This is a genomic window from Candidimonas sp. SYP-B2681, from assembly GCF_003971065.1.
In the GTDB taxonomy this organism is placed as follows: domain Bacteria; phylum Pseudomonadota; class Gammaproteobacteria; order Burkholderiales; family Burkholderiaceae_B; genus Pollutimonas.
This window is the reverse complement of the sequence record NZ_RYDV01000007.1, coordinates 230074-281203: the sequence shown is the minus strand read 5'-3', so window position 1 is coordinate 281203 and position 51130 is coordinate 230074. Positions and strand designations below refer to the sequence as shown.

Annotated in this window: 49 protein-coding genes (1 of these 49 cut by a window edge); 10 read left to right on the top strand and 39 right to left on the bottom strand. The window is 54.9% G+C overall.

All coding sequences use genetic code 11. The annotated features are described in order from the left end of the window. The 9 genes from EKL30_RS15850 to EKL30_RS15810 all read right to left on the bottom strand — a co-directional run. Nucleotides 1-1512: FimV family protein (locus tag EKL30_RS15850; protein ID WP_126708209.1), on the bottom strand; the 1512-nt coding region annotated here is incomplete at its 3' end. A 2-nt stretch (nucleotides 1513-1514) separates the two neighbouring features. Beyond that, nucleotides 1515-2645, bottom strand: a complete 1131-nt coding sequence (asd, locus tag EKL30_RS15845) for an aspartate-semialdehyde dehydrogenase (RefSeq protein ID WP_126708208.1) — start codon at nucleotides 2643-2645, stop codon at nucleotides 1515-1517. 45 nt (nucleotides 2646-2690) lie between these two features. Further along, nucleotides 2691-3767, bottom strand: coding sequence for a 3-isopropylmalate dehydrogenase (gene leuB, locus EKL30_RS15840; RefSeq protein ID WP_126708207.1), 1077 nt, complete (start codon nucleotides 3765-3767; stop codon nucleotides 2691-2693). Between the two features lie 115 nt (nucleotides 3768-3882). Then, complete coding sequence (gene leuD / locus EKL30_RS15835; RefSeq protein WP_126708206.1) at nucleotides 3883-4533, bottom strand: 3-isopropylmalate dehydratase small subunit; 651 nt, start codon at nucleotides 4531-4533, stop codon at nucleotides 3883-3885. A 9-nt stretch (nucleotides 4534-4542) separates the two neighbouring features. Continuing rightward, the gene (gene leuC, locus EKL30_RS15830; RefSeq protein ID WP_126708205.1) at nucleotides 4543-5946 is read right to left on the bottom strand and encodes a 3-isopropylmalate dehydratase large subunit; all 1404 of its coding nucleotides are present in this window, start codon (nucleotides 5944-5946) and stop codon (nucleotides 4543-4545) included. Between the two features lie 111 nt (nucleotides 5947-6057). Next, complete coding sequence (locus tag EKL30_RS15825) at nucleotides 6058-6900, bottom strand: M48 family metallopeptidase (protein WP_126708204.1); 843 nt, start codon at nucleotides 6898-6900, stop codon at nucleotides 6058-6060. A gap of 28 nt (nucleotides 6901-6928) precedes the next feature. Then, nucleotides 6929-7987: a chorismate synthase gene (gene aroC, locus EKL30_RS15820; protein WP_126708203.1), complete on the bottom strand. Its 1059-nt coding sequence runs from the start codon at nucleotides 7985-7987 to the stop codon at nucleotides 6929-6931. A 135-nt stretch (nucleotides 7988-8122) separates the two neighbouring features. Beyond that, nucleotides 8123-9598, bottom strand: a complete 1476-nt coding sequence (locus tag EKL30_RS15815) for a YdiU family protein (RefSeq protein ID WP_126708202.1) — start codon at nucleotides 9596-9598, stop codon at nucleotides 8123-8125. Nucleotides 9599-9607: 9 nt separating this feature from the next. Further along, the gene (locus EKL30_RS15810) at nucleotides 9608-9988 is read right to left on the bottom strand and encodes a DUF2069 domain-containing protein (RefSeq protein WP_126708201.1); all 381 of its coding nucleotides are present in this window, start codon (nucleotides 9986-9988) and stop codon (nucleotides 9608-9610) included. Nucleotides 9989-10134: 146 nt separating this feature from the next. On the opposite strand from EKL30_RS15810, the gene EKL30_RS15805 reads away from it, so the two are divergent. Beyond that, nucleotides 10135-11481, top strand: a complete 1347-nt coding sequence (locus tag EKL30_RS15805; protein WP_126708226.1) for a YihY family inner membrane protein — start codon at nucleotides 10135-10137, stop codon at nucleotides 11479-11481. Beyond that, nucleotides 11465-11923, top strand: coding sequence for a CBS domain-containing protein (locus tag EKL30_RS15800; protein ID WP_126708200.1), 459 nt, complete (start codon nucleotides 11465-11467; stop codon nucleotides 11921-11923). Before EKL30_RS15805 ends, EKL30_RS15800 begins: the two co-directional genes overlap by 17 nt. Here the strand turns inward: EKL30_RS15800 and dusA are convergent. Then, nucleotides 11920-12921: a tRNA dihydrouridine(20/20a) synthase DusA gene (gene dusA, locus EKL30_RS15795; protein ID WP_255414702.1), complete on the bottom strand. Its 1002-nt coding sequence runs from the start codon at nucleotides 12919-12921 to the stop codon at nucleotides 11920-11922. The genes EKL30_RS15800 and dusA overlap by 4 nt on opposite strands. Before the next feature lie 293 nt (nucleotides 12922-13214). Between dusA and EKL30_RS15790 the strand changes: the two genes are divergently transcribed. Together EKL30_RS15790 and EKL30_RS15785 are read left to right on the top strand one after the other, a co-directional pair. Then, the gene (locus EKL30_RS15790) at nucleotides 13215-14183 is read left to right on the top strand and encodes a homoserine kinase (protein WP_126708199.1); all 969 of its coding nucleotides are present in this window, start codon (nucleotides 13215-13217) and stop codon (nucleotides 14181-14183) included. Between the two features lie 89 nt (nucleotides 14184-14272). Further along, nucleotides 14273-15076 (top strand): BPSS1780 family membrane protein, encoded by an 804-nt coding sequence (locus tag EKL30_RS15785; protein ID WP_126708198.1) that lies wholly within the window; start codon nucleotides 14273-14275, stop codon nucleotides 15074-15076. A gap of 46 nt (nucleotides 15077-15122) precedes the next feature. Here EKL30_RS15785 and EKL30_RS15780 read toward each other — a convergent pair whose 3' ends face one another. The 10 genes from EKL30_RS15780 to EKL30_RS15735 are packed head-to-tail and all read right to left on the bottom strand — an operon-like array spanning nucleotide 15123 to nucleotide 24587. Beyond that, nucleotides 15123-15539, bottom strand: coding sequence for a DUF192 domain-containing protein (locus EKL30_RS15780; protein WP_126708197.1), 417 nt, complete (start codon nucleotides 15537-15539; stop codon nucleotides 15123-15125). Continuing rightward, nucleotides 15539-16414, bottom strand: coding sequence for a type II secretion system F family protein (locus EKL30_RS15775; protein ID WP_126708196.1), 876 nt, complete (start codon nucleotides 16412-16414; stop codon nucleotides 15539-15541). The genes EKL30_RS15780 and EKL30_RS15775 overlap by 1 nt, the downstream gene beginning before the upstream one ends. Before the next feature lie 15 nt (nucleotides 16415-16429). Next, nucleotides 16430-17275, bottom strand: coding sequence for a type II secretion system F family protein (locus EKL30_RS15770; RefSeq protein ID WP_126708195.1), 846 nt, complete (start codon nucleotides 17273-17275; stop codon nucleotides 16430-16432). An 18-nt stretch (nucleotides 17276-17293) separates the two neighbouring features. Then, nucleotides 17294-19042, bottom strand: coding sequence for an ATPase, T2SS/T4P/T4SS family (locus EKL30_RS15765; protein WP_126708194.1), 1749 nt, complete (start codon nucleotides 19040-19042; stop codon nucleotides 17294-17296). Nucleotides 19043-19045: 3 nt separating this feature from the next. Continuing rightward, nucleotides 19046-20497, bottom strand: coding sequence for a type II and III secretion system protein family protein (locus EKL30_RS15760; protein WP_233583173.1), 1452 nt, complete (start codon nucleotides 20495-20497; stop codon nucleotides 19046-19048). A 4-nt stretch (nucleotides 20498-20501) separates the two neighbouring features. After that, the gene (cpaB, locus tag EKL30_RS15755) at nucleotides 20502-21479 is read right to left on the bottom strand and encodes a Flp pilus assembly protein CpaB (protein WP_126708193.1); all 978 of its coding nucleotides are present in this window, start codon (nucleotides 21477-21479) and stop codon (nucleotides 20502-20504) included. 21 nt (nucleotides 21480-21500) lie between these two features. Further along, nucleotides 21501-22235 carry a hypothetical protein gene (locus EKL30_RS15750; protein ID WP_126708192.1) on the bottom strand — a complete coding sequence of 245 codons (735 nt, stop codon included), beginning with the start codon at nucleotides 22233-22235 and terminating at the stop codon, nucleotides 21501-21503. Between the two features lie 14 nt (nucleotides 22236-22249). Next, nucleotides 22250-23038 (bottom strand): hypothetical protein, encoded by a 789-nt coding sequence (locus tag EKL30_RS15745; RefSeq protein ID WP_126708191.1) that lies wholly within the window; start codon nucleotides 23036-23038, stop codon nucleotides 22250-22252. After that, a complete protein-coding gene (locus EKL30_RS15740; RefSeq protein ID WP_126708190.1) occupies nucleotides 23035-24363 on the bottom strand; it encodes a Tad domain-containing protein in 1329 nt (442 codons plus the stop codon). The genes EKL30_RS15745 and EKL30_RS15740 overlap by 4 nt, the downstream gene beginning before the upstream one ends. Then, nucleotides 24360-24587: a hypothetical protein gene (locus EKL30_RS15735; protein ID WP_126708223.1), complete on the bottom strand. Its 228-nt coding sequence runs from the start codon at nucleotides 24585-24587 to the stop codon at nucleotides 24360-24362. The genes EKL30_RS15740 and EKL30_RS15735 overlap by 4 nt, the downstream gene beginning before the upstream one ends. Before the next feature lie 612 nt (nucleotides 24588-25199). On the opposite strand from EKL30_RS15735, the gene EKL30_RS15730 reads away from it, so the two are divergent. After that, nucleotides 25200-26192, top strand: a complete 993-nt coding sequence (locus EKL30_RS15730) for a tripartite tricarboxylate transporter substrate binding protein (protein ID WP_126708189.1) — start codon at nucleotides 25200-25202, stop codon at nucleotides 26190-26192. Between the two features lie 121 nt (nucleotides 26193-26313). Here the strand turns inward: EKL30_RS15730 and EKL30_RS15725 are convergent, their stop codons facing one another. From EKL30_RS15725 to metE, 13 genes are all read right to left on the bottom strand, one after another. Further along, complete coding sequence (locus tag EKL30_RS15725) at nucleotides 26314-26442, bottom strand: entericidin A/B family lipoprotein (RefSeq protein WP_126708188.1); 129 nt, start codon at nucleotides 26440-26442, stop codon at nucleotides 26314-26316. A gap of 54 nt (nucleotides 26443-26496) precedes the next feature. Next, nucleotides 26497-27192, bottom strand: a complete 696-nt coding sequence (locus tag EKL30_RS15720) for a fumarylacetoacetate hydrolase family protein (protein ID WP_126708187.1) — start codon at nucleotides 27190-27192, stop codon at nucleotides 26497-26499. Continuing rightward, entirely contained in the window at nucleotides 27193-27729 is a 537-nt protein-coding gene (gene ppa / locus EKL30_RS15715) for an inorganic diphosphatase (RefSeq protein WP_126708186.1), read from the bottom strand. 36 nt (nucleotides 27730-27765) lie between these two features. After that, complete coding sequence (locus EKL30_RS15710) at nucleotides 27766-29283, bottom strand: heme biosynthesis HemY N-terminal domain-containing protein (protein ID WP_126708185.1); 1518 nt, start codon at nucleotides 29281-29283, stop codon at nucleotides 27766-27768. Nucleotides 29284-29286: 3 nt separating this feature from the next. Then, nucleotides 29287-30654 carry a uroporphyrinogen-III C-methyltransferase gene (locus tag EKL30_RS15705; protein ID WP_126708184.1) on the bottom strand — a complete coding sequence of 456 codons (1368 nt, stop codon included), beginning with the start codon at nucleotides 30652-30654 and terminating at the stop codon, nucleotides 29287-29289. 15 nt (nucleotides 30655-30669) lie between these two features. Next, nucleotides 30670-31485, bottom strand: coding sequence for a uroporphyrinogen-III synthase (locus EKL30_RS15700; RefSeq protein ID WP_126708183.1), 816 nt, complete (start codon nucleotides 31483-31485; stop codon nucleotides 30670-30672). A 34-nt stretch (nucleotides 31486-31519) separates the two neighbouring features. Then, entirely contained in the window at nucleotides 31520-32467 is a 948-nt protein-coding gene (gene hemC / locus EKL30_RS15695) for a hydroxymethylbilane synthase (protein WP_126708182.1), read from the bottom strand. Between the two features lie 3 nt (nucleotides 32468-32470). Next, entirely contained in the window at nucleotides 32471-32599 is a 129-nt protein-coding gene (locus tag EKL30_RS19340) for a hypothetical protein (protein ID WP_255414701.1), read from the bottom strand. Then, the gene (locus tag EKL30_RS15690; protein ID WP_126708222.1) at nucleotides 32586-33305 is read right to left on the bottom strand and encodes a TerC family protein; all 720 of its coding nucleotides are present in this window, start codon (nucleotides 33303-33305) and stop codon (nucleotides 32586-32588) included. Before EKL30_RS15690 ends, EKL30_RS19340 begins: the two co-directional genes overlap by 14 nt. Before the next feature lie 240 nt (nucleotides 33306-33545). Continuing rightward, a complete protein-coding gene (gene sucD, locus EKL30_RS15685) occupies nucleotides 33546-34427 on the bottom strand; it encodes a succinate--CoA ligase subunit alpha (RefSeq protein WP_126708181.1) in 882 nt (293 codons plus the stop codon). 23 nt (nucleotides 34428-34450) lie between these two features. Beyond that, complete coding sequence (gene sucC, locus EKL30_RS15680) at nucleotides 34451-35611, bottom strand: ADP-forming succinate--CoA ligase subunit beta (protein ID WP_126708180.1); 1161 nt, start codon at nucleotides 35609-35611, stop codon at nucleotides 34451-34453. An 84-nt stretch (nucleotides 35612-35695) separates the two neighbouring features. Further along, entirely contained in the window at nucleotides 35696-36277 is a 582-nt protein-coding gene (locus tag EKL30_RS15675; protein ID WP_126708179.1) for a DUF2889 domain-containing protein, read from the bottom strand. A 28-nt stretch (nucleotides 36278-36305) separates the two neighbouring features. Next, nucleotides 36306-38600 carry a 5-methyltetrahydropteroyltriglutamate--homocysteine S-methyltransferase gene (metE, locus tag EKL30_RS15670; protein WP_126708178.1) on the bottom strand — a complete coding sequence of 765 codons (2295 nt, stop codon included), beginning with the start codon at nucleotides 38598-38600 and terminating at the stop codon, nucleotides 36306-36308. A gap of 125 nt (nucleotides 38601-38725) precedes the next feature. Here metE and EKL30_RS15665 point away from each other — a divergent pair, with 125 nt between their 5' ends. Continuing rightward, nucleotides 38726-39646, top strand: a complete 921-nt coding sequence (locus tag EKL30_RS15665) for a LysR family transcriptional regulator (RefSeq protein WP_126708177.1) — start codon at nucleotides 38726-38728, stop codon at nucleotides 39644-39646. A 56-nt stretch (nucleotides 39647-39702) separates the two neighbouring features. Here the strand turns inward: EKL30_RS15665 and recX are convergent, their stop codons facing one another. Then, nucleotides 39703-40218: a recombination regulator RecX gene (recX, locus tag EKL30_RS15660; protein ID WP_126708176.1), complete on the bottom strand. Its 516-nt coding sequence runs from the start codon at nucleotides 40216-40218 to the stop codon at nucleotides 39703-39705. Between the two features lie 18 nt (nucleotides 40219-40236). Then, nucleotides 40237-41313 (bottom strand): recombinase RecA, encoded by a 1077-nt coding sequence (recA, locus tag EKL30_RS15655; RefSeq protein WP_126708175.1) that lies wholly within the window; start codon nucleotides 41311-41313, stop codon nucleotides 40237-40239. A 194-nt stretch (nucleotides 41314-41507) separates the two neighbouring features. Between recA and EKL30_RS15650 the strand changes: the two genes are divergently transcribed. The 4 genes from EKL30_RS15650 (at nucleotide 41508) to EKL30_RS15635 (ending at nucleotide 46970) form a co-directional block, all read left to right on the top strand. Continuing rightward, entirely contained in the window at nucleotides 41508-42197 is a 690-nt protein-coding gene (locus tag EKL30_RS15650) for a response regulator transcription factor (RefSeq protein ID WP_126708174.1), read from the top strand. A gap of 23 nt (nucleotides 42198-42220) precedes the next feature. Then, nucleotides 42221-43717 (top strand): sensor histidine kinase, encoded by a 1497-nt coding sequence (locus tag EKL30_RS15645; RefSeq protein WP_233583172.1) that lies wholly within the window; start codon nucleotides 42221-42223, stop codon nucleotides 43715-43717. A 274-nt stretch (nucleotides 43718-43991) separates the two neighbouring features. Further along, nucleotides 43992-45617, top strand: coding sequence for an MFS transporter (locus EKL30_RS15640; RefSeq protein WP_199748588.1), 1626 nt, complete (start codon nucleotides 43992-43994; stop codon nucleotides 45615-45617). A 456-nt stretch (nucleotides 45618-46073) separates the two neighbouring features. Next, the gene (locus EKL30_RS15635) at nucleotides 46074-46970 is read left to right on the top strand and encodes a recombination-associated protein RdgC (protein WP_126708173.1); all 897 of its coding nucleotides are present in this window, start codon (nucleotides 46074-46076) and stop codon (nucleotides 46968-46970) included. Nucleotides 46971-47052: 82 nt separating this feature from the next. Here the strand turns inward: EKL30_RS15635 and EKL30_RS15630 are convergent, their stop codons facing one another. The 4 genes from EKL30_RS15630 to pbpC form a co-directional block, all read right to left on the bottom strand. Further along, nucleotides 47053-48345: an aspartate carbamoyltransferase gene (locus EKL30_RS15630; RefSeq protein ID WP_126708172.1), complete on the bottom strand. Its 1293-nt coding sequence runs from the start codon at nucleotides 48343-48345 to the stop codon at nucleotides 47053-47055. A gap of 113 nt (nucleotides 48346-48458) precedes the next feature. Then, entirely contained in the window at nucleotides 48459-48965 is a 507-nt protein-coding gene (locus EKL30_RS15625) for a hypothetical protein (protein ID WP_126708171.1), read from the bottom strand. Between the two features lie 129 nt (nucleotides 48966-49094). After that, entirely contained in the window at nucleotides 49095-49703 is a 609-nt protein-coding gene (locus EKL30_RS15620; protein ID WP_233583170.1) for a hypothetical protein, read from the bottom strand. A 102-nt stretch (nucleotides 49704-49805) separates the two neighbouring features. After that, nucleotides 49806-51130 carry the 3' portion of a penicillin-binding protein 1C gene (pbpC, locus tag EKL30_RS15615; RefSeq protein ID WP_233583168.1) on the bottom strand. It continues 865 nt past the right edge of the window, so only the last 1325 of its 2190 coding nucleotides appear in the window; the start codon falls outside the window, past its right edge — the gene reads right to left on this strand; it ends in the stop codon at nucleotides 49806-49808.

Sequence of the window (51130 nt, the reverse complement as noted above, 5' to 3'; positions counted from 1 at the left end):
GCCTGGTCCTGCTGCGCCTGGTCCTGCTGCGCCTGGTCCTGCTGCGCCTGGTCCTGCTGCGCCTGGTCCTGCTGCGCCTGGTCCTGCTGCGCCTGGTCCTGCTGCGCCTGGTCCTGCTGTGCCCGCGCCAGCTGTGCCTGCACCTGCACCTGCTGCACCTGCACCTGCTGCACCCGCACCTGCTGTGCCCGCGCCAGCTGCACCTGCGCCAGCTGTACCTGTACCTGCACCTATACCTGTTCCCGCTGCACTCCCGTTGCCGGACCCGGCCGTACCCCCTCCAACCGCCCCAGCGGCTGCGGCCTGAGCCGGATCGGTAGCACCGCCGTTTGCGGAAGGGGCTCCGTCGGATGATGCCAGCCCTATCCCTTTTGCGCCTTCAAGAAGTAAGTTTGATGCAGCCTCGCCTTGAGATTGCAAAGCCTGATTCAAGTTCTTGACGTTTTCCTCGAGCTGCGAAACTCTGGCTTCGGATTCTTGAATACTTTTCTTGGTAGCGGTTCGATCATCGTCCTGGGAGTCTGCCGGCAATTGACCACTTTGCGCCGCCGTGGCAGCGCCTGCGCCCGCCGCAGCACCATTGGCTGGACTTGCGGACAAGCGCAACTGATCCCGCGGGCCGACCGGCGGCGGCTCGCCCTTCTGCATACTGCCCGATGAAATCTGGCCCTTGGCAGCGTCGCCTTCTTGTGCAATTACGCCCGTCTGCCGAGCCGCACGTTGACGATACAAGGCGAACGCCTGCGCATGCTTTTGGAATATTCGTCTGGCCTCGCGATCAGAAATTGCGGTAAGTGCCGACTTGTCCGGCATGGATAACACGGAGCCGGCCTTGACCAGGTTGACGTTATCTTGAATGAACGCTTGCGGATTCGCACGCTGCAGCGCGATCATCATTTGAAAAATCGTGACTCCCGGCACCGAATGGCGCCTGGCAATAGCGAACATCGTATCGCCCTGCTCTACGCGTATGGCCGCTCGCTGCCGGGCACGGCTGTCTGTAGTGGCGCCAGCAGTCGGTTCATATGGCGACGGAGGGCCCCGATAGACCGTTGCTGCAGACTGTATAGCCTCCGGGCTAGCATGAGTCAAAAGACTGACCTGAAACCGCTGCTGGCCAGAAGCCGTACGCACGTCGAGCAAGAGGTCAGCCACCGGTTTATCGAAGGCTTGAGATGAACGAACTTCAATGACCTTGCTACCAGGAGCAAAACCATCGGCGAGCCGTGCTTGCAAGCTGCCGAGATCGACCGGCGGGGTCAAGCCGGCCTCGTTCCAGGCAGCGGCAGGCGCTGCGCTTACGGACAGTGAACGGAGATCGTCGGCGCTTAATTGTGTAACCGGCACGTCGATGCGTAGTGGCTGCCCCGGAGCCGACACAACGCGGGAGTGCCCAAAGCTTGCCGCTTGCGCGGTAGAACATATAAAAAGCGCTGCCGTCAGCGCCCCGATCAAAGGCTTAGTTTTATAGACTAACTTAGCAGACGGAGACGCACGACGGGACGTATGCATTTTTATAGTTCACCCAAAGTAATTCGCAACATTCGGCGCAGCGGTTCGGCCGCTCCCCATAGTAGCTGATCGCCTACGGTAAATGCGCTTAAATATTCGGGCCCCATTGACATTTTCCGCATGCGACCTACCGGAATATCGAGCGTACCCGTGACAGCGACTGGGGTGAGTTCCTGCATGGTAATGTCGCGTTCATTCGGAATGACTTTCGCCCACGACGAACCTTCGCGCACCATGTCAGTAATTTCGTCCAATGGGACATCGCGCTTCAGCTTGATGGTAAGCGCTTGACTGTGGCAGCGCATCGCGCCAATACGAACACAAAGACCGTCGATTGGTGTGGACGCCGTGCCGAAGGCTTCGCCCCGTCCGAGGATTTTGTTGGTTTCAGCCTCGGCCTTCCATTCCTCACGCGACATTCCATTGCCCAGGTCTTTATCGATCCAGGGGATCAAATTGCCACCTAGCGGCACGCCGAAATGGTCCCGCGGCAGATCCGTATGTTTTTGAGCCAGTAAAACCCCGCGATCGATTTCCAGAATGGCCGATGCAGGATCGTCAAGATGCTGGCGAACGGAGGCGTTGAGCATACCAAATTGCGTCAGGAGTTCGCGCATGTGTTGGGCGCCCCCTCCGGATGCTGCTTGATACGTCATGCTGGTCATCCATTCGATCAGATCGTTATTGAACAAGCCGGCCAGCCCCATCAGCATGCAACTGACCGTGCAGTTGCCGCCCACGAAGTTTTTAACGCCCCGGTGCAAGGCCGCATCAATCACTGGCCGGTTAACAGGATCAAGCACAATGATGGCGTCATCTGCCATGCGCAGCGTACTGGCTGCATCAATCCAGACGCCATCCCAGCCTTGCGCGCGCAGCTTGGGATAGACCGCGGAGGTGTAGTCGCCGCCCTGAGCGGTAAGAATGATCGGCAGTTTCTTCAATGCTTCGATGTCGTAAGCGTCTTGCAAGGGACCGGCGCCATCAGCCCACGCCGGCGCTGCACCACCTGCATTGCTAGTGGAGAAAAATACCGGCTCAAACAATGAAAAATCATTCTCGTCGCGCATACGCTGCATGAGGACGGAACCCACCATGCCACGCCAACCGACTAAACCTACTACTTGGCTCATGTTGCTGTCACTTTAAAAAAAATATAAAAAATCAAACCTGAAACGTTATTTTAATGCTTTCAGCACGGCATCACCCATCTGGCTCGTAGAGACCTTGCTTGTACCGCTTTCGTAGATGTCTGCCGTTCGCAAACCTTGTTCCAGCACGGCTTGGACCGCGCTCTCGATACGGTCGGCCTGTGCGGCTTCGTTCAACGAATAGCGCAACATCATGGCGGCGGACAGAATCGTAGCCAATGGGTTGGCGATATTCTGGCCCGCGATGTCAGGGGCGGAACCATGACTCGGTTCGTAAAGGCCCTGGTTTGACGAATTAAGCGATGCCGAAGGCAACATGCCGATGGAACCCGTCAGCATGGCGGCCTCATCGGACAAGATATCGCCAAAAAGATTTCCCGTGACGATGACGTCAAATGCCTTGGGCGCACGCACAAGCTGCATGGCGGCATTGTCCACATACATGTGCGACAAAGTGACATCAGGATATTCGTTAGCCACCTTTATCATAATGTCACGCCAGAACTGTGAAGTTTCCAAGACGTTCGCCTTGTCTACACTGCACAGCTTTTTGCCGCGTTTCTGCGCTGCCTGAAATGCCACATGAGCAATACGCCGGACTTCTGTTTCTGCGTAGTGCATCGTGTCGAAGCCCTGCTGCTCGCCCTTGAATGGGCCTTCTTCAACTTGGCGTACACCGCGCGGCTGACCGAAGTAAATGTCGCCAGTGAGCTCGCGTACGATCAGAATATCCAGACCGGAAACCACTTCAGGCTTCAGCGAAGAAGCATTGGCCAGCTGAGGATACAAGATGGCAGGCCGCAGATTGGCAAATAGACCCAGCGCTTTGCGTAACCCCAGAATTGCCTGTTCGGGCCGGGACTCGCGAGGCAGTGCGTCGTATTTCCAGTCGCCCACCGCACCAAACAAAATGGCCGCCGAGTTCTGCGCCAGCTCTAAGGTGGCCGAGGGCAAAGGGCTTCCGTGCAAGTCGAAGGCCGCGCCGCCTACGGCGGCCGTGTGGAGATCCAGGTCCAGCCCCAAAGCCGTTATTACTCGTACCGCTTGCTCGGTAATTTCGGTGCCGATTCCATCACCCGGCAAAACTGCAATCTTGTGAGTCATTACTATTCCAAAAATATGTTGGCTGTAGGCCACAGAAAAAGGGCTGCGTCGCCGCTGCCCTTAGTTTATGAAGCTTCAGTTGACGATATGAACTGCGAATCGATTCGGCGATCGCTCAGCCGATAGGATGCGCTTCAAGCCATGGATGGCGCGCTAGCCGCTCGGCTTCGAAAGTGCGGATAACGTCAGCTTTTTGCAAGGTCAACGCTATTTCGTCGAGGCCGTTAATAAGACAATGCTTGCGAAAAGGTTCAATGTCAAAGGCCAATTCCCGATCATCCTGCGTTATGACGACCTGACGCTCAAGGTCGATACGCAATTTATAGCCGACAAACGCCTTTACCTCGTCAAACAGGCGGGCGATTTGCAGTTCCGGCAGAATAATGGGCAACAAGCCATTCTTGAAGCTGTTGTTAAAGAAAATATCGGCGTAAGACGGCGCGATAATGGCCCGAAACCCATACTGAGACAAGGCCCACGGAGCATGTTCGCGACTTGATCCGCATCCAAAATTCTTGCGGGCCAGCAGGATGGAAGCCCCCTGATACCGAGGTTGATTCAGAATGAAGTCAGGATTCAGTGGCCGTTTGCTGTTATCCATCCCAGGCTCGCCGTGATCCAGATAACGCAACTCGTCGAATAAGTTATCGCCAAAACCGGTACGCTTAATGGATTTAAGAAACTGCTTGGGAATGATCAGGTCGGTATCGACGTTTTCACGATCGAGCGGCGCTACCAGGCCATGATGTGTCGTAAATGCTTGCATGATAGCTTCCTATCGAAAAGTTCGTACATCAACAAAATGGCCGGCAATCGCTGCCGCTGCTGCCATCGCCGGACTGACAAGATGAGTACGCCCACCCTGCCCCTGCCGGCCTTCGAAATTTCGGTTAGACGTCGAGGCACAGCGTTCGCCCGGTTCCAGCCGATCTGCATTCATGGCCAGACACATCGAACAACCTGGCTCGCGCCATTCAAAGCCCGCATCAAGGAATATCTTGTGCAGCCCTTCTTGCTCGGCTTGCAATTTTACGAGCCCGGAGCCAGGCACTACCATCGCCTGCTTGACCGTCGATGCGACGCGCTTACCGCGGGCGACGCTGGCAGCGGCCCGCAAATCTTCGATACGGGCATTGGTACAGGAACCAATAAATATACGGTCGACGGCAATATCGACGAGCGGTGTATTAGGCTTTAGCCCCATATATTTAAGTGCACGTTCCATGCCGCTGCGACGTACATCGTCTTTCTCCTTGTCGGGATCGGGCACGCGGGAATCGACTGAGAGTACCATTTCCGGCGAAGTACCCCAGGTAACCTGAGGCATGATTTCCTTGGCATTGATTTCAATTACCCGGTCGAATTTCGCCCCGTCATCGGAGTGCAACGTACGCCAATATTGAACAGCCTGGTCCCATAAAGCGCCAACTGGCGAATATGGGCGGCCACGGAAATAATCGATGGTTTTCTGGTCGACCGCTACCATGCCAGAACGAGCACCGGCTTCAATCGCCATATTGCAGACCGTCATGCGTCCCTCGACGGACAAAGCACGTATTGTGCTTCCGCCAAATTCGATGGCGTAGCCGGTACCGCCCGCAGTGCCGATTTTGCCAATAACGAACAGGACCAGATCTTTAGCAGTGCAACCGAAGGGCAATTCGCCCTCCACCTTGATCAGCATGTTCTTGTTCTTTTTCATGAGCAGCGTCTGCGTAGCAAGAACGTGCTCGACTTCCGATGTACCAATTCCGAAAGCCAGGGTGCCAAGCGCCCCATGGGTGCTGGTATGGGAGTCACCACAGACAACAGTCATGCCAGGCAAGGTGGCGCCTTGCTCTGGCCCAATAATATGCACAATGCCTTGACGCCTGTCGTTCATGCGAAATTCGGTGATACCGTATTTTTCGCAGTTTTCATCGAGCGTGTCGACTTGTAGGCGCGAAATAGGATCGGTTATGCCTTGGGCGCGATCCGTTGTGGGCACGTTGTGGTCAGCGACCGCCAGATTGGCGCTGATGCGCCAAGGCTTTCGGTCGGCCAGCTTCAGGCCTTCGAAGGCCTGGGGGCTGGTAACTTCATGCACCAGATGGCGATCGATATACAGTAAACAGGTGCCGTCGGACTCTTGATGCACCACGTGTGCATCCCAGAGTTTGTCGTACAAGGTTTGTGCCATGACATTGCTCTTTGAAATAGGAAAAAAAGAAGCTCTGCCTAATTATGCCACTGTATAAACCTGGTACAAGGCTAGTGCCTATACTAGTACAGGCACTGCTACCCACTTAGTTCATTTCTTGCCAGATGCCTGCTGATACAAAGGCATGACCTTATTAGCCGCAGCGGTCAAATCGGTCGACCGGCTTGTTGGGGACGGGTGTGTCGACAAAAATTCGGGCTGCCCGCCACCTGAGCTGAGCGAACCCATCTTTTGCCACAATGTTACCGCTGCCCGAGGATCGTAACCGGCGCGTGCTGCCAGCTCGACCCCAATGCGGTCGGCCTCGGCCTCGTGCGTGCGGCTATTCGGCAAAGTAAACATTACCTCGCTTAATGCACTGCCCAAATCCGCAGTGGCCCCTGCACCCGTCACGGCAGAGAGCACTGTCAAACCGATGTTGGTCGCCATTTTCTGAGATACTTGTTCGCGGGAATGTTCGCGCAGGGCGTGAGCCATTTCGTGACCTATCACTGCCGCCAGCTCATCATCCGTTGGCTTGATCTGATTAATCAGCCCGGTGTAGACCGCGATTTTCCCACCGGGCATGCACCATGCGTTCACGTCATCGGAACGAAGCACGTGCGCTTCCCATTTCCAACTGCTGGCGTCGGGACGGAAAGCGGCTACCTGCTGTATGAGTTTCCGGGTAATAGCGTTAACTCGCTGCGTTTGCGCCGGGTCAGTATCTAACGCCCCTTGGGCTTTGGCTTGCGCCATCAAGGTAGCATATTGTTGCGAAGCTTCTTGCTCCAGAGCCGCTGCAGGGACCATACCGGACATGTATTGCTTGCGCTCAACGCCTACGGATCCCGACCCTGTTGTCTCAACCGTAGAGCATCCAGCAATTACCGTAACGGCGCAGGCGACTCCGAAGCGGGCGAGGGAGCGGGAAAGACGAGTTTTCTTGAACATAAATATTCCTTCTATGACTGCAACATTACTATCCACATTGCGCACGCTGACGCAATGCATGATCCATAAGAACGATAGCCAACAGGCTTTCGACAATAGGGGTGGCCCGTATACCAACACATGGATCGTGGCGCCCCAGCGTCTGAACGTGTACCGGTTCGCCAGCCCGATTAATCGATTGCCGTTCTATTCGTATGCTTGATGTTGGCTTGATGGCGACCGAAACGGTAATGGCCTGCCCCGAGGAAATTCCGCCCAATACGCCACCGGCATGGTTGGTTAAGAAACCGGTCGGGGAGATCTCGTCGCCATGTTCGGACCCGCGCTGCGTAACGGAGTCGAAACCGGCGCCAATCGCCACGCCTTTAACGGCATTCAATCCCATCATGGCATGCGCAATGTCGGCGTCCAGCCTATCGTATAAAGGTTCGCCCCACCCTGCTGGCGTATTCTCGGCCACGACTTCGATCCGAGCCCCTATGGAGTCACCATCGCGCCGGAGCTGATCCATATAAGCCTCAAGTTCGGGAACAACGTCGGCGTTTGGCGCAAAAAACGGGTTTCGGCTAACTTCGTCCCACGAGATAAATGGGATAGACACCGGGCCAAGCTGGCTCATGTAGCCCCGAATTATGATCCCATGGTTTTGCTCGAGCCATTTTTTTGCTATGGCCCCGGCCGCCACGGTGGGAGCGGTAAGGCGCGCAGAGGATCGTCCTCCGCCACGGGGATCTCGTTCACCGAACTTGCGCCAATACGTATAGTCGGCATGCCCTGGACGAAAAGTATCGGCGATATTGCTGTAATCCTTGCTTCTTGCATCGGTATTACGGATCAAGAGCCCAATTGGTGTACCAGTGGTGACGCCCTCGTAGACCCCAGACAGAATTTCAACTTCATCGGCTTCCTGACGCTGGGTAACGTGGCGCGACGTACCGGGCTTGCGTCGATCCAGTTCCGACTGGATATCGGCAACCGTGAGAGCAAGACCGGGGGGGCAACCGTCGATCACGGCACCGATCGCGGGACCATGCGATTCGCCAAAGTTAGTGACGCAGAACAATTTACCTAGAGTGTTACCGGACATAATGTTTTATTGGATTGAAGGTCAGAAGGATAAGCGATAAGCAGTGCAACTGCGCCGAGTAGTTGCAAGCCGCCACAAAGATTTATTAAAAATTGTAAGGCGCCTGCTCCGGGAGCGGGAAACAGGAGGCGTTGGTCATGAAGAGCAGCTGACTTCCAGCTGACATGCCCAATCAGGTGCCTTTGCAGCATACCGCTCGTATCCCGGCCGCTCGGTATAGGGATCACGCAATAACATCAGCAGTGTTTCGATTTCACTTGCATCGTCCTTCTTGGCTGCTTGAATCGCGGCCTCAGCCAAATGGTTACGCAATACATACAGTGGATTGGAACGATTCATCTGGACGATACGCTCTGCATCCGGACGCCCATCCAGCGCGAGACGGCCACGATAACGCTCTATCCAGGCTCTCGCCTCGGCCTGATCCTGAAAATCATTTACAAACGCGTCCACGTTTTGAGGCGCAACGGACAGTCCTCGAAAGCTCAATGTAAAGTCAGCCGCTTGGTGATGCAGCAAAGCCCACCAGTCATCCACAAGGGCGTCATCCTCCGGCTGCCAGTTCAAAAGCCCCAGCTTGTTGCACAAATTTCTGTGATAGGTCTGCAAAAATGCCGGTTCGAAATGAGCGAGCTGGGCTTTGAGCGCCTCGGCATCCAGGCCCAGCGGCAACAAACTGCTAGCAAGACGATATAAATTCCAGTGTGCGACCGAGGGCTGTGTATTCCACGCATAGCGCCCTTGCGTATCGCTGTGATTGCATACATGATTCGCCTGAAAGGCATCCATAAATCCGTAGGGACCGTAGTCTATGGTCAAACCAAGAATCGACATATTGTCCGTGTTCATGACGCCATGGCAAAAGCCGGCAGTCTGCCAATGTGCAACCAGCGCTGCCGTTTTCACGACGACCGATCGCAAGAAGCGCAGAATGGCGTCGTCGGGCGCGGCCGCTTCACCACTGGCGGCATCACGGCATTCAGGATAAAAATTATCGATTACATAATCTACCAGGGTGCGCAAGTTTTCGGGGGACGATGACCAGTGCTCAAACGAACCAAAGCGCACAAAGCTTGGCGACACCCGCGTAACGACGGCAGCGGTCTCGACCGTTTCGCGATAGACAGGATCATCAGCGACTACCAGAGCCAGCGCGCGCGTCGTGGGTATGCCGAGACCTGCCATGGCTTCGCCGGCCAGATACTCGCGCACCGACGAACGCAAGACCGCTCGTCCGTCACCCATTCGGGAATACGGAGTACGGCCCGAACCTTTTAGCTGCAGTTCCCAATGTCCGGAGGGACTGACAACCTCACCCAGCAGGTGCGCCCGGCCGTCGCCCAACTGACCAGCCCAGATGCCAAACTGATGACCGCTATATACCGCCGCCAGTGTCTTTCCGCCCGGCAATGGACTTGCGCCTGAAACGACATCAAGAAAGTCGGGTTCCGTCAACGCGGCTCGCGTAAGCCCTAACATGAGGGCGACATCCACGTTCGCGTGCAGCACGCGGGCGTTGGATAGCTTCTGAGGTGGCAGCAAGGTGTAAAAAGCCGGAGGAAGCTCGGCGAACGAATTACGCACCTGCAGCTGTTTGATGGAATCAATCATGAGAAGCTCTCAGGTAATGCGCGCGGCATTCTTTTTGGCTGCTTGCTTGGCCGGACGCAGATAGAAAATAGCGCACAGGTAGAACACCAGTGAAAAGACGATTTCCAGGCCCGCCATGAGGGCTGACATGGCGGACGGATCAGACCATGCCCGAACCACTCCCTCCATAAAATACAGCAAGATCAGCATGGCCGCCCACTGCATGGTATATAAACGGCCCTTCAATACGCCACGTAAGGGCAGTAAGAGAGGCAGAACTTTCAATGCCAGCAAGGAGCCGCCTGGCCTCAACGGTGCGATCTTGAATTCCCAAAGAAGACACAAAACGATGAGTGCAATTAGCGATATCGAGGCACCATAGCGTAAAACAGGATTCAGTTGCGTAGTCATACTGGTATTATCACTCGAAAGAGACTGCGAATGGTCTGGACCATGTCCCGGAATGTAAAGGCTCGAGCACCTTCAGCATGAAAACGCGCAACAGTAAGCCCACCGAAGAGTTGCCTGACCCAACGGCCGACTCGACCCGGTTTTTAATGCCGGCCGCCGAGCCAGCAGAAGAGTTGCGTCTTGAACCTTCTACTGGGCCTTTGGGCAGCTGGACCAACGCACGCAAGATCATTCGGTTTGCGCTGCAGCGGGCGGCCGAGAAAAAGTTGGTGCAGGTTGCCTCTAGTCTTACGTTCACAACGGTATTGAGCATTGTGCCTTTGTTGGCAGTGGTGCTGTCGCTTTTCACTGCGTTTCCTCTATTCGCCGATTTCAGGACGGCGCTCGAGAGCTTCCTGGCCACCAGCCTTATGCCCCCGGCGGTTTCCGAAAACGTAATGCTTTACCTGAATCAGTTTGCAGCCAAAGCGTCCAGCTTGACAGCAGTAGGTAGTCTGTTTTTGATCGTGACGTCGGTAATGCTCATCATGACGATCGATGAGGCGTTCAACGATATCTGGCAGGTCGAACGGCAACGGCCCTTGCGCCAACGCATGTTGGTTTATTGGGCAATTATTTCGTTGGGCCCCATATTACTCGGTGGCAGTCTGTGGGCCACCTCGGTTCTGGCACGTGAGTCCTTGGGTCATGTCGAAGAGCTTCCGGCCGTGGTCAGCTTTACCCTCTCCTTTGTGCCCCTGATCGTAACCGGCCTTGGCTTTACCGCCCTGTTCGTTGGCGTACCGAATCGTAGGGTGCTGTGGCGCGACGCCTTAGTGGGAGGCCTGGGCACCGCCGTAGTACTGGAAATCATGCGGGCAGGGTTCGCCTATTATCTGACCCGGTTTCCATCGTATACGGTCATATATGGTGCCTTCGCCACGTTGCCGATTTTTTTGTTGTGGATGTACCTGTCATGGCTGGCAATTTTATTGGGCGCGACCGTCGCCGCCACCCTGCCGGCCTTAAAACAGCGGCGCTGGGAATTGCAGCACTACCCAGGCGCTATTTTTGTAGACGCGGTGCGGGTGTTGCGTGTTTTGTGGCAGCCCCAAGATGCGCAGCAGCCGGGACGCAGCATGCGTTTCCTTTGCGGTCACCTGCAACTGCATCAGGATGAATTATCGGCGGTGCTAAAGGCGCTTAGACGTCTTGGCTACGTCGTTGACACCGCCGGAGAGGACAGTGATCAGTGGGTATTGGCCTGCGATCAACGCGAAGCCACCATCGGACCTTTAATTGATGCCCTGTTGATCGACCGCTACCAGCCAGGCCTTATAGCAGAAAAACTGCTGCTTGAAGCAACATCGCTCTCGCTGACACACCCTGCACAAAGGCTGGAGGATTTGTTTGAAGACCGTGTAGTACTACCCGAAAGCACCCATATGGTGCAAAATACTTATACCGTGCCGCGCGGGAATACTCAGGAGAACAACTATGTTGAAAGTCAGTGAAATTTTACGCATAAAGGGGGACACGCTATACACTGCAACGCCCGACATGCCCATACTGCGCGCTCTTGAAACCATGAGCGAACAAGACATCGGCTCGCTAGTTATCATGGAACACGGTCAGCTGACGGGTATGCTTACATTCCGAGAAATTATCCGTCATCTGCACGATAATCACGGCGTCACGGGTACTCATACCGTGCGCAGCATCATGGACGATGCCCCCGTCAGCGTATCACCGAATACCAGCGCCGACGAAGTTCAGCGCCTGATGCTGGACAAGCACGCCCGCTACCTCCCCGTCATGGACGGCCCGACCTTAATGGGCGTCATCTCGTTTTACGACATGGCTCAAGCGATCGTCGCGGCTCAGGCATTCGAAAATAATATGCTCAAAGCGTATATTCGCGACTGGCCCTCGGACTCCGAAGCTACCAGCTCTTAAGCTGTCTCGAGCGCGCACAGTTTTAGGTCCGACCAGGCCTGTTCGATCAGCAAGGGATCGTTGCGGTTCAGTAAAGAATGGTCGGAAAGGGTGCGCCGCCAAAGTCGAGCACCTTGTCTCCCGCTCATCCAGCCCAGCATGGAACGCACGATCAGGCGCAACGGCACACCTTTTTCTATTTCACGTCCGGCATATTCCACCATCGCCTGCACCACCTGCGCAGGTTCCTGAAGCCGGGCGTCCGGACAATAGAGCCGCGTAAGGTCAGACAGCACACCCGGATTGTGCCAAGCGGCTCTTCCCAGCATGACCCCGTCGAACTGTTCCATCAAGCCCGCCGCCTGGCCAGCTTCGTTGATACCGCCATTCAGGACAATTGTGCAGTCGGGGAAATCAAATTTCAATCGAGCAGCAGCGTCGTAGCGCAACGGCGGTTTTTCGCGATTGTCTTTGGGTGACAGACCTTTGAGCACCGCATTGCGGGCGTGGACAACGAATACGCGGCAACCGGTGTCGTATATTTTTCCCACAAAGTCCCGCACAAAATCATAGGACTCGTTGTAATCCAGTCCAAGCCTATGCTTGACGGTTACCGGGATAGATACTGCATCTTGCATGGCCTTCATGCCGTCCGCCACCAGTTCTGGCTCAGCCATCAAACAGGCACCAAAAGAACCTCGCTGCACACGCTCGGAGGGGCATCCACAGTTAAGATTAATTTCGTTATAGCCCCACTGCTCGCCCAAACGGGCCGACTCTGCCAGCGCTTGTGGTTCACTGCCGCCCAGCTGCAAGGCAACAGGCTCTTCAGCCGGATCGAAGTCCAGGTGCCTTGCTACTTTGCCATGCAGCAGCGCGCCTGTCGTGATCATTTCCGTGTAGAGTCGTGCCCGCGGCGCCAGCAATCGGTGGAAAAATCGGCAATGCCGATCAGTGACGTCTATCATGGGCGCAACGCAAAGACGCCAATCGGCGTTGGCAGTCGTGGTAGAAGAAATAAGTGAGTCGTTCAATTCGAATGTCACGTTAAGCAAGAGGCGCCAGGCCCCGGATAATCAGCATAAAGTACTATTTTCGGACATTTTTCGGGTTTTAGCAGAAAAGGCCTCCGCATCTTCAAGATGCCATAAGGGCACGTTCGAATTACAGCGCTCGTGGGCGGCTCCGACGGCCACCGTAGGGGCGCCTTGGCGCGTGCTCCGCACGAACCGCGAACCTCGACTAAAATCAATGGCCCGACTTTTCGGGCTTTTTATTTATCCACGGTTTTCCCACGCAGAGTTTGTAGCCCATGGCCGTTTTTACCCCTGTCAGCGACACTGAAGTGCGCGAGCTTTTGACCCGTTATACATTGGGCGAACTTGTTTCCCTGCGCGGCATCACAGCCGGCATCGAAAACACCAATTATTTTCTGACTACGACGCAAGGCGAGTATGTACTGACGCTATTCGAAGTACTGACCTTCGACCAGCTGCCGTTTTATATAGAGCTTATGCACCATCTGGCCGAGCGGCATATTCCCGTGCCTCAGCCTCAGACCTTGCGCGACGGCACACGCCTGACCTTGCTGCATGATAAACCTTGTGCAATAGTGACCCGCTTGTCGGGCGGGTACGAGCCTGCTCCCAGTGCCGCCCATTGCGCGCTTGCCGGCGAAACCCTGGCCCGGGCGCATTTGGCGGCCCAGGACTTTGACATCAGGCAGCCGAATCTTCGCGGCCTGCCGTGGTGGCAAGAGACCATTCCGAAGGTATTACCGTTTTTAAGCCGCGAACAGGCTGCGCTCATACAGGGCACGGTTGACGAACAAACGGAGTTCGCAGATACCGCCACGTATCGCTCACTGCCATTTGGCCCCGCACACTGCGATCTTTTTCGCGATAATGTGCTGTTTGACGGCACCTTTGACATGCCGCGAATGGGCGGATTCATTGACTTTTACTTTGCCGGCTGCGATACGTGGCTGTTCGATGTGGCGGTAAGTGTCAACGATTGGTGCATCGAGCGCAATACAGGGGTGTTCGAAGACGACAAACTGCAATCCTGGCTGGCCGCCTATGCGTCGGTACGTCCCTTCACGGCCGACGAAAAACGTGCTTGGCCGATGTTGTTGCAGGCTGCAGCCTTGCGCTTTTGGGTCTCACGCCTATACGATTTTTATCTTCCGCGTCCCGCTCAAACGTTGAAACCGCACGACCCAAGACATTTCGAACGGATTTTGCAGTCGCGACGCCAGGCTCTGACGCTTGCACTTCCTTAAACCGCTGTCGCCGTAAGCCACTATCATCGAATGCATGCGCAGCCCCGCGCAATTACCTCAGACGCCAACGTCAGGAAGCACGAATTACTATGCAAGCTGCCACCCTACCCTATTCATCCGGCTGGTCGTGGATACAAGATGGATTCAAGCTTTTTAGACTCCAGCCCATGGCGATGTTTTTCTGGAGTCTAATGACGGGATTTCTGATCACCGTGAGCTATCTGATACCGCTGTTCGGTCAGATGGCGCTGATTGCCAGCACGCCGCTGTTGACGTTCATCACTCTCAACGCCTGTCGCAACATTGCCGCTGGCCGCCCCATGCTTCTACCTATGTGGCTTGAACCCTTGGGTGACATCAGCACGCGGAAACGCTTGTTTGGACTAGGCCTGGCGTATTTAGCGTTCTGCCTGGCCGGAGGATTCCTGGCGACTCTGCCTTTTATGGATAGCCTGATGAGCGCCATCGACGCCGAGGGAAGCATCGATGAGCCCGCCCTGATCGCCGCCATGCGAGGCCCCTTCATCACTTTCGCGGCCCTATATATTCTTATATCGGCCTTGTTCTGGCATGCGCCTGCACTTATCGGCTGGCACCGCATCAAGATGTCGCAGGCCCTGTTCTTCTCGATGGTGGCATGCTGGCGCAATAAATGGCCGTTTCTCGTGTACGGCGCCAGCTGGGCCGCGATCTTTTTTGCCGTGCAGACAGCAGGGTCGTTTTTAAGTCTGTTGGGCATCTCGGCGGGCATGGTGCAGATCATTCTTACGCCCGTCAATATCGTTGTCGCCGCCGTCTTGTATTGCAGCTTTTATCCGGCCTACGTCAGTGTATTTGGCGGGAACTATCCAGCCGGCGCAACCCAAAGTGAAGACGTCAATAAGCTTTCATAACATCGACAAAAGGGCTGAACCAATATTCAAGCAAATTTGAATGCCGCTAAACCGGATTGGCTCGACCGGATAATTCCCTTGACCTCGGTGCACTCGAAAGATGAAGCGCCTGTCGAACCGTCTCGAGGTAGCCGGGATGCGATCGGCAGTAGCCAGCGGGTAACTCGACCACGGATGCCGCCTTTAAACAAAATGCCATACGGTTCGAAGGCATGGCATTTACAAGCCTGACTTCATTGAATAAATGATCCAGGAAAATGACGTCTATGGCATAAGACATCCCAAAAGTATGGATGGCGCTGCAGGACATTAGATGAAGACCAGTATTTTCGGGCAGGCGCGGATACGCATGCAGACCGCGCAACCTGTCCCAAAATCGGCTCGCGACATGCAGGGTTAACACAGACCGGTGCACCGCATCGTTCGCATGGCAGGCGGCCTCGGTGTGAATCCAAACCGGCATTAAAAATCAGTTCCCATGAGCTTGACTGCAATGGGGAAACCAATAATTAGAAACGTGCACGGAAATATGCAGAACACCATAGGAAACAACATTTTTACAGGCGCTTCCAGGGCGAGCTTCTCAGCCCGGAGAAAACGTTCCGCCCGGCGCTGCTCGGACTGCGAGCGCAGCAATGGACCCAGGCTCATGCCCAGTTGGTCTGCCTGCATCAATGCTGTAACCAAACTACGCACGGCGGGAAGGCCAGTACGTGTCGCCATGTCGTTAAGAGCCTGGATCCGTGGCATGCCTGTGCGCATCTCAGCCAATGAGTGACGTAATTCGGCACGCAATGGACCTTCAGGGCCATGAAGGGCGGCCTGTTGCAATGCGCCCTGCAGATTCAGGCCTGCCTCCACACAAAGGGTGGTCATGTCCAGCAAGAAAGGAAACTCGCGCAGCATCAGTACTTGGCGACGGCGACCGAGCTCGTGCACCCATCGTCTAGGCCACCACATCGATCCCAAGCCTGCGATCACACATATCACCGCGTTTTGAATGGAGTTGGCGTCGTCCGTGACAAGGATGAAGGTAGGTACCGCTATTCCGACAAGCAGAAATACCAGACACTGCAAGGCTGCAACATGCTCGGGCAACCATATGGACGCCAATCCCGCGACTTGAATCCGACGGCTGAGATGCTCGCGCGCGCGCCACGACATGAATGGACCGCAAAATGGGGCAAGCGCAACGGTCCATGGCCACACCAACTTCAGGAGCAGTCCGTTGGCGTGTTCAGGAGTCGCTACCTTTGGTCCCGCTACAGGGCGACTGACCACCCATACCAGTGCGCAAAACGAAAGCCCTGCTGCGGCACAGCTTATCCAAAAAAACATAGTTGCCATCCCTTCCTATACCTGAATATCGACGATCCGCCGGATAAAAAAGATCCCTATCAGTTCAAGACCTGCCACGATGCCGAGGACGGTCCATCCTAATGGGGTCTGCCACAATACCTGCATGGACTGCGGATCCAGCTCGTTCAATACTGCGCCGAGAACAATAGGAAGGCAGGACATCACCCATGCCTGCATGCGACCCTGGGAGGTTAACGCCCGTACGCGTCCGAGCAAATGCAATCTAGCTCGTAACGTCGCCGCGATACGTTCAAGCGTTTCCGCCAGACTACCCCCGCTTTGCGAAGCGATTTTCAGCGAGGACACCACCAGACCGGTTCCTTCGGTTGGCATGCGTTCATAAAGTGCTCCCAGCGCCTGTTCGAACGACACGCCCATGCGTTGTTCTCGCAACAACAATCCGAACTCCTGTGCCAGAGGTGGAGGCGTTTGCGCCACAATATGCCGCAAGGCCGACTGCACACCCGAACCGGCGCGCAAGGCGCCCGCCAACGCTTGGAGAAGGTCAGGCAACTGCTCGTCGAAATGTTGTAAACGCCTTTGCTTCAGACGCTTTATGCAGTATTGCGGCGCAAGCAAGGCGAACGCCGCCGCTGCTACTACAAGCCATATCGACCCGGTCGCCATGTAGACAAAGGCAACGACCACACTGCAAATCAAAAGGTTCGCGAACCAGAGCTGTGCCGGATCCAGAAAAAGAAAGAATTCGCTCATGCGGGCCGTGGCTTCTTTCTTGAAGGCCTTGCTATACCACCCGTAAGCCCGCCCGGTCGACTTCTGCAAAAACCAGCTAAGAACGCCAGCCAGTACCGTAACCGATAGCAAAAACACAATCACCATGTCTTGCTCCAGGCGCATTCAAACTTGTAAATCAGGTGGAGGCTCTTCGTCATGGGCTGCAGGGATGAATCCCTGCAGCGGAGGAGCGTCTGCGGAGTTTTGCTGGTCGAACCATGCGAGGGGAATACGAGCCGAACCCGACTCGTCCGTAAATGCATCCGGAACCACTCCACAACCGGAAAAGAAAGCCGGTGGACCGGCCACGTAGCGAAATAGCTCTTGGGTCTGGATGCGGCCGCTCTCCATGCCAGTGACCTCGACAATCGATGTGATTAATCGTCGCCCGTTGCTAAGACGAGCCTGCTGAACAATAAAATCAATACTGGCGGCGATATGTTCGCGGACCGCGGCGAGCGGAACATCCATTCCTGCCATTAAGATCATGGTTTCCAGACGAGCTAAAGCATCTCGCGGATTGTTGGCATGCAAGGTAGTAAGGGATCCTTCATGACCGGTGTTCATTGCCGCCAACATGTCAAACGCCTCCCCGCCACGGCATTCTCCAATCACGATACGATCGGGCCGCATGCGCAAGGCATTTCGGACTAAATCACGGATATCGACTTTTCCCCGGCCTTCAAGATTGGCCGGCCGCGCTTCCAAGGAAACCAAATGCTGATGATTCAGCCGTAGTTCCGCGGCGTCTTCGATCGTGACAATACGCTCGCCATCTGGAATGCAATTGGAGAGCACATTCAATAAGGTGGTTTTCCCGGATCCTGTTCCGCCTGAAACAATGATGTTCTTCCGGTGCTGTATACAAGCGGCGAGGAAGTCGCGCATTGCGTGGTCAAAGGCTCCGACGCGCAAGAGATCGTCCATGCCCGGTCGGGCATGAGGAAACTTGCGTATGGTAAGACTAGCGCCGCGCAAGGCTATTGGGGGAATAATGGCGTTGACACGAGATCCATCGCGCAATCGTGCATCCACCATAGGAGAACTCTCGTCGATACGGCGCCCCAACGGAGACACGATGCGCTCAATAACGCCGAGCACCGCCTGTTCACTGCTGAATGCCGTCGCATGGCGGCTCAGTCGCCCCCCGGATTCCACGAAAATCTCGTCATGTCGATTGACCATGATTTCAGTCACCGTATGGTCCGCTAGCAACGGTTCGAGTGGGCCCAGCCCGACCGCCTCATTAACGACTTCAAGCACAATCGCGGAACGATCCGCCGAAGCAGGAAGTTCGGCGTCAAGCGCGATGATCTCGCTCATTGCGGACATTGCTTCGCAATGCAAAGCCTCGTCACTCATCGTGGCGATGTCACGCCGGCGCAAATCGAGCGCGTCAAGCAGCGCAGCATGAAGCCGCCGACGATGCCGCAACATGGCTTCGCCTGACGGCTCGATAATCGGCTGCGTGACGGGAGAAAGTCCTGAACAGTGAGCATCGATGGCAGAACCCGTAGTCTGGTCACGCCGTGCCTGTGCGGCTGCCAATGGGGACGGCAGCGCGATGGGCGGCCTGGAGATATCGCGTGCTTGGCAAATGTGAATGAGGCAAGGACCGATTACTATTTCATCGCCAGCGAGTAGAGGACCATATTCGGTAATGCGCTGGCCGTTTACTAAGGTACCGCTCAGTGCACCAAAGTCCCTGATAAATGCTCCACCGTTGCGCTGTTCGATAAGCGCGTGACGCCGGGCCACGCGCCACGCTTTCAAATGCAAGCCGCACTCACTTCCACGGCCTATCTCTAGCGGCAGTTGAACATGCCGACGGTCGACTACACCATCTTCGAATCGCAATTCTAGTTCCAGCATGGCTTACTCCGAAAAATTATGCTGATTCGCACCGATTCGTGTGAAACCCTCGTCCTTTACTGGTATGGTGCCCGCGCGATTGGGGTCCCATTGCGAACCGACGCCCGACCATGGATCCCAGCGTTCATGAGAGCCTTCAGGAAGCGTTTCAGGGAATGTGAGCGATGAGCGCACCGGGACATTAATAAGTTGTTCATCTGGAAAAGACGCATCGAGAATGGCCTGCCCTTTCTGAACTCGCCTCATTAAGTCCGGATTATCCGGCGCCACGACCACCGGCGTAACGAAAATGGCGAGCTCTGTCTCGTTACGTTGAAATCGAGTCGACTTGAATAAATGCCCGAGAATAGGGATATCGCCGAGGCCGGGTACTTTATCCACATTGCGGGATTCATCTCGCGAAAGAAAACCTGCCATCACTAAAGTCTGTCCCGAGCGAACATTGAATTCGGTGGAGGCACGCCGTGTTTTCAATGACGGACCGTTAGGAACAGAAAAGGACGCATCGACCGAACTGACTTCCACCTCGATACGGGAACGTACAGCACCGTTGCGCTCGATTTGCGGGGTGATGCGCAGCGAAACCCCATATGGTTTGAATGCAGTGTTGGTATTTCCATTGGTGTCGACTGTGGAATACGGAACTTCGCCCCCCGCAAGGAACTCGGCAGTAGCTCCGCTACGCGCGAGTAATTGCGGCTGCGCCAGCACGACGGCCATGCCCGTCTGAGCCATGGCGTGAATGCGCGCAGACAACAAAGCATTGATACCGAAGTACCCCGCCGCCACAGTCGCTGGAAAAGCTATTGGCACCACCGTTTCACCTGGCCTATCCGCCATCCGCCGCGAACCGCTATCCCATGCCAGGCCGGCATTCAAGCCGCCTTCAGTGGCTGGACTCCAACGCACGCCAAGCTCTTGCAACTGCACACGAGGGACTTCGACGACCTGGACATCAAGCAACACCATGCGATCCCATCCCACCGGGCTTGTGAAGTTAAGCAGCTGCGGATAGCGCTTGCCCAGATCGGCGACCTTTTCGCGGTCATGGTCGGACAAGTCATCGCCTTCCACCATAAGCTTGTCACCGACCACGGAAACTCTTGCATTGGGGATGCGTTCGAGCACGCTGCGCAGTTCATTCTGCATTTGACGAGCCCCTTCAGGTGCGACATCAATCTGATAACGGTGACGCTGCCCATTGGAGCTCCATATTTGCAGAGCACTGGACCCTTCGTGACGTGCGAAGAGGATTACCTCTTTTTCGTCGGTGGTCACCGCATTGAGCACATGGCCGTCCCCGACGGCAACCCGCGCGACATCGGGGATTGCCAATACCTTGACCTCACCGACCTGTAGGCTCAGCAGAATGTCCTGGCGCGCCAGCAAAGGATCTGAGACAAGCAGAAGAAACCAAACAAGTACCATGGAGCAGTCTTTACGATTCATGCTCATCGGTTTACTCAGCCATAGGGTCAGACGAAGAAGATGCACCCGCGGCCATGTCATAAAGTCGTGAGCGGTCCAGGCTTTCGGTGGCAGACTGCATCCACGCACTAACCAGCTCCGGGTTATAGGGAAGGTCAAAAATTCCGCTGGTTTGCCTGGTAACAGGGTTCTTAGCAACAAGCCCAGGAACACTTCGGACGGTCTTGTTTCCGTAGATAACCGGAACTCCTTTGGCAGGAGCAGCTGGATTGGAATTGACACCAAGTAAACTGGCCAGATCGCCGCGCACCGCTTTCTGAGTCGCTTGACTGTCGAGCGGGTGTCGCAGTACGGCCGTGATGGTACCGCTTTGTCGGGCGGACACCAGTTTGACCGCATCTTCTGGCGCCGTATCGAGCGTCACGGTGCCGTAAGCACCTTGTCGCAATTGAGCGGGATCATGCGCGTGCTGTGTATTCGCCCCTGTGGCAAGGACCAACACCCCTTGGAGTAACGGAGCCGTGATGCGTCTGCGCTGATATTCGAAAGAGACATACAGGTCTATCAGATCGCCCGGCTGCAACAAACCCGATACCGAATTGATCGCATCCACCGGCATCGTAATGGCCCGTCTACCTGCGGCCAGATGGCTGGAAAATGCAGTCTGTTGTTGGGCCTGGGCATGCACCGGCAGCACCGGGTCGCCGGCACGCAATGGCGATCGCAGGACCGTACCAGTCAGTTCAGCAAAACGTTCTGGGGACAGACTGTCGCTGGACACGACGGCAGCGGGCAGCGGCCGCACAGCCAGGTGCTCAGAGCCCAGGCGCGTTCCAGCCGGCAAGTCATAAGCTGCTACGACCCGATCAACCATGGGTACCCTGGACTGTGCCTCGAGCAACTGAACGCGGCTTTGTATGTGCTGCCGAGCTGCCCATGCCGCACATAAGCCGGCGATAAGGGCGAGCAATAGCATTGCCATTGAGCGATTGAGCAAAGGTAGACGCATGTATTTCCCCTTCACAGAGATTTATTCCACGAAATGAACCAGAAGAGAGGTTCCAAGCGCACTTTCCTGAGGAAACAACATCAGACGTGCGCCCTTTCTACGCCACGCGCTGGCGTCGCTTATATCGGTGACTGCCAGATCCTTTGTCCAACCTAGGTGAGTAAGCTGTTGGGCGATATAGTCCGAGAGTTGCCCGCGAGCCATTGAGACGCTATACACCTGCTGCGTGATCGTTTGCGAATTGTCGGCGGTTTGTTGACTGAATTGCTTCTTGGCGTGGGATGGCAACCATTCGAACTCTGACAAGTCGATCTGTTTACCTGGACCTAGCCGTCCAGCGTCCACATACAGTGCCGACACATAGCCAGCCGCACCGTGTTCTGCCGGCTCGATTTCAGCCAACCAATGCCATTCCGGCTGCAAGCCGGCCAATACAATCTTGTTCTGTGCAGTGTGTACGCGCTGAAAAAGGTCCGAATGGGCAGCCAACGTTTGCGCCGTCTGAATCGGCGAAAGCTTGGACGAGAAAGGCTTCAAATACACGGGTACGCCCGACAGCTTGATGGCCTGCTGCGCATCCCAATCAAATTGTTTTGTCGCAATGGCCGCCAGGCGCTCTTCCACCTTGTGAGCGGCCCGCGCCAATGGCGCATCGCTGGCGCACAAAACGAGCATAGGCAACAAGAATTTAAGAAGGTCGGACACGCGCGAGTAAGTCACTACGCTTCCTACATCAGTGCCGGGATGAGTCTTCATGAAAGCCCCTTAATTCAGTGAGCGATGCGTGATTCGGGCACGTACCCTGCCCATGGCGCAAGCCAGTCAAAAACCGGTTCAGTTCGATTCCACGCAGCATCGACGGAGACCATGACAGACGCGATGCTTCTGCCGTGACCATAAGAAGTCGTGGCACTACTGCCCCATCCGAGCGCGGAGCGAGACACGGTTTGCTGTACCGCTAAATCGTTGCTGGCGTGGCCGGCGCCGGTAAGAATCGCCGTATGGCGACGTAATTGCGGATAAGGCATGTCAAAGTCAGCCATACCCGTGAATGCAGCTTTAGGTAAAGTAGGCCTGGTCGCCAAAGCTGAGACGTTAACTTGGCTGACAAGTATGCCTGTATCGTCGAGCCGCCAATCCCGACGCAGGGATTGCGCATCATCACCAGGACCTCCCGGTTGTGCCTTATTGTCGAGCGCGGCATGCCGCATCGACTGCAAAACGATTTCATCAAGCTCGTTGCTTAATATCCGCCGACCCCGGCGATCCGCCCAATTGTGGGCAGGCCCTGAAAAATAGGACCGCTTCACGTCATGATCGATTTTCGCGGTCGGATTCCGGCTGGATGAAAATGCAGAGTAGGCGCTGGCATGTGTCGCCTGCAGACCCATGTCTTGCAGGCGTCCCAGCCAAGCTGTGCCCGTCCACAGCGACAGTAGAACCATCATTACCACCATTCCTTCCACCAAAGCTTGCCCATCCTGGACCGCATGGGTGTGCATGGCATGGTGCGAATCACTGCCGGCATGGCAACTCCACCATTCGGAAAGGCGTCTCATGGCGAATCCCCCATACTGAGTTCGTGCGAAGAAGGCGCTGCCAGCCTCGCCTGCCAATAGGGATGAAATAAATTCCTGTATTCGGTTCGGCCGTCGGTCCGCGCCTCAGGCCGATCAAAGAATGTTTCTGCCGCGCTGCGCGTGCTTACCGTCAAATTTTCAGGTCCTGGATGCCGTAACGTTAAGCTGAAGCGCAGAGTCAAGTGTCGGTCAGCAGTGACATCAAAAAAATTAGGTAGCCCCCCACCTTCCCAGCGATAACGGTTTGCTACCGCTCTGGAATTGGCGAGCGGATTGTCGCTACCCGACAATATGTCCCAATCAGTGGCCTCTTTTACCCAGCGCCAAAAATCCTGGGCCGAAAAGTTGTCAGGCGGATCATCGACGTGGGGCTCGAGCAGTGTTTGGGATGCCACGCTGGGTATCCAGCCCCAACCCATGGCATATTCGCGGTAGTAGCAGCCTATCCATTTGTTAGACCGCAGGGCATGGTAAGACTGAGTATCGATAGATTGCCAACGTCCGGCTGAGTCCAGTTCGGTTACACCGCGCCGGCGAAGTTGGTGGCGTAAATGTGGGCATCTTGCCTCGACCGACCATGGATTCGATACGCTGCGGTTGCGCGCGTCCAGGAAGCCATATAGCTGCGTAATATCTTCTACCAGAGACCGTAACTGCTGCTGCCCAGAGTAACGCTGAACATAGCCTTGCCAATTGTCTTCATCCACGACGAGGTTGAAGTCTTCGGGAGCAACGCCTGAATAATTTTCGGCCAACACGGCCCGCATGGCAGCCACACGGGCTTGCGGAAGACCTTGGACAATATCGCTTTGGACTGTACCAAGAATCTGCCTGACAACGTTGTCATGTGCGGCATAAGCCTGTGCGAGATCACCCTGTGAGGCAGCACGCGAATCGAAGCCAGCAGCGCGTTGAGCGGCGAGGTAAGCCGCGCCATGTTCCGGTCCGAACATCATGCCAATAAGGTAGGCGGGTGGGTTGCCACTGGCGAGTTGCCTGGCCTGTGTTCCACCCAGCGATGCCCATGATCCAAGCGTGACGAGATGCGCCATCGCCACCTGATGGCCCGCCTGTGCACGATTGATATACGCGAGCATATTCAAGCTGCGTGCCTGGATTAACGCTCCGCTATATGCCGCTGCATCAAGAGCATGTAGCTGCCTGGCTTTGGCGGCCACCACCTGCCCCGTGGCAAAGTAGCGGACCAAGACAAGAATCGCAACACCTGCCAGCAACATGCCCAGCACCATAGCCTGACCGCGCTGGATGTCTGCAAAGTCGTTCCTGTAACTGGCTGCGGTCATTGCGCCCCCGCGTTGCCAGTAAAGGATTTAAGCGTCTTGGCGGCAGTTTGGGCCGCTGCGGCTTCGGCTGCGGTTTGTGCCATCCGGGATTGTTCGGACCCATCTTCACCGGCCAGCTCTTTGGCCATCGCGGCAGTTTGTGAGCGGACAACCTGCCCGAACAATTGATAAACGGCTATTGCAGCCACCGCCACGAGGGCGACCACAATAATGTACTCGGTCATTCCTTGGCCGCCTTGCCTACCTTGTCGTTTTTGCACGGTGCTCTCCTGACAGTTCAGGATTGCAGTGTGAGCGCAGTCGGATGTCCCAACAATTCGGACATGCCGAGCTGGGCAAAATCAACAGATCAAAGGACACTTCACCCGTTTAAGGATTCTTGAATTGGCTGGCTTAATACACCTAAACGCCAGCGTCTTCAGTGGACAACACATCGCTATCAAAACCCTGTCACCACGCCCTCTGGCAGGTCGCTCTGATGCGCCATCAGCCACGAATCTACGCTGGTAGCAGCCGACGCTAGAACCATACGCTGCATGCCTTTAAACAAATCAATACTCCTGTGGTGCTGAAGTGGCATTTGGGCAACGCGAATCGCCTGGAATGACCAGCATCTTAGGGAGAACGTGTGACCTGGGGATCAAACTGCAGTGACAGTTTTATGGCTCCAGGCTTCACTTTCAGCTCGCCATGGAGCAACGGCAGGCCGAGAATAACTTTGCGCCGTGCAGAGACAAAGAATGAAGAATGAGATTTAATAGCAGAGCGCCATTTGCCGCTTTTAAAAATTAAGCTTTAGCGTTCGAACCTGGACAATCTCATAAGAAGGAAAATCGATGACCGGATTACTCTCGAAAACATATGCCGCCCATACTATGTTGAAGATCGGGGCAGCTTGCCTTGTCGCCTGTTCAATGGCCAGTGTGGCCGTGGCCGATGACGCTCCTTTACGGCTGGTGGTCCCTTTCCCACCGGGTGGCAGCACCGATATCGCATCCAGGATAATCCAGCCCAAACTTGCCGAACTGCTGAATCGCCCTGTTATCGTCGAGAACAAACCCGGCGCTGCAAGCCAGATCGCCACCCAATATGTCGTACGCTCGAAGCCCGATGGCAATACCGTGCTGGTAAGCTTTGATACTCATGCCATCAACCCTATTGTCAGGCCCGACCTGCCTTACGACACGTTCAAGGATTTGCGCGGCATCGCGTTCGCCCTTAGATTTCCCCTAGTGATGGGCGCATCCATGGCGACTCCCGGCCAAAACCTTAAGGACTTCCTGGCTGAAGCCAAGGCAAACCCTGGAAAATACAGCTATGCGTCGACTGGCGCCGGTTCGCTAAATCACCTTGCCGCGGAAGACCTTAAGCGTCAGGCGAAAGTGGATATCCTTCACGTCCCGTTCGGCGGCGGCGGGCCGGCGGTACAAGCGGTACTTGGCAATGTCGTGAACTTTACCTTGCTGAGCTATGCTGCAATGAAGGCGCAAATTGCGGCGGACAAAATAAAGCCGCTGGCTGTCACGGGTACCACCCGCCTGCCGGATTTACCCAATACGCCCACCGTCCAGGAATCTGGGTTCCCCGAGTACGAGGCCTACTCCTGGATAGGTATCTTCGCCCCGGCCGCGACTCCGGACAGTGTGTCGAATACGTTAACGAAGGCATTCCAGGAAGCCCTCAACGACAAGGAAGTAAAACAGAAACTGACTGCATTAGGTTTTGAAGTCATAGCCACTGATGGCGCCAGCGTTGATAAGTACACTATGGAACAGTACAAACGCTGGGATAAGTTCGTTAAGGAAACGGGCCTTTCCCTGAAAGAGTAAAAATGTAGCCGTACGGGGAAACCCACAAACGGATCAGGCCAAAAGAAAAGCTCCTGCGTGAAACGCAGGAGCTTTTTGAATTTGAGCCCGCAATGGCAGACTCGGTACCGCTGTATTCGTATTACTTGGCAGACTTGGTAATCGCGCCGCCCGCTTTGCTGATGTCTTCACCGGCCCCGGCTACAGTATTGCAACCTGCTAAGGCGATACAACCCAGCAAGGCGAAGGAAGCTAGAATTTTAGCAGCCATGATTTCCCTTTTCAGAAACGTTTTTAATGACAATATACAGATTCTAACGCAAGATCAGGCGATCTTTACATGCAGTTCGCCCAAACCTTCTATGGCGCCAACCATAGTGTCCCCAGCGACCACCGGCCCTACGCCTTCAGGCGTCCCGGTAAAAATGATATCGCCAGCTTTCAGCTCGAATAGACCGGATAAATAGGCAATCGATTCAGCGATATTCCAGATCATCTGGGACAGATCGCTGGACTGCTTAGCGGCGCCGTTCACGCTAAGTGAGATCGCGCCCGAATTCAGAGTTCCGACCTGTTCACGGGGATGCAGCGGCCCAATCGGGGCCGACTGATCAAAAGCCTTGCCAACCTCCCATGGACGGCCTTGCTTCTTGGCTTCGCCTTGAAGGTCGCGGCGCGTCATATCGAGGCCAATGCCGTAGCCCCAGATGCAATCCACTGCCTGCTCGGTTGTCAGGTCTCGACCGCCTTTATCGAGGGCAACGACCAGCTCGATTTCGTAGTGCAGGTTCGCTGTCTTGGGCGGATAAGACATGGTCCCGACCTGGCCGTCGGCCACGGTAAGCAATGCGTCGGCTGGCTTGCAGAAGAAGAAAGGCTCTTCACGACCGGTAAAGCCCATTTCTTTTGCATGCTCGGCATAATTACGCCCGACGCAATACACACGGCGTACCGGAAATACGGCATCGGAGCCGGCGACGGGAATGGCGGCAACGGGGAGCGCAGGAATTATAGTCTTCATTTACTTGCCACCTCTAGCATAACGTTCTGCGCCATCGCGAATTTCTTTCAGTGCGGCTTCAGGGCCTTCCCAGCCCTTTACCTTGACCCATTTACCTTTTTCAAGGTCTTTATAGTGCTCAAAGAAGTGCTGAATGCGGGCAAGTTCCTCGTGGGGAAGGTCTTCAGGTGACTTGATCGTACGGTAAGGAGGATAAAGTTTGTCGACCGGAACGGCTAAGACCTTGGCATCGCCTCCTGCTTCGTCATCCATGATCAAAACGCCAATCGAGCGGCAACGGATCACCGCGCCGACTTGTATGGGGAAAGGAGCCAAAACGAGCACATCAACGGGATCCCCATCGTCGGATATCGTCTGGGGGATATACCCGTAGTTACATGGGTAATGCATGGCGGTAAGCATGAAACGGTCGACAAACACGGCGCCCGATTCTTTATCGACTTCGTATTTGACCGGATCCGCATTCATGGGGATTTCAACAACGACATTAAATTCATCAGGCAACTTACTGCCAGCAGGTACACGGTCTAAGCTCATGCTTTGTTCAGCCTTACGGTAGAAATGTAAAAAAGATTAATGTTTTCCGGAGCCACGGCGTGGCCGGTCAGAGGTTTGCGATAAATCGATCCCAGGGATCGGAGCACTGTCAAAGTATTCGTCAAGTCCGGAATCAGCGGCCCGTTCCGGTTTGGCCACCTCGGCGGGAAGCTTGGGCGCGGGCGCCGATGCCGGAATGGGCACCGAACCGCTCAAATCGTCGTCCGTGTAGTCAGCAGCGCTGGCCGCCACCGGAATGATGGCCGGCGTATAGGCCTGGGTTTCCGGCAGGCTTTCCACGTCGACAAGAGTGGGATCGCCGCGGGTATCGGCCGCAGGCAATGCCCGGCTCGTGGGCAGAACAGGAAGAACTCCAGCCACACTGGAAGCCAGGCGCCAATGGTTCATGGCATCGGCGGGGCGGCCCAGACGATCATACAGGTTGCCCAATAATGCATGAATCCGCATATCGCTACGTATTTTCATGCTGCGCAATAGATAGTGTTCGCCCTGCCCCCAAAGCTCGCCCGTCAGGCACAAATTACCTAACGCCGCCAATAAAGCGGAGTCATCAGGATGATTCTTGAGCCAGACTTCGGCCTTGCTAAGCCTGTGCGCAACCTGTTCTTGCGGGCATTGCGAATAGGCGCTGAGCAAGCGAGGCTCTAGCTTGACGTTTATTGCGGCTTCAAGAATTTTGGAAGCCTCGTCGTAATTTCCAAGCGATTCCTGAATCGCAGCCCCAGCCAGTGAAATGTCTGGCAATACCCGCTCTTCGGCCTTGAGGTCACCCCATATGGATTTAAATCCGGCCGGTCCAGCAGCATGCAAACGCGCCGCTGCGGACGTTTCGATAAGCTGCATGGCCTCGGCCTTGTCGATTACGCCCCGACGCAAAAGTAAACGTGTCAGCTCATAAACGCGGTCGTGATTTCGAAGTTGACGATGCGCACGCAATAACAGCCGAGTTGCATGAAAGTAGCGCGAACTGGCATCTTGCAAGGGTTGCAATAACACTAATGCATCTTGCGGACGGTTTTGATCGAGATACATTTCGGCTGCTACGGTAGCTGCCGCCTCGCGTAATCGGGGATTGTCGCCAGCGCTTTGCTGAGCCAGGGCTAACGCCTGATCCCGGCGGTTGAACTCGCCCAGATGATGTGACGCACGGGCCGATGCGAGTCCGGCCAGCACCTTGCGACTGTTAGAGCGGGTCCGACCCAATAACTTTGAAAGATCTTTTTCAGCTTCAGTATAGCGACCTTCCAGCACGTTAATCCAACCGCCTTCAAGCAAGGCATGATCGCGGTTTTCCGTGCGAAGAGTACGCCACGAACGGAAGCGCTCGGGGCCAGCGGAAATCCAGGCCACCACGCGCAGTACAACGTACAAGACGATGAACGCAGCTAATACCAGCAGAATGGCCAGCGTAAGCGAAAGCTCGATACGCCAGGGTTGTGCAACGATAAGCACATTGCCGCTATGGTCGCGCAAGACCAATGCCAGCGCAACGGCAGCCACAAATACCAGCAGAGTCCAGAACCATGTTCTCATTGCTTACCCCTGTGGCTTGACGGAAGCCGACCCGCCCGGCTGCCCAGGATAGTGCTGAGCTGGTGTCGTATCGGGTGCCGAAGAACTGGACGGCACGGCTTCTTTAGCTGGAGTGCCGTTTTGCGGACCGTTCTCTGTGGCATCGGGCGCGGCAGGCGTCGTGGCGCCTTCAGGCGTCGAAACGGCATTATGTCGTGCAGATTCGGCGCTGGCTTCGCGTAAAGCCTGGATCGCTTGCAGACTATTAGTGACCGTCGGCAACCTGACGTCGATGGTAGTGTCGGCCATTTGTCGTGCCAACTTAAGGGCATGGCGGCTGTCTTCGGACGCCTGGTCATAACGGCTTTCGATCGATTTCACCAGCATATCGGTTTCAGACTCCCACACCTTGGGCTGCCGCATCATTAAAGCCAGTTGCGCCGTCATGATCCGCAGCCGCAGATTCTCGCGGAAACGTGTGGCTTGGTCTGGTGACATCAGCAAAGCGGTGGGGTCATCGACACGACGCACGTTAACAAACTCGCCGAGATCTTTGCGGACGGCTGACCATGCGCTGAGCGACCAGTTTTCGACTGTTCCCAGCGTTTGCTTCCACCATGGCAAGCTACTGTCTACGCTGCGATCGCTTTGCGGAGTACTTTCTGAAGCAGCCGGAGGCGCAATTGCGCGCGCTGGTGCGGCATCGTCGGGAACCAATAATGGTGCTTCGCTAACCAGTGCGCTTAATTCGTCCAGTTGAGTGGAAAGTAAGGCAACATCAATAGTGGATGCAGAACGCAGTCGATCAAGGTCGCCGTTGATGGTTTGAAGCAAAGACGCCAGACCAGGACGGTTCGCGCGGGCCAATTGTGCCTGTGCAGTTTCGAGGGAAATCACGGCATTGGCCACGTTACCGCTTAACTGCAGCTGTTGCTGGGCAATCGTCAGTAAGTGGTCAACATCGTTAATCAGGACGAGATCTGAACCGCTGTCGGTCAGTGTGCGAAATGCCTGCTCAAGGCTTTCCAAGTGGTCCTTGGATTCTCCGATCGCCTTTTCAAGCGACGCTATTTGACGGGACTGATCTTGCAACTGGGACAAGGCTTGCTGAGCCTGTTCGGCGGCCTGATTGGCGGTGCTGGCTCCGCTTTGAACCTGTGCGGACAGTCCTTGCGTGCTGTTCCGGAACTGTTGCTGCTGATACCATAAGGCAGCGCCGAGCGCGACGGCAATCAACAGCAAAATAATAAAGGCGGGAAGCAGGACGGAGCGCGGTTTTCGGGCAGGCAAAGACTTCTTTGGCTGAGCCGTGGTCGATGGTCCTGGCGAAGCTGGAATGCCAGGGGCAGAAGCCTGGGACGCTTGCGAGATCTCGGGTTTTTTATCAGTCATGGCGAGATTGTAATCCTAGGAATTTTCTTTAAGCGACGCCAACTGGACGATGGCATGGAAAATGGCATCATCGCAGGGCGAACATACCTTTATCACTGTCGGCTCTACCTTACCAGAAGCACCGATCAGAGATTGTAAACGGCATGCTACACGTTCGTGTATCACGACGAACCGGCATTTGGCCCATTCCTCTTCCAGCCCCAATTGGCGGATATGGGCATGAACGGCGTCTGCGCTTTCGCCACTGGTCAATAAGAAAACACAGAGCTCAGGCGACACCATGATTTCTGATAACTGTTGAGTTTGCCCAGGTTGCCAGACAGCCCGTGTGCGCCGGTACAAGGCCAAACGCTCAACATCGATGCCCGCCTCCTCACATTGCGCACCAAGCCATTCGCGCCCGGATTCACCCCTTATTATCAACACACGCTCAAGACGATGACGCAGCGGCTGTAAAACAGACCAAAGGGCTTCCGAGTCCTGATCCTGGGTGACAGGGTCAGGATGCAAAATGTGTGCATGTTGCATAAGGCCCGAGTCATACAGAGGCTGCGCACTAGAGCGCCCCACGGTCGCCACCATGGTTCGTTCTGGCCAGGCACCTTGATTGGTACGTCGGGCAAGCAGATCGAGATACATGGCGACGGCACCGCTGCTTACGAAAACGATCAAGTCGTAGTCGCCGGGCGGCGGTAACTGATCGCCATCCTGTATGAGCGGGGTTAGCGATAAGGCTGGCAAGGCGATCGGTCGCAGCCCGGCCGCCTGCAAGCGGCGCCCGAGTTGTTCGTTCTTTCCTTGCGGACGAGTCAGAACGACACTAGCTTTCATGGTCTTCTTAACCACAAAACGCGGCCACCACGCGTCAGGAAGCCGTATCCGGGGACAAGAGCCGTGACAGAATGTCGTTGGCTCCTTTAGAGAGCAAATCGTGAGCGACTTGCTCGCCAAGCTGTTCTGCCGAAGAGACAGGACCGGAAACTTGAGAACGTATGATCCGTGTACCGTCGGGCTCTGCCACCAAAGCCGCAATGCTTAAGGTGTTGCCGTCCAATTGAGCAAATGCAGCCAAGGGGACCTGGCAAGATCCGCCCAACACCCGCGACACGGTACGCTCTGCCAAGGCGCACGCCGCCGTGCTTGGACAGGCTAATGGCGCGAGCCATTCGTGCATGTCTTTGCGTTGCTCGAGAATTTCGATACCAAGGGCGCCCTGGCCCGCGGCCGGTAAGCTCTGCTCTACAGACAGATAGCTGCGTATACGTGAAGCGAGCCCCAAACGACTAAGGCCGGCTGCCGCCAGAATAATGGCAGCGTACTCGCCTCGATCGAGTTTGCCAAGCCGAGTGTCAAGGTTACCCCGCAGCGCCTGGATATGGAGTTGCGGATACTGCTGGCGTATTTGCGATTCTCGACGCAAGCTGGACGTACCCACGACAGCGCCAGCGGGAAGCGCATCAAGGGAAGCAAAATCGTTGGATACAAAGGCATCGCGCGGATCATCGCGCTCAAGGATGACTGACAAAGCAAATGGACTTTGCATGTCGACGGGTACATCCTTGAGGGAATGCACCGCCAGATCGGCACGACCGTCGAGCAAGGCCGTTTCCAGTTCTTTGACGAACAAACCCTTACCGCCGATTTTGGACAACGTGCGATCAAGAATCTGATCGCCTCGGGTGGTCATCGTCAATAAGCTGACCTGGCAATCGGGATAAATCGCCTGAAGTCGATCGCGTACGTGTTCGGCTTGCCATAAGGCAAGTCGGCTTGCACGAGTCGCGATGACCAGTTTCGCAGGTGCTGCAGCCATACCCTAGCCTGCCAACTGAGTAAATACGACGGCGAGTATGATGCCGATGATTGCCAATATGAGCAGGCCTTGAAGCAGCGACAGACCTGCTTCGTCGGGCTTCTTGCGACCGGAGGACTTAAACAGACCCATGTGCACTTTCCTTGCCAGCGCCCTTGCGACTGGCTATCCACTTACCGATTCCCACCACTAGAATCGCGCCGATGACCTCAGCTGCGATCTTGATCGTGCCGGGCACTTGACCGAACTTGCTTTCAATGAATATGTCGGTTACGACCATACCACCTGCGATCCAGCCCAACAGTGCGGCACCCAGCGTCACGACCAGCGGGAAACGATCGATTAACTTCAGGACTATAGTACTGCCCCAAATAATAATAGGCACGCTTAACAGCAGACCGAAAATCACGTAGCCCAATTGATGATCGGGTATGGTATTTTGCGCTGCGCCTGCAATCGCGATCACGTTATCCAGGCTCATTACAAAGTCGGCGATGATAATAGTTTTGACAGCAGCCCACACCGAGGCGTTAGCCTTGATATTTTCGTGATGACCTTCTTCGGGCACCAGCAATTTAATACCGATCCATAACAGCAGCAAACCGCCTACGATCTTGAGGAAAGGGATACCGAGCAAAGTCAAAGCGAAGGCGATCAGGACGATGCGCAGAATGATCGCGCCCGCCGTGCCCCACAAAATCCCCTTCACGCGTTGCTTGTGGGCAAGATTGCGGCAAGCCAGCGCAATTACAACCGCGTTGTCGCCGCCCAGCAATATGTCGATCATTACGATCTGAAACAGCGCACCCCAGTGCAGCGATTCAAATAACTCTACCATCTTGATTCCCGTGTCAGCCCATAAGGCGATAAAAAGCCCCGGTTTACGTGACATACCGAGGCATAACGAAGCAGGCTATTGTAATTCAGGATTCATTTAGTCTGCGTTCTTGCCTGAAAAATATTCCACAAGCCTGAACAACGTTTTTAGGCGCTGTTCGGACTGTCGCGCCATCGTTAAATGGCGCCAAAATGTATGAGTCTGCTAAAGAAGCCTCCGAAGGAGGCTTCTTTTACCGACTTATAGTACCGATTTAAGCAATTTGCCCATTTCGGATGGATCGCGAGTGGTGCGAATACCGCAAGCTTCCATGATTTCCAGCTTGGCGTCAGCCGTATCAGCGCCGCCAGAGATTAAGGCACCAGCATGGCCCATGCGCTTTCCAGCTGGAGCGGTAACGCCTGCGATAAAGCCTACCACGGGCTTCTTCATGTTGTCTTTAGCCCATTCTGCGGCATTGACTTCGTCAGGACCGCCAATTTCACCAATCATGATGACGGCATCGGTTTCTGGATCGTCATTGAACATCTTGAGAATATCAATGTGCTTGAGACCATTGATGGGGTCGCCACCAATACCGACTGCAGTAGACTGACCCAGGCCCAACTCGGTAAGCTGAGCAACCGCTTCGTAAGTTAGTGTACCCGAACGGCTAACCACGCCGATACGACCCTTGCGGGCAATATGGCCCGGCATAATACCGATTTTTAATTCGTCGGGTGTAATCAAACCTGGGCAGTTAGGACCTAACAACAGAGTCCGTTTGTTCTGGTCGCGCATACGGTTGCGGAGTTCCAGCATGTCGCGGACAGGAATCCCTTCGGTGATGCAGATGACCAGGTCCAGGTCGGCTTCAACCGCTTCCCAAATTGCCGCAGCAGCACCGGCTGGCGGTACATAAATAACAGAAACCGTAGCGCCAGTCTCGGCCTTGGCATCTTTTACGCTGCCGAAAATAGGCACGCCTTCAAAATTCTCGCCAGCCTTCTTGGGATGTACGCCAGCGACGAAAGCCGCTTTTCCATTGGCGTATTCGCGGCACATATGGGTATGGAACTGGCCGGTTTTACCGGTTATTCCTTGGGTAATGACTTTTGTATCTTTGTTGATCAGAATCGACATTTACAAATTCCTCGGCAATATTCTTATTTCGCGGCGGCTACGACTTTAGTCGCGGCTTCAGCCATGGTGTCAGCGCTGATGATAGGCAGGCCCGACTCAGCCAGCAGTTTCTTGCCGAGTTCTTCGTTTGTACCCTTCATGCGAACGACCAGCGGCACGCTCAGGTTGACGGCCTTGCACGCGGCGATGACGCCTTCGGCAATGACATCGCAGCGCATAATCCCACCGAAGATATTGACCAGAATCGCCTTCACGCCTTTGTTCTGAAGCATGATCTTGAAGGCTTCAGTCACTTTCTCGGCCGTTGCACCGCCGCCGACATCCAGGAAGTTGGCGGGTTCACCGCCAAACAACTTGATCGTGTCCATCGTTGCCATGGCCAAGCCAGCTCCGTTCACCAGGCAGCCAATGTTGCCATCGAGCTGAATATAAGCCAGGTCGAATTTGCTGGCTTCGATTTCAGCGGGATCTTCCTCGGCCAGATCGCGATACTCAACGATTTCGGGATGACGGAACAAAGCATTGGAATCGAAGTTGAATTTGGCGTCGAGCGCAATGATGTCGCCCGAACCGGCCAGGATAAGCGGATTGATTTCAGCCAGTTCGGCGTCAGTTTCCGTATAAACCTTGTAAAGCTTCTGAAACTCTGCAGCTGCTTTGTCTACCGAAGCATCGGGTACACCGATACCGTGCGCGAGTTCGACAGCCGCCTTGTCAGTAAGGCCGTCTTTAGGATCCACGAACACCTTCAGGATTTTTTCGGGAGTCTTTTCGGCGACTTCTTCAACGTCCATGCCACCTTCGCTCGAAGCCATCACGCAGACGCGCTGCGAGCCACGATCGGTAACAATGCCAACGTAATATTCTTTCTTAATATCGGCGCCTTCTTCAATAAGCAGGCGGCCCACCTTTTGGCCTTCAGGACCAGTTTGGTGCGTGATCAACTGCATACCCAGAATTTCGGATGAGAGCTGTCGCACTTCGTCGAGCGAGCGTGCCAGCTTGACTCCGCCGCCTTTGCCACGGCCACCCGCATGAATCTGCGCCTTCACCACCCAGACCGGACCGCCCAGCTTTTCAGCTGCGGCAACGGCCTCGTCAACGGAAAAAGCAGGAATTCCGCGTGGGACATTCACGCCAAATTTCTTCAGCAGTTCCTTGCCTTGATACTCGTGAATTTTCATTTATTACCTGTCAGAACGTAAAGAATAAGAAAGAACGCGTGCGTCTGTGCCCTGGAGCACGGTTGCCCGCCCGTTGAGGATACCCTATTCGCACTTTGCTTCGGCCTTGGGCGTTACGTACCATTTGGGATAGAACTCTTGCACCACCGGCCCGTCGAGCCTGAGTGCATGGCACCCTTCCAATTGAAATGGACGCTTGGCTTGTTGACCCGTTGCCGATTGCTCTTTACGCCGCTTATTGGCCATGGTCTGGATCGCAACGGTTGGCAAAACATAGGCCAGTTCCGTCATGTGACTGCAGCCCGCCGTTTTAGCGTAGCGGTCTTTGACCACCTGGCGAAAATTGCGTAGCAGATTCATGCCAACTAGATGCCGATAGTCGGGTGCGATGGCCGTGCAGTTTCCCTGGTACGGGGCGGCGTCGTAATCGGCCACTGCGGCCGTGATCATGAACTGATCATCGATCGTTACGCGAAGATGCATGTGATGAATAGGGTCGCCGGCGCGATGTAACGACGCGCCATCCCTAAGTACGAAATCGTAAGCCTTGACGTCGATGAGTTCGGCCTCAAGGTCCCATTGGCCGTCCTCGCGGGCAAACGAACTCACACGTATGGAGCGCGTATGCAAGGGTTCGCGGGCGATATCAGGAGGTGGCAAGGGCATTTACAATCGGCATATGGCGAAAAAACGGTTAAGTATAGCGCAGAGCCTGCGCTGCGCTGACCATCCTGACCAGTGCGGCTTCGGTTTCCTGCCAGCCACGGGTCTTCAGACCGCAATCGGGGTTAACCCATAGCCGTTCGGGCGCCAGTCGCGTCGCCGCCTTGCGCATCAGGCCTACCATTGATTCTACTTCGGGCACATTTGGTGAATGGATGTCGTAAACGCCAGGGCCAATATCGTTCGGATAGTGGAAGTTTTCGAATGCCCCAAGCAGCTCCATATTGGAGCGCGATGTTTCGATAGTGATAACGTCAGCATCCATTGCCGCAATGGCCTGAATAATGTCATTGAATTCGGAGTAGCACATGTGCGTGTGTATCTGCGTATCGTCCCGGACCCCGCCGGTCGACAGACGGAAACAATCTACGGCCCACTCCAAATACCGCGCCCAATCGGCGCGGCGCAATGGCAGGCCCTCGCGGAAGGCCGGCTCATCGATCTGTATGACGGCAATACCGGCCGCTTCAAGGTCCACCACTTCATCACGCAATGCCAGAGCGAGTTGCCGGCATGTGACTTCTCGGGGCTGATCATCACGCACAAATGACCATTGCAGTATGGTGACCGGTCCAGTCAGCATACCTTTTACCGGCTTATCGGTGAGTGACTGCGCATAAGCGGACCATGCGACCGTCATTGCAACCGGTCGAGCTACGTCGCCGAAAATGATGGGGGGTTTCACGCAGCGCGAACCGTAGCTTTGTACCCAACCGTTCTGCGTAAAAGCAAAGCCGCCGAGCAATTCGCCGAAGTATTCCACCATATCGTTACGCTCGGCTTCTCCGTGAACCAGAACATCTAGCCCCACTCTTTCTTGAAATCGGATAACGTGTTCAATTTCGGCACGCATGGCTTTCTCGTACGCGGCATCGCTAAGTGATCCGTTTTTCCAGTCACGGCGAGACACCCGGATCTCGGTAGTTTGGGGGAAAGATCCTATAGTGGTCGTGGGATACGCCGGTAAATTCAAATTCTTTTGCTGGACAAGAATACGCTGCAGAAATGGAGTGCGCTCGCGCGGCAATTTTGCCGACGTTGCCAAGCGTGCCTGTATCGCTGGATGATGGATCCGGCCAGACTTGCTCTTTTCCTCTAACAACGCTCGTTGCCGCTGCAGGACCGCCAAAGTCGAAGGATTAGGGTTATCTGCCAAAGATTGGGCGAGCCACTCCAGTTCGTCCAGCTTTTGCGCGGCAAAGGCGAGCCAACCACGGAGTTCGGCATCCAGCTCTTTCTCGGCGTCCAGGTCAACAGGCACATGCAGTAAGGAACAGGAAGGGGCAAGCCACAGACGCTCGCCCAGAGACGACGCAAGCGGCGCAACGACCGCGTGCACTTTATCCAGATCGGTTCGCCAGACGTTGCGGCCGTCAATGACCCCCAGCGAAAGCACCTGATTTTCTCCGAGGACCGCCAGTACATCGTGCAGCTGGTCCGGCGCACGCACCAGATCGATATGCACGCCCTGAACGGGCAAGCCTTCCAAGACCTGGACATTCTCTTTGAGGTGTTCGAAGTACGTCGCCAAGAGCACAGATACGCCGGATTCTGCCAGGGTGTCGTATACCCGCTTGAATGCGGCTTGCCAGGCTTCGGGCAAGTCAAGACCAAGAATTGGCTCGTCTATCTGAACCCACTGCACTCCCAACGTTTTGAGGCGCTGCAATACCTGTGTGTAGACAGGAAGCAAATTATCCAGTAAATCCAGCTTGGCAAGATCGTCTACGCCATGCGTGAAGGCGTCGCCCTTGCCCAGCCATAGCCAGGTCAATGGACCTGGGATCACCGGCTTTACCTTATGACCAAGCGCCTGAGCCTCGAGCACGTGATCAAACAGATAGCTTCGAGCAATACGATATGCCTGATCGGGCACCAATTCGGGCACGATGTAATGGTAATTGGTATCAAACCATTTCGTCATTTCGCACGCAATGGCAGGTGTACCCTGCGGTGCGCGACCACGCGCCATCCTGAAAAGAGTGTCATTGCCGACGAATTCATTTGACGCTTGCGCAAACCGGGCGGGTACGGCTCCAAGGAATGTCGTCCATTCCAGAATATGGTCATACCAAGCGAAATCACCGACCGGTACGAACGTTAGGCCGGACCGCGCTTGAAGATCCCAATGACGCTCGCGCAATTGTTGGCCCGTAAGTTCAAGTGCTTCGGCGGGTACCGAACCCGCCCAGTAAGATTCCAAGGCCCGTTTCAATTCACGTTGAACGCCAATGCGGGGGAAGCCTAGATTATGAGTAACTGTCATGTTAAATGCTTATTAGATGAGTAATATTAGTTTCGACTGCTATTGTGCCTATACAATTGCATGAATCAAAATCAAATTCACCATGCATAATATGAATAATTCTCATCTAAACTCAGGTCGTTGCAATGCTTGAAATCCGTCATATGGAAACATTGACTGCAATCCGCGAGGCAGGGAGCCTACAAGAGGCGGCGGATCGCCTGCACGTAACGCAATCAGCCTTATCTCATCAATTGCGCGATCTTGAAGTTCGACTTAAAACGCCCTTGCTTAATCGACGAACCCGTCCAGCGAGACTAACGACCGCTGCGTTGCGCATACTGGCCCTGGCCGACGAGGTGTTGCCCCGCGTCAAGGCCACCGAACGCGAGCTCCAGCGGCTTGCCGCTGGCCGAACCGGCCGCCTACACCTGGCAATTGATTGCCACTCATGTTTTCAATGGCTCATGCCGGCGCTCGACGCATTCCGACAGGACTGGCCGGACGTCGCGCTTGACCTTTCTGCCGCATTTTCCTTCGCGCCCTTACCGGCATTGGTTCGCGGCGACCTTGATCTTGTGATCACTTCTGACCCGCAAGCTATTGAGTCGGTAACGTATGTTCCCTTGTTTCGCTACGAGCTTGTCCTTGCCATGGCGTCGTCGAACCCTCTGTCGCAATACAAGCATATCGAACCCGAACAACTCGCCGACCAGGTTCTGATCACTTACCCGGTAGATCGCCAGCGCATGGATGTATTTACCGTCTTTCTGGATCCGGCTGATGTAGAACCGGCCGCAGTACGCAAGGCCGAACTTACGCCAATCATTGTGCAACTGGTAGCAAGCCAACGTGGCGTAGCAGCGCTGCCAAACTGGGCTCTGACCGAATACCTAAACCATGGCGACCTACAAATACGTCAGCTAGGTTCTAAAGGAATATGGCGCACGTTGTATGCAGCCTTACGGATCGAGGATGCGCACGCCGATTATCTGCAAGCCTTTTTGACCCAGGCAAAGGCGACCTGCTTTAAAACGCTTGAAGGCATAAAAGCGGTACGGCAATAGTCTATCGGTTTACCTTAGAAAAAGGCGGGTCCGGATGCGGTAAATGGTGAGAGTTTTCAGGAGTCCTGCGGATGGTCGCCCAGTATTCGGCGCAGGCATTCGGCTGAAAAACCGCGCGAGGCCAGGAAACGAAATTGCTTCGCGTATTCTTTGGCGTCTGCAGGGGCGCTGCCAAACTTCTTTTCCCACACGACACGGGCTCGATCAACTTCTGTACTGCGCAATTGCTGGCTTATACCAGCGATGCTGTCGTCGCCCAAGCCATGTTGTCGTAGTTCCTGGACGATGCGACTGGTCCCCTGGCGCGCAGCGCGCCGGTTTACCAGGCTTTGTGCAAATCGTTCATTTGAAAGCCAGTTCTCGCGTTCGAGATCGTCCAATAAATTTTCGAGCTCGTCGTCGCAACTGGCATAGGCGGCAAGTTTGCGTTGAAGTTCCAGTCGCGAGTTCTCACGCCGAGAAAGGATAGCAATAGCCCTTGCCTTCAGAGAAGGCCCCCTTTTAGGGGGGGCCACGTCGGCATCGGCCTCCTGACCGGACAACGTTTCGAAATCGTCGACTTTTGCGCGCATGGCGATTCGGGCCGTTTATTAGACGGGATCTTCTTCGGCTGCCAGGGGAGTTACTTGCTTACTGACAGTAGACGCGGCTTGCGCAATTACGCCCAACTGTTCACGCACCCGATTTTCGATTTCAAAGGCCATTTCCGGATGCTCTTTCAGGTATTCGCGCACATTGTCTTTACCTTGCCCAATACGCGTGCCGCTGTAGCTAAACCACGCCCCCGCCTTATCGACGATACCGGCCTGCACGCCAAGATCGATGATTTCGCCTTCGCGCGAAATACCCGCACCGTACATGATGTCGAATTCGGCTTGCTTGAAAGGTGGCGCAACCTTATTTTTGACGACCTTGACGCGAGTTTCATTACCGACGACTTCGTCGCCTTTCTTGATAGCGCCGATACGACGAATATCGAGCCGGACGGATGCATAGAATTTCAGCGCATTTCCGCCGGTGGTCGTTTCGGGGTTACCGAACATCACGCCGATTTTCATGCGGATCTGGTTAATAAAGATGACCATGCAATTGGCGCGCTTGATGTTCGCCGTAAGCTTGCGCAATGCCTGGCTCATGAGGCGAGCCTGCAGGCCTGGCAGAGAATCCCCCATGTCGCCTTCAATTTCGGCCTTGGGTACCAATGCCGCAACCGAGTCGATGACAATAAGGTCGACCGAACCGGAACGTACCAACGCATCAGTAATTTCCAATGCCTGTTCGCCTGTATCAGGCTGAGAGATCAGCAGGTCATTAAGATTGACACCAAGTTTGGAAGCATATTGCACATCAAGAGCATGTTCTGCATCGATAAAGGCGCAGGTACCGCCGATTTTCTGCATCTCGGCAATGACTTGCAAGGTCAATGTCGTTTTACCAGAGGATTCAGGACCATAGATTTCGACGACGCGCCCACGAGGAAGACCGCCTACCCCCAACGCAATATCAAGCCCCAAGGATCCGGTGGAACACACCAGGATATCGTGTTCGACCTTGTCGTCGCCATAGCGCATTACCGACCCTTTGCCGAACTGCTTCTCGATTTGAGATAAGGCGGCGGCCAGTGCTTTGGCGCGCTCGGTGGCGGCTTTGCTGTTTTTGTCGTCCATGTAGGGATCCTTGACTAAAAGCGAAATAAAAAAAGCGCGGTAAAGCGGCAATTGACGAAGAGATTATTACATCAAATTGTACTGTATAAATACACAGATATCCAGCAGCACCAATCGTAATCCCTGACTGTTCAGACGCAATGGCGCGTGCAAGAATAAGAATATCGTTCCAGACCAAGCTGCAGCTAACTGACATGCGAATTCTAATCGCCGAAGACGACAGTATTCTTGCGGATGGACTTTCTCGTTCCTTACGCTACGACGGTTATGCCGTCGATGTGGTGGCGGACGGCTCGAGTGCCGATTCAGCATTGCAGCTACAAAGCTTCGATCTACTGATTCTGGATCTTGATTTGCCGCTACTGCCCGGGCTCGCCGTTTTGCGTCAGCTGCGTCAGCGCAACACACCGATACCTGTGCTTATTTTAACCGCGTCCGATACCATCGAACAGCGTGTGAAAGGCCTTGACCTTGGCGCCGACGACTACATGGCGAAACCGTTCGCATTAAGCGAACTCGAGGCCCGCGTAAGGGCTCTGACCCGTCGCAGCGCAGGCAACAGTACAACAACACTCCGATACAAGCGGCTTAGCTTTGACCTAAATGGCCGCGTAGCCCGCATCGACGATCAACCTCTCGAGCTATCGGCTCGTGAAACCAGCCTGCTGGAAATTTTCCTGTCCCGCAGTGGGCGCATGATAAGTAAAAATCAGTTTGTCGATCTCTTGTGCGAATGGGGTGAAGAGGTCACCCAAAACGCTATCGAGGTCTACATACATCGTCTGCGCAAGAAAATCGAACCCAGTGGCGCCAAAATTGTCACCGTGCGCGGCTTGGGTTACTGCCTGGAAGCTGAAAATCGAAACGATTCACTCGCCGCCTAACGAACGCCGCACGAAAAAGCTGTATGTCCGATAAGCCCGCTTCGCGCCAGCAGCCCGTGAGCGACAGTACGCAACACCTGCCTTTTCTTCGATTTTTTCGTCCGCGAAAAAACAATGGAAGCCTGCTGAACAAAATAATGATCTGGATGTTCGGCCCGCTATTTCTGACGTGGACGGTGGGCTTGGTCATTACCTATTTTATTGCGCAAAACATTGCCAATGCCCCTTACGATCGCACCTTGGCTAACCATCTCCGGATGCTGAGGTACGAAGTTCAGCAGCAAAAATTAACCCAAGGCATACAACTCTCAACATCGGCCATCACCATTTTGCAAGGTGACTCGTCAAACCTGATACGGTGGGAAATTCAGGACGCAAATGGTAATTCAATCGGAGGCAATGCCAGCATTCCCTTACCGACCGATTGGACCTACGAAGACGAAATCATTCGCTTCCGGAATGAAACAATAGACGGCCAGAGCGTGCGCGTTGCCTACATTTGGGGCGCTCGCGACCTGAACGGCATGAGCTTCCTGACTGTCGTGGCTCAGTCCAACGAAATGCGTGCCACTCTGCAGCAAGAGATCCTGACCGGCATGCTTACCCCACAGCTGATCGTATTGCCGCTGGCTGCACTTTTGGCAGGCCTTGGTCTTACCCATGGCCTGGAACCACTGGCCCTATTGCAGGAGCGCATACGAGCCAGGCGCCTTAACGATATGTCGCCTATCGGCGACGACATCACGCCAGTCGAAATTGTACCTTTGGTAGCAGCCATGAACAGTCTGTTGGTCCGGTTGGCGGCGGCCAACCGAGCTCAAAGACGCTTTGTGGCCAATGCGGCGCACCAACTTAAGACCCCTCTGGCGGGTATGCGCACGCAGGCCGAACTGGCTTTACGTGAGCGCAACCCTGAAAAAATGAACATGAGTCTTGAGCAGCTAGTAAAGGGATCAGAACGCGCAACCCGACTGGTCAACCAGTTGCTGGCGCTTGCGCGCGCGGAAAGCCCTAACGAGGCGATACAGCCGCTTTCCGACGTTATCGAGCTTAATGAGTTGACGGAAAACACAGCCATGAGTTGGGTTGATACGGCGTTAAAAAAAAACCTGGACCTTGGCTTTGAACGGGCGCCGACTCCTATGAGGATATTTGGCAACCAGTTCATGCTGGTAGAACTGCTTAACAACCTGATCGACAACGCCCTGCTTTATACGCCATCTCCTGGCTGGGTAACGGTACGTGTCGGCGGCGACGCTCTGTCTGCTTACCTGGAAATTGAGGATTCTGGGCCGGGAATCGCCCCTGCCGATCAAGAGCGCGTTTTTGATCGCTTCTACCGCGTTCTCGGTACCGCTGTAGATGGCAGCGGCCTAGGCCTTTCAATCGTGAAGGAAATTGCTGAACAACATCATGCCGGCATTCACTTCATGCCACCCAGTCAGCGCAACGGAGTACCGGGCGGCACTTGCCTACGCGTAACCTTCACGCGGCTTAAAGAGGCGATGGCGCAAGCGTAGGACCATATGGTCAGGAGGAGGATGGCTGCGTCGCTTCTTTAAAACAAGAAAAAAACTTTTTTACGAAAAAAAAGCGTTGGCGGAGCAATAGTCAGTTTCAAGTCAGGCTGATCCCCTAATTTATGCATTATCTGCTTTGCGAGTAAGTAGGCTGGGGCAAAAAACCGGACCTGTTACAGGCCATTCCGAGATAGGAGACATCATGAACACAACGACAACTGTCGCTCAACCGGGAGGTCCCGTAATGGGGGCTCCGGATGCAACTCACCGGCCAATGACCGCCGAAGAGCGCAAAGTAATTTTCGCCTCATCGTTGGGTACCGTATTTGAGTGGTACGACTTCTATCTGTATGGTTCTCTGGCCACGATTATCGCGGCTCACTTTTTTTCTGGCGTGAACCCAACAGCGGGCTTCATTTTTGCCTTGCTAGCCTTTGCCGCTGGCTTCGCTGTACGGCCTTTTGGTGCATTGGTTTTCGGCAGGCTAGGCGATCTGGTCGGGCGAAAATACACGTTCCTGATCACCATTATTATTATGGGCCTGTCGACGTTCCTGGTGGGCGTGCTTCCCTCGTACTCATCTATCGGCATGGCCGCTCCAGTCATTTTGATTGCGCTGCGCTTGCTGCAAGGCTTGGCCTTGGGTGGTGAATACGGAGGTGCGGCGACGTACGTTGCGGAACATGCTCCGCAGAATCGCCGCGGCTTCTATACAAGCTGGATCCAGACCACTGCCACGTTGGGATTGTTCCTGTCCTTGTTGCTTATTCTAGGGATCCGTACCGCTATGGGCGAAGAGGCGTTCTTGGACTGGGGCTGGCGCATTCCTTTCTTGATCTCGGTGGTACTGCTCGGTATCTCGGTATGGATCCGAATGAAACTTAACGAATCACCCGCCTTCAAGAAAATGAAGGCTGAAGGCACCGGATCCAAAGCACCTATCAAAGAATCGTTTGGCGAATGGGGCAATCTAAAATTGGTTTTGCTTGCCTTGTTTGGCCTTACGGCCGGTCAGGCGGTAGTTTGGTACACCGGCCAATTCTATTCGTTGTTCTTCCTGACGAAAACGTTGGCCATCGAGGCCAATTCGGCGAACATCATGATCGCCCTGGCTCTGCTGATTGGAACGCCATTCTTTGTTATTTTTGGTGCCCTCTCGGATCGCATTGGGCGAAAACCCATCATCATGGCCGGCTGCTTGATTGCCGCTTTGACCTATTTCCCCGTATTTAAGGGAATTACTCACTTTGCTAATCCTGCGCTCGAAGCAGCCCAGGCGACCGCCCCGGTAACCATTATCGCGGACCCAAGCACTTGCTCGTTCCAGTTCAACCCGGTGGGGACCTCGGCATTTACCAGCTCCTGCGACGTGTTGAAAGCCTTTATGGCCAGCAACTCAGTCAATTACAACAATCAGGCAGCGCCTGCCGGCACGGTTGCAAAGGCCAAGATAGGCAACGAGGAGTTCACTTCCTTTGAAGGACAACAGCTTAGTAAGGCTGATTTCACTGCTAAATCGGCGGAACTGAAGAAGTCGCTCACCGACGCGATTCGCAGCCACGGCTACCCCGCGAAGGCAGATCCGGCTCAGATCAACTACGTTATGGTCGTATTGTTGCTGACCTTCCTGGTGATATTGGTCACGATGGTTTATGGGCCGATTGCCGCCATGCTGGTTGAAATGTTCCCGACGCGCATCCGCTATACCTCGATGAGCATGCCCTACCATATCGGAAACGGCTGGTTTGGGGGATTCCTTCCACCGGTGGTATTTGCGGTGGTCGCTGCCACGGGGAATATCTACGACGGCTTGTGGTACCCGATAATTATCGCCTCAATAACCCTCGTGATCGGGATGCTCTTCGTGAAGGAAACCAAAGACAACAATATCAACGCTTAAGGCGAGAGCAATCGGGCTACTAGGTAAAATGGCCTGAAGCTTTATGCAATCAGCTAACCGCCCTCGGCAATAGGGGCGGTCTTTTTATCAGTCGGAGATATCTCGATTCAGCAGCGTGTCAGGCTGCCTGCCTACAATCTGAGGCATAGAACGGATTTCTACTTGTGTTGTCAGCGACTGATCCCACGGTTCGGCGACGCGGGGAATCCTTTTTATCGCCTTTGTTGCGCGCCCCGCAATCTTTATTAGCGTAACAGCAGGTGTGCTCTCTAATGGCCCAGTGCTACGGCATTCTGGGCCATTTTTTTGTAACGTTCCCTCGCGTGCCCCGAATCATGGCCTTGAAATGAAGCGCTTCCGAAATGGGCTTACAATCGTCGCTCTTTACTCTTTACTGGCCGACGCTCGCGACTCAACGTGGATTCGCCTCGGCCGCAACTCAAGAAGACGTCAAACATGTGGTTCAAGAATCTCAGGATATTCCGACTGTCCCCCTCATGGTCGTGTACCGTAGACTCCCTCGAAGCAGCGATTGAGAAGCAGGCATTTCAGCCCGGCGGCAGTCAGGAAATGCAAAGTTTAGGCTGGGTGCCGCCCCGCGAAAACAGCGGTCTTATTCATGCTCTGGACGGCCAATTTTTGTTGAGCTTGCGCGCCGAAAAGAAATTATTGCCCACCACGGTTATCAATCAGGTAGCAAAAGCCAAGGCCCAGGAAATCGAAGAGCAGCAGGGTTTCAAGCCTGGTCGCAAGCAAATGAAAGAGATCAAGGAACAAGTCTCGGTCGAACTCTTGCCGAAAGCCTTCAGCATCTATCGGGACACGCGCGTATGGATCGACACCAAAAACCATTGGCTGGTGATCGATGCGGCCGCTGCGGCGAAAAGCGATGAAGTGCTAGGGATGCTGGCCAAGGCCATAGACTCATTTCCCATTGCCCCGCTTTATGTGGAAGAATCCCCAGCCTCTGCCATGACGAACTGGCTGGTCAGCGACGAGCCCCCAACGAACTTCAGCATCGACCAGGATACCGAGCTGCGTTCCACCAGCGAGAATGGTGCAGCGGTGCGCTACGTTCGTCAAAGCATTGAAATAGACGATGTGCGCAAGCACGTACAAGCCGGGAAGCAATGCACACGTCTGGCCCTGACCTGGGCCGATCGGGTATCGTTCACCATGACCGAGGGCCTGGACATAAAACGTGTCAATCCATTGGATGTCTTGAAAGAAGGCCAAGATAGTTCGGCTCACAATGATGATGAGCAATTCGATTCCGACTTCACCCTGATGACGGGCGAGTTGGCCAAACTGATTGCTGAGCTGGTCGAAGCGCTGGGCGGCGAACGAAAATAGACCTTTCGTTCGAGGTGCCTGTTCTACGTAATGCTTCGCGGTGAATGCGCCGGGGGCTCAATGAAGAGCCCCCTGACATCATTCAGTCCATGCCGTGAAAGACGCTGTCGTCGGGACCGATATGCGACGGAGGACTCCAGGTAACGTCGCGCAGCGAATGTTGCACGAGGCTCTCGACGCCCAGCAGGACGGCAAAAATTGCCATACGCACTGGTATGCCGTTGTCAGTTTGCCGAAATATCGCCAAACGCGAATCGTGATTCAGATCAACGCTTAGATCATTCGCCCCTTCACGGCTATCGCGCGGCAAGGGATGCATTACGATCACGTCTGGTCCACAGCATTTGTCGATTATTGCCTTGTTTACCTGGAAATCGGGCGTGTAGCCTTCTAGTTCTTCCGCGGCAAAGCGTTCTTTTTGCACCCGTGTTGCGTAAATAACATCGGCACCGACCAGCCCTTCATCAAGTGAATTGCTTTGCTGTATGGTGTGACCATGCTTGCCCGTCTGCTCGAGGATGTAGTCCGGCATTTCCAGACCTCGTGGCGATATCAAAGTAAATTTCAGGCCTCGGTACAAGGCCAGCAGCTTGATCAACGAATGGACCGTCCGGCCATATTTCAGGTCGCCTACCAGCGCTATATGCGCTCCGTCCAAAAGCTTACCTAAACGCGAAAATTCGGTCAGTATCGTGTACAGGTCCAATAATGCCTGGCTTGGATGTTCACCAGGGCCGTCGCCGCCGTTGACCACAGGGATGTTCGAAGCCCGGGCAAACTCAGCGACTGAGCCTTTTTCCGGATGACGGATCACCATCGCATCGACATAGCCGCTCATGACACGGCTGGTGTCATAGATAGATTCGCCCTTGGCCATCGACGAAAACGTGAATCCTGTGGTATCGCAAACGGAGCCACCCAACCTGCAAAACGCGGCACCAAAGCTGACTCGGGTTCGAGTGCTGGCTTCGAAGAATAAGTTACCGAGCACAGCACCCTCTAGCACGCGCGACACCTTGTGACGTCGCGCTATGGGCTGCATTTGGTCTGCAATGCGAAACAGCTCTTCGACCGACTCTCGGGAAAATTGGTCTACCGACAACAGCTGATGCTTGCCTTCATAGGCAATGCGGTCTCTTAGCGGCCCAGACTGTGCGCTTTGCGCATACTTCTGTAAGAGCCCTTCGTTCTCTACGATTTCGGTGACGAAACGGCTCACGACTTCCGGCATGCTGCGGAATTCCTGTGACCCTTCGGGCAACAACCAGGTGTCGAGCGCACGCCGCTTAACCCCAATGCGAAGGGCGAAGACATCACGCGTCAGATTTAGGCGACGCATGGCATCGCGAAGAAACACTTGTTGTGAGACAGCCATAATTGAACCTGAATATATATGTACGCAAAGCGTATATATTATTTCGTCGAGCTGTCCTTGACGAGTATTTATTGAACTATGCCGACAAAATACAACGAAGTTTCAAGAAGAACCTACGAGCCTGCGAACATAACCCTGCGTGTCGGCGGGTTAGAGATGAAATCGTCACCATCTTTGAATTGGTCGAAAGGCACCCCACCATGATAATTCGAGGACGGAACATCTTCCGAACTCAGGTACACCATACTGGCGAGGTTCAACGTAAACCAGCATCCACAAACGAAGGCGAGCAAACTAAAGCTGTACGCAAGGATTGTGAAGAACATAGGAATCCAATGCGTACGACGCCTGCGGCCTGCCAGCGACTGATTGAACAGGCTGGCTTGTACAGAATACGACCAGAGAAGCCCTAGCGCTGCAAGCACCAAGCCACCTAAGAACGCCGCCAAGGGGACGCGTAGCCACGGAGGCGCCAGATCGATAGGGACGATGCCGACACCGAATGCAAGTATGGCGACGACGCCTATACCGTTAATCCAGGCAAGAAACTTGAAGCCTAAAGCCAGTGTCGCGGCAATAGCCTGTACCCCGCAAGATTGGCCGACTTGATTAGTATTCATTTGTTTTCACCGCCAAGACACTGCGACAAACCATATAATACGCGCCTGCGGACCCCAGAAGAAAACGGCACCTTGCACGGTGCCGTTTTTTTGGTCAGTTCGGCATGACGCCGTAGTAAGTTTGCGTTATTACGGTTTCAAGCCTGTACCCGCAGCCCCCGACCCACCGGTACCACCGCTGACAGGTGCTGTAGGAATAGAAGAGGCGCCGCTATCAGGCTCACCTGCAATGGCACGCGCCGCCGCCGTTGCGTTTTCTTCCGTTCCGACGGCAAATACCAGATGCCCGGTGGTAACTGGAGTCGTATAGCCCGGTGCCGCCATCATGGTACGGCCAACAACTAACGCCAGCCGTTTATTCGGATTTTTGTTCGTGATATCGGCCACTTTTTTCTTGCCCGCTTCATTTAGTTCCAGGGCAAGCAATCCTTCGCCGTTCTTATTCGAACCTGCCTGAATACCGCTTAAATCCGCGCGCGTGATCACAGGCTGTGGATTAACATAAAGAACGCCCGTTTGAAGGTTTACTGGAGTCCAACCCGCCTGGAGGGTGGTATCGGCCAAAAACACAGCAACCGAAGCGCCCTGACCTTGAGCCTTGAGCTCAGTTTCAGGTTGTGGGGCTGTAGTGGCAGGCGCTTGCGCCGCAGTCTTGTCAACCGGCGCAGTTTGGCAGGCAGCAAGAAATATCAAACTGGCAGGTACAAGAATGCGACCCAGCGTGCGTATAGTTTTCATCTATTTCCCCCCAACGATTTTCAATAATGAAAAAGTTTAACAGGTCGCCATAAGAACATAAGTCAAGGTATGTCGAGTTGTAGTAATAGGTATGGCTAGCGTTTATGGCGATATGGCTCCACGGACTTGAATCGATATGCGATCCAGAACGTTCCCGTCGTTGTCCAGCAATTCGATTCGGTGCCGGCCTGGCATGGGTCTCCAGAGCATGGCGTTCCCGCGCCCGACGAGACGTTGATCCACTCGCCACGCCAGAAGATCACCGCTTATTGCCGAAACATTGCCCGCAGCAAACCGAATTCGCTGATGGTGATAGGGAATATCTGGATCAAGCGCGAATATCGTTTGGTCAGCGGGAGATACAATGCGCCCGGCGCCACTCTCGCTTTTCGTGGGATCAAAGGAGCGTTCAACGAGCGTCAGCATCGTATCCCCAAGGAAGTAATCCCACCTTGATGGCTCTAGGTTCCCTTCGAAATCCACCCTGGTACGGCGGACATCTGACGGTGGCTTTGACTGGTGGCTGGCCGCTTCGCGATGCAGATACGTCATAATGTCATGCCAGATGGGCCCCGCCCCCGACACCCCGGATACGTCGTGCATACTGGCTCCAGCGCTGTTACCCACCCACACCCCGACCGTATACCGCGCCGACCACCCCAGGCACCAGTTATCGCGCATATCCTTGCTTGTTCCGGTCTTGACCGCTGTCCAGAAAGGCGTTGACAACGGACTGTCCAGACCGAACGTACGGGCACGCGCCTGACGATCTGACAAGATGTCGCCGACGATCCATGTCGCCGCGGGTGACATGATTGGTTTCGACTCTTGCGGTAGGCCCGATATTGGTACAAGTTTCACCGACGAATGGACGCCCGCAGCCGCGAAGCTGCGATACGCATTAGTCAACGCCAACAGCGTTACGTCGGCGCCGCCGAGCGCGAGACTGTACCCATAGAAGTCGCCCGTCTGCTCCAAGGGTAATCCCAAATTCACAAGACGCCTTGCGAAAGCGTCCGGGGTCACCATCAGTAGAGTCCGAACAGCAGGAATATTGAGGGACGAGGCCAGCGCCGTGCGCACACTTACCCAGCCCGAGAATCGTTTATCGTAGTTTTGGGGAATATAAAGTCCATTTCCCGTAGGAAGATCCAACGGCGCGTCGTTCAGCAACGATACCGCCGTCAATCGCTGCTGCTCGATCGCCTGCGCGTACAGAAACGGTTTCAACGTGGACCCCGCCTGACGCAACGCCCTAGCGTGATCGACTTGATGCGCGTCAGAAAACCCGCCCGACGACCCTATATACGCCAGCACCTCGCCGGTTCGATTCTCTAAAACCACAATGGCAGCATCGCGCACGTTCGCCATTCCCAACGCTTGCAGGTGGCGCTCTACACTGCCCAGAGCGAAACGTTGTAGGTCAG

Coding starts and splice junctions, on each gene's coding strand:
- EKL30_RS15750 (WP_126708192.1), bottom strand. CDS start 22,235: ATGAAGACTCATCCCGGCACTGATGTAGGAAGCGTAGTGACTTACTCG.
- EKL30_RS15800 (WP_126708200.1), top strand. CDS start 11,465: ATGTTGAAAGTCAGTGAAATTTTACGCATAAAGGGGGACACGCTATAC.
- EKL30_RS15775 (WP_126708196.1), bottom strand. CDS start 16,414: ATGTTTTTTTGGATAAGCTGTGCCGCAGCAGGGCTTTCGTTTTGCGCA.
- leuC (WP_126708205.1), bottom strand. CDS start 5,946: ATGGCACAAACCTTGTACGACAAACTCTGGGATGCACACGTGGTGCAT.
- EKL30_RS15725 (WP_126708188.1), bottom strand. CDS start 26,442: ATGGCTGCTAAAATTCTAGCTTCCTTCGCCTTGCTGGGTTGTATCGCC.
- leuD (WP_126708206.1), bottom strand. CDS start 4,533: ATGCAAGCATTTACGACACATCATGGCCTGGTAGCGCCGCTCGATCGT.
- EKL30_RS15690 (WP_126708222.1), bottom strand. CDS start 33,305: ATGGTAGAGTTATTTGAATCGCTGCACTGGGGTGCGCTGTTTCAGATC.
- EKL30_RS15805 (WP_126708226.1), top strand. CDS start 10,135: ATGCCGGCCGCCGAGCCAGCAGAAGAGTTGCGTCTTGAACCTTCTACT.
- EKL30_RS19340 (WP_255414701.1), bottom strand. CDS start 32,599: ATGGGTCTGTTTAAGTCCTCCGGTCGCAAGAAGCCCGACGAAGCAGGT.
- sucC (WP_126708180.1), bottom strand. CDS start 35,611: ATGAAAATTCACGAGTATCAAGGCAAGGAACTGCTGAAGAAATTTGGC.
- recX (WP_126708176.1), bottom strand. CDS start 40,218: ATGCGCGCAAAAGTCGACGATTTCGAAACGTTGTCCGGTCAGGAGGCC.
- EKL30_RS15745 (WP_126708191.1), bottom strand. CDS start 23,038: ATGAGACGCCTTTCCGAATGGTGGAGTTGCCATGCCGGCAGTGATTCG.
- EKL30_RS15645 (WP_233583172.1), top strand. CDS start 42,221: ATGTCCGATAAGCCCGCTTCGCGCCAGCAGCCCGTGAGCGACAGTACG.
- leuB (WP_126708207.1), bottom strand. CDS start 3,767: ATGACTCACAAGATTGCAGTTTTGCCGGGTGATGGAATCGGCACCGAA.
- EKL30_RS15785 (WP_126708198.1), top strand. CDS start 14,273: ATGCAAGCTGCCACCCTACCCTATTCATCCGGCTGGTCGTGGATACAA.
- EKL30_RS15765 (WP_126708194.1), bottom strand. CDS start 19,042: ATGCTGGAACTAGAATTGCGATTCGAAGATGGTGTAGTCGACCGTCGG.
- recA (WP_126708175.1), bottom strand. CDS start 41,313: ATGGACGACAAAAACAGCAAAGCCGCCACCGAGCGCGCCAAAGCACTG.
- EKL30_RS15735 (WP_126708223.1), bottom strand. CDS start 24,587: ATGACCGAGTACATTATTGTGGTCGCCCTCGTGGCGGTGGCTGCAATA.
- aroC (WP_126708203.1), bottom strand. CDS start 7,987: ATGTCCGGTAACACTCTAGGTAAATTGTTCTGCGTCACTAACTTTGGC.
- sucD (WP_126708181.1), bottom strand. CDS start 34,427: ATGTCGATTCTGATCAACAAAGATACAAAAGTCATTACCCAAGGAATA.
- EKL30_RS15760 (WP_233583173.1), bottom strand. CDS start 20,497: ATGAGCATGAATCGTAAAGACTGCTCCATGGTACTTGTTTGGTTTCTT.
- EKL30_RS15780 (WP_126708197.1), bottom strand. CDS start 15,539: ATGCCGGTTTGGATTCACACCGAGGCCGCCTGCCATGCGAACGATGCG.
- EKL30_RS15740 (WP_126708190.1), bottom strand. CDS start 24,363: ATGACCGCAGCCAGTTACAGGAACGACTTTGCAGACATCCAGCGCGGT.
- EKL30_RS15730 (WP_126708189.1), top strand. CDS start 25,200: ATGACCGGATTACTCTCGAAAACATATGCCGCCCATACTATGTTGAAG.
- cpaB (WP_126708193.1), bottom strand. CDS start 21,479: ATGCGTCTACCTTTGCTCAATCGCTCAATGGCAATGCTATTGCTCGCC.
- EKL30_RS15825 (WP_126708204.1), bottom strand. CDS start 6,900: ATGTTCAAGAAAACTCGTCTTTCCCGCTCCCTCGCCCGCTTCGGAGTC.
- EKL30_RS15630 (WP_126708172.1), bottom strand. CDS start 48,345: ATGGCTGTCTCACAACAAGTGTTTCTTCGCGATGCCATGCGTCGCCTA.
- hemC (WP_126708182.1), bottom strand. CDS start 32,467: ATGGCTGCAGCACCTGCGAAACTGGTCATCGCGACTCGTGCAAGCCGA.
- EKL30_RS15700 (WP_126708183.1), bottom strand. CDS start 31,485: ATGAAAGCTAGTGTCGTTCTGACTCGTCCGCAAGGAAAGAACGAACAA.
- metE (WP_126708178.1), bottom strand. CDS start 38,600: ATGACAGTTACTCATAATCTAGGCTTCCCCCGCATTGGCGTTCAACGT.
- EKL30_RS15710 (WP_126708185.1), bottom strand. CDS start 29,283: ATGAGAACATGGTTCTGGACTCTGCTGGTATTTGTGGCTGCCGTTGCG.
- EKL30_RS15675 (WP_126708179.1), bottom strand. CDS start 36,277: ATGCCCTTGCCACCTCCTGATATCGCCCGCGAACCCTTGCATACGCGC.
- EKL30_RS15650 (WP_126708174.1), top strand. CDS start 41,508: ATGCGAATTCTAATCGCCGAAGACGACAGTATTCTTGCGGATGGACTT.
- ppa (WP_126708186.1), bottom strand. CDS start 27,729: ATGAGCTTAGACCGTGTACCTGCTGGCAGTAAGTTGCCTGATGAATTT.
- EKL30_RS15815 (WP_126708202.1), bottom strand. CDS start 9,598: ATGATTGATTCCATCAAACAGCTGCAGGTGCGTAATTCGTTCGCCGAG.
- EKL30_RS15665 (WP_126708177.1), top strand. CDS start 38,726: ATGCTTGAAATCCGTCATATGGAAACATTGACTGCAATCCGCGAGGCA.
- EKL30_RS15625 (WP_126708171.1), bottom strand. CDS start 48,965: ATGAATACTAATCAAGTCGGCCAATCTTGCGGGGTACAGGCTATTGCC.
- EKL30_RS15635 (WP_126708173.1), top strand. CDS start 46,074: ATGTGGTTCAAGAATCTCAGGATATTCCGACTGTCCCCCTCATGGTCG.
- asd (WP_126708208.1), bottom strand. CDS start 2,645: ATGAGCCAAGTAGTAGGTTTAGTCGGTTGGCGTGGCATGGTGGGTTCC.
- EKL30_RS15720 (WP_126708187.1), bottom strand. CDS start 27,192: ATGAAGACTATAATTCCTGCGCTCCCCGTTGCCGCCATTCCCGTCGCC.
- EKL30_RS15620 (WP_233583170.1), bottom strand. CDS start 49,703: ATGAAAACTATACGCACGCTGGGTCGCATTCTTGTACCTGCCAGTTTG.
- EKL30_RS15770 (WP_126708195.1), bottom strand. CDS start 17,275: ATGGTGATTGTGTTTTTGCTATCGGTTACGGTACTGGCTGGCGTTCTT.
- EKL30_RS15790 (WP_126708199.1), top strand. CDS start 13,215: ATGGCCGTTTTTACCCCTGTCAGCGACACTGAAGTGCGCGAGCTTTTG.
- EKL30_RS15810 (WP_126708201.1), bottom strand. CDS start 9,988: ATGACTACGCAACTGAATCCTGTTTTACGCTATGGTGCCTCGATATCG.
- EKL30_RS15705 (WP_126708184.1), bottom strand. CDS start 30,654: ATGACTGATAAAAAACCCGAGATCTCGCAAGCGTCCCAGGCTTCTGCC.
- EKL30_RS15640 (WP_199748588.1), top strand. CDS start 43,992: ATGACCGCCGAAGAGCGCAAAGTAATTTTCGCCTCATCGTTGGGTACC.